Origin of the sequence: Thauera terpenica 58Eu (genome assembly GCF_000443165.1) — a bacterium.
Classification (GTDB): domain Bacteria; phylum Pseudomonadota; class Gammaproteobacteria; order Burkholderiales; family Rhodocyclaceae; genus Thauera; species Thauera terpenica.
Map to the genome: position 1 here is coordinate 115,343 of NZ_ATJV01000081.1, position 56,636 is coordinate 171,978.

General features: G+C 65.2%; 52 protein-coding genes and 1 tRNA gene (2 of these 53 running past the window's edge). 34 read left to right on the top strand and 19 right to left on the bottom strand.

From position 1 onward, the window contains the following. Both atpD and M622_RS35410 read left to right on the top strand, forming a co-directional pair. Window positions 1–247 carry the 3' portion of a F0F1 ATP synthase subunit beta gene (atpD, locus tag M622_RS35405; protein WP_021250457.1) on the top strand. The gene continues 1,151 nt to the left of window position 1, outside the view, so the window shows 247 of its 1,398 coding nt (coding positions 1,152–1,398); its start codon lies off the left edge, out of view; its stop codon occupies window positions 245–247. Between the two features lie 55 nt (window positions 248–302). Next, window positions 303–728 carry a F0F1 ATP synthase subunit epsilon gene (locus tag M622_RS35410; protein ID WP_031347396.1) on the top strand — a complete coding sequence of 142 codons (426 nt, stop codon included), beginning with the start codon at window positions 303–305 and terminating at the stop codon, window positions 726–728. 66 nt (window positions 729–794) lie between these two features. Here the strand turns inward: M622_RS35410 and M622_RS35415 are convergent, their stop codons facing one another. From M622_RS35415 to gatC, 12 genes are all read right to left on the bottom strand, one after another. Then, window positions 795–1,406 carry a ubiquinone biosynthesis accessory factor UbiJ gene (locus M622_RS35415; RefSeq protein ID WP_021250459.1) on the bottom strand — a complete coding sequence of 204 codons (612 nt, stop codon included), beginning with the start codon at window positions 1,404–1,406 and terminating at the stop codon, window positions 795–797. A gap of 93 nt (window positions 1,407–1,499) precedes the next feature. Further along, complete coding sequence (locus tag M622_RS35420) at window positions 1,500–2,363, bottom strand: Tim44 domain-containing protein (RefSeq protein WP_021250460.1); 864 nt, start codon at window positions 2,361–2,363, stop codon at window positions 1,500–1,502. A 19-nt stretch (window positions 2,364–2,382) separates the two neighbouring features. Next, window positions 2,383–3,120: a bifunctional demethylmenaquinone methyltransferase/2-methoxy-6-polyprenyl-1,4-benzoquinol methylase UbiE gene (gene ubiE / locus M622_RS35425; RefSeq protein ID WP_021250461.1), complete on the bottom strand. Its 738-nt coding sequence runs from the start codon at window positions 3,118–3,120 to the stop codon at window positions 2,383–2,385. Between the two features lie 7 nt (window positions 3,121–3,127). Continuing rightward, the gene (locus M622_RS35430) at window positions 3,128–3,553 is read right to left on the bottom strand and encodes a gamma-butyrobetaine hydroxylase family protein (protein WP_021250462.1); all 426 of its coding nucleotides are present in this window, start codon (window positions 3,551–3,553) and stop codon (window positions 3,128–3,130) included. A 103-nt stretch (window positions 3,554–3,656) separates the two neighbouring features. Further along, the gene (locus M622_RS35435) at window positions 3,657–5,264 is read right to left on the bottom strand and encodes a cyclic-di-GMP receptor FimW-related protein (RefSeq protein ID WP_021250463.1); all 1,608 of its coding nucleotides are present in this window, start codon (window positions 5,262–5,264) and stop codon (window positions 3,657–3,659) included. Window positions 5,265–5,299: 35 nt separating this feature from the next. Beyond that, a complete protein-coding gene (locus M622_RS35440) occupies window positions 5,300–5,713 on the bottom strand; it encodes an HIT family protein (protein ID WP_021250464.1) in 414 nt (137 codons plus the stop codon). Between the two features lie 75 nt (window positions 5,714–5,788). After that, window positions 5,789–6,613 (bottom strand): class II glutamine amidotransferase, encoded by an 825-nt coding sequence (locus tag M622_RS35445; protein WP_021250465.1) that lies wholly within the window; start codon window positions 6,611–6,613, stop codon window positions 5,789–5,791. A gap of 95 nt (window positions 6,614–6,708) precedes the next feature. Continuing rightward, a complete protein-coding gene (locus M622_RS35450; protein WP_021250466.1) occupies window positions 6,709–7,791 on the bottom strand; it encodes a YeeE/YedE family protein in 1,083 nt (360 codons plus the stop codon). Between the two features lie 206 nt (window positions 7,792–7,997). After that, window positions 7,998–9,482 (bottom strand): Asp-tRNA(Asn)/Glu-tRNA(Gln) amidotransferase subunit GatB, encoded by a 1,485-nt coding sequence (gatB, locus tag M622_RS35455; RefSeq protein ID WP_021250467.1) that lies wholly within the window; start codon window positions 9,480–9,482, stop codon window positions 7,998–8,000. 34 nt (window positions 9,483–9,516) lie between these two features. After that, window positions 9,517–10,011 (bottom strand): hypothetical protein, encoded by a 495-nt coding sequence (locus M622_RS35460; RefSeq protein ID WP_021250468.1) that lies wholly within the window; start codon window positions 10,009–10,011, stop codon window positions 9,517–9,519. 11 nt (window positions 10,012–10,022) lie between these two features. Next, window positions 10,023–11,495, bottom strand: a complete 1,473-nt coding sequence (gene gatA, locus M622_RS35465) for an Asp-tRNA(Asn)/Glu-tRNA(Gln) amidotransferase subunit GatA (RefSeq protein WP_031347397.1) — start codon at window positions 11,493–11,495, stop codon at window positions 10,023–10,025. Between the two features lie 49 nt (window positions 11,496–11,544). Continuing rightward, window positions 11,545–11,832, bottom strand: coding sequence for an Asp-tRNA(Asn)/Glu-tRNA(Gln) amidotransferase subunit GatC (gene gatC / locus M622_RS35470; protein WP_021250470.1), 288 nt, complete (start codon window positions 11,830–11,832; stop codon window positions 11,545–11,547). Between the two features lie 169 nt (window positions 11,833–12,001). On the opposite strand from gatC, the gene M622_RS35475 reads away from it, so the two are divergent. The 10 genes from M622_RS35475 (at window position 12,002) to lipA (ending at window position 22,098) form a co-directional block, all read left to right on the top strand. Next, a complete protein-coding gene (locus tag M622_RS35475) occupies window positions 12,002–13,045 on the top strand; it encodes a rod shape-determining protein (protein ID WP_021250471.1) in 1,044 nt (347 codons plus the stop codon). A gap of 74 nt (window positions 13,046–13,119) precedes the next feature. Then, complete coding sequence (gene mreC / locus M622_RS35480) at window positions 13,120–13,995, top strand: rod shape-determining protein MreC (protein ID WP_021250472.1); 876 nt, start codon at window positions 13,120–13,122, stop codon at window positions 13,993–13,995. A 3-nt stretch (window positions 13,996–13,998) separates the two neighbouring features. Next, complete coding sequence (mreD, locus tag M622_RS35485) at window positions 13,999–14,520, top strand: rod shape-determining protein MreD (protein ID WP_021250473.1); 522 nt, start codon at window positions 13,999–14,001, stop codon at window positions 14,518–14,520. 12 nt (window positions 14,521–14,532) lie between these two features. Continuing rightward, window positions 14,533–16,539: a penicillin-binding protein 2 gene (mrdA, locus tag M622_RS35490; protein WP_021250474.1), complete on the top strand. Its 2,007-nt coding sequence runs from the start codon at window positions 14,533–14,535 to the stop codon at window positions 16,537–16,539. Beyond that, window positions 16,536–17,681 carry a rod shape-determining protein RodA gene (rodA, locus tag M622_RS35495; protein WP_021250475.1) on the top strand — a complete coding sequence of 382 codons (1,146 nt, stop codon included), beginning with the start codon at window positions 16,536–16,538 and terminating at the stop codon, window positions 17,679–17,681. Before mrdA ends, rodA begins: the two co-directional genes overlap by 4 nt. Before the next feature lie 17 nt (window positions 17,682–17,698). Further along, on the top strand, window positions 17,699–18,820 hold the full coding sequence (locus M622_RS35500; protein ID WP_031347399.1) for a septal ring lytic transglycosylase RlpA family protein: 1,122 nt from the start codon (window positions 17,699–17,701) through the stop codon (window positions 18,818–18,820). A 142-nt stretch (window positions 18,821–18,962) separates the two neighbouring features. Continuing rightward, entirely contained in the window at window positions 18,963–20,090 is a 1,128-nt protein-coding gene (locus M622_RS35505) for a D-alanyl-D-alanine carboxypeptidase family protein (protein WP_021250477.1), read from the top strand. A gap of 26 nt (window positions 20,091–20,116) precedes the next feature. Beyond that, a complete protein-coding gene (locus M622_RS35510) occupies window positions 20,117–20,401 on the top strand; it encodes a YbeD family protein (RefSeq protein WP_021250478.1) in 285 nt (94 codons plus the stop codon). Continuing rightward, window positions 20,398–21,069 carry a lipoyl(octanoyl) transferase LipB gene (gene lipB, locus M622_RS35515; RefSeq protein ID WP_021250479.1) on the top strand — a complete coding sequence of 224 codons (672 nt, stop codon included), beginning with the start codon at window positions 20,398–20,400 and terminating at the stop codon, window positions 21,067–21,069. Before M622_RS35510 ends, lipB begins: the two co-directional genes overlap by 4 nt. A gap of 81 nt (window positions 21,070–21,150) precedes the next feature. Further along, window positions 21,151–22,098, top strand: a complete 948-nt coding sequence (gene lipA / locus M622_RS35520) for a lipoyl synthase (protein WP_021250480.1) — start codon at window positions 21,151–21,153, stop codon at window positions 22,096–22,098. Window positions 22,099–22,135: 37 nt separating this feature from the next. Here the strand turns inward: lipA and M622_RS35525 are convergent, their stop codons facing one another. Further along, window positions 22,136–22,762 carry a pentapeptide repeat-containing protein gene (locus M622_RS35525; protein ID WP_021250481.1) on the bottom strand — a complete coding sequence of 209 codons (627 nt, stop codon included), beginning with the start codon at window positions 22,760–22,762 and terminating at the stop codon, window positions 22,136–22,138. A 224-nt stretch (window positions 22,763–22,986) separates the two neighbouring features. Between M622_RS35525 and M622_RS35530 the strand changes: the two genes are divergently transcribed. Further along, complete coding sequence (locus tag M622_RS35530; RefSeq protein WP_021250482.1) at window positions 22,987–24,981, top strand: UvrD-helicase domain-containing protein; 1,995 nt, start codon at window positions 22,987–22,989, stop codon at window positions 24,979–24,981. Window positions 24,982–25,068: 87 nt separating this feature from the next. Here the strand turns inward: M622_RS35530 and M622_RS35535 are convergent, their stop codons facing one another. After that, entirely contained in the window at window positions 25,069–25,512 is a 444-nt protein-coding gene (locus tag M622_RS35535) for a c-type cytochrome (protein WP_021250483.1), read from the bottom strand. 151 nt (window positions 25,513–25,663) lie between these two features. Here M622_RS35535 and M622_RS35540 point away from each other — a divergent pair. The 15 genes from M622_RS35540 to M622_RS35610 all read left to right on the top strand — a co-directional run bounded on the left by M622_RS35540 (window position 25,664) and on the right by M622_RS35610 (window position 46,844). Further along, a tRNA-Arg gene (locus M622_RS35540) sits at window positions 25,664–25,740 on the top strand. Window positions 25,741–26,045: 305 nt separating this feature from the next. Next, entirely contained in the window at window positions 26,046–27,884 is a 1,839-nt protein-coding gene (locus M622_RS35545) for a type I restriction-modification system subunit M (RefSeq protein WP_021250484.1), read from the top strand. Then, entirely contained in the window at window positions 27,881–29,074 is a 1,194-nt protein-coding gene (locus M622_RS35550; RefSeq protein WP_021250485.1) for a restriction endonuclease subunit S, read from the top strand. The genes M622_RS35545 and M622_RS35550 overlap by 4 nt, the downstream gene beginning before the upstream one ends. Continuing rightward, window positions 29,074–32,250 carry a type I restriction endonuclease subunit R gene (locus M622_RS35555; RefSeq protein ID WP_021250486.1) on the top strand — a complete coding sequence of 1,059 codons (3,177 nt, stop codon included), beginning with the start codon at window positions 29,074–29,076 and terminating at the stop codon, window positions 32,248–32,250. Before M622_RS35550 ends, M622_RS35555 begins: the two co-directional genes overlap by 1 nt. A gap of 258 nt (window positions 32,251–32,508) precedes the next feature. Further along, entirely contained in the window at window positions 32,509–33,276 is a 768-nt protein-coding gene (locus M622_RS35560) for a sulfite exporter TauE/SafE family protein (protein ID WP_021250487.1), read from the top strand. Between the two features lie 121 nt (window positions 33,277–33,397). Beyond that, window positions 33,398–33,784 carry an adenosylmethionine decarboxylase gene (speD, locus tag M622_RS35565; RefSeq protein ID WP_021250488.1) on the top strand — a complete coding sequence of 129 codons (387 nt, stop codon included), beginning with the start codon at window positions 33,398–33,400 and terminating at the stop codon, window positions 33,782–33,784. 3 nt (window positions 33,785–33,787) lie between these two features. Next, window positions 33,788–34,672 carry a polyamine aminopropyltransferase gene (speE, locus tag M622_RS35570; RefSeq protein ID WP_021250489.1) on the top strand — a complete coding sequence of 295 codons (885 nt, stop codon included), beginning with the start codon at window positions 33,788–33,790 and terminating at the stop codon, window positions 34,670–34,672. 207 nt (window positions 34,673–34,879) lie between these two features. Continuing rightward, window positions 34,880–36,130: a 16S rRNA (cytosine(967)-C(5))-methyltransferase RsmB gene (rsmB, locus tag M622_RS35575; RefSeq protein ID WP_021250490.1), complete on the top strand. Its 1,251-nt coding sequence runs from the start codon at window positions 34,880–34,882 to the stop codon at window positions 36,128–36,130. Beyond that, on the top strand, window positions 36,090–36,701 hold the full coding sequence (locus M622_RS35580) for a DUF4390 domain-containing protein (protein WP_370696047.1): 612 nt from the start codon (window positions 36,090–36,092) through the stop codon (window positions 36,699–36,701). The genes rsmB and M622_RS35580 overlap by 41 nt, the downstream gene beginning before the upstream one ends. Then, complete coding sequence (locus tag M622_RS35585) at window positions 36,698–38,818, top strand: sensor histidine kinase (RefSeq protein ID WP_021250492.1); 2,121 nt, start codon at window positions 36,698–36,700, stop codon at window positions 38,816–38,818. The genes M622_RS35580 and M622_RS35585 overlap by 4 nt, the downstream gene beginning before the upstream one ends. A 5-nt stretch (window positions 38,819–38,823) precedes the next feature. Then, complete coding sequence (locus M622_RS35590; RefSeq protein WP_021250493.1) at window positions 38,824–40,074, top strand: sigma-54-dependent transcriptional regulator; 1,251 nt, start codon at window positions 38,824–38,826, stop codon at window positions 40,072–40,074. Window positions 40,075–40,167: 93 nt separating this feature from the next. Further along, on the top strand, window positions 40,168–41,571 hold the full coding sequence (gene trkA, locus M622_RS35595; RefSeq protein ID WP_021250494.1) for a Trk system potassium transporter TrkA: 1,404 nt from the start codon (window positions 40,168–40,170) through the stop codon (window positions 41,569–41,571). A 15-nt stretch (window positions 41,572–41,586) separates the two neighbouring features. After that, window positions 41,587–43,044, top strand: a complete 1,458-nt coding sequence (locus M622_RS35600; protein ID WP_021250495.1) for a TrkH family potassium uptake protein — start codon at window positions 41,587–41,589, stop codon at window positions 43,042–43,044. A gap of 133 nt (window positions 43,045–43,177) precedes the next feature. Beyond that, window positions 43,178–44,248, top strand: coding sequence for a uroporphyrinogen decarboxylase (gene hemE / locus M622_RS35605; protein ID WP_021250496.1), 1,071 nt, complete (start codon window positions 43,178–43,180; stop codon window positions 44,246–44,248). Window positions 44,249–44,654: 406 nt separating this feature from the next. Beyond that, window positions 44,655–46,844 carry a primosomal protein N' gene (locus tag M622_RS35610; RefSeq protein WP_021250497.1) on the top strand — a complete coding sequence of 730 codons (2,190 nt, stop codon included), beginning with the start codon at window positions 44,655–44,657 and terminating at the stop codon, window positions 46,842–46,844. A 41-nt stretch (window positions 46,845–46,885) separates the two neighbouring features. On the opposite strand, the gene can is transcribed toward M622_RS35610, so the two are convergent. From can to M622_RS35625, 3 genes are all read right to left on the bottom strand, one after another. Then, window positions 46,886–47,533 (bottom strand): carbonate dehydratase, encoded by a 648-nt coding sequence (can, locus tag M622_RS35615; protein ID WP_021250498.1) that lies wholly within the window; start codon window positions 47,531–47,533, stop codon window positions 46,886–46,888. Between the two features lie 138 nt (window positions 47,534–47,671). After that, window positions 47,672–48,421 carry a uracil-DNA glycosylase family protein gene (locus M622_RS35620; protein ID WP_021250499.1) on the bottom strand — a complete coding sequence of 250 codons (750 nt, stop codon included), beginning with the start codon at window positions 48,419–48,421 and terminating at the stop codon, window positions 47,672–47,674. 107 nt (window positions 48,422–48,528) lie between these two features. Beyond that, complete coding sequence (locus tag M622_RS35625) at window positions 48,529–50,052, bottom strand: AmpG family muropeptide MFS transporter (protein ID WP_021250500.1); 1,524 nt, start codon at window positions 50,050–50,052, stop codon at window positions 48,529–48,531. 240 nt (window positions 50,053–50,292) lie between these two features. Between M622_RS35625 and M622_RS35630 the strand changes: the two genes are divergently transcribed. After that, window positions 50,293–50,610 (top strand): hypothetical protein, encoded by a 318-nt coding sequence (locus M622_RS35630; protein WP_021250501.1) that lies wholly within the window; start codon window positions 50,293–50,295, stop codon window positions 50,608–50,610. Window positions 50,611–50,722: 112 nt separating this feature from the next. On the opposite strand, the gene metW is transcribed toward M622_RS35630, so the two are convergent. Both metW and metX read right to left on the bottom strand, forming a co-directional pair. Next, complete coding sequence (gene metW, locus M622_RS35635; RefSeq protein WP_021250502.1) at window positions 50,723–51,313, bottom strand: methionine biosynthesis protein MetW; 591 nt, start codon at window positions 51,311–51,313, stop codon at window positions 50,723–50,725. A gap of 1 nt (window position 51,314) precedes the next feature. Further along, window positions 51,315–52,442, bottom strand: coding sequence for a homoserine O-succinyltransferase MetX (gene metX, locus M622_RS35640; protein ID WP_031347403.1), 1,128 nt, complete (start codon window positions 52,440–52,442; stop codon window positions 51,315–51,317). Window positions 52,443–52,639: 197 nt separating this feature from the next. Here metX and thiS point away from each other — a divergent pair, with 197 nt between their 5' ends. The 5 genes from thiS to M622_RS35665 all read left to right on the top strand — a co-directional run. Continuing rightward, window positions 52,640–52,843 (top strand): sulfur carrier protein ThiS, encoded by a 204-nt coding sequence (thiS, locus tag M622_RS35645; RefSeq protein WP_021250505.1) that lies wholly within the window; start codon window positions 52,640–52,642, stop codon window positions 52,841–52,843. A gap of 160 nt (window positions 52,844–53,003) precedes the next feature. Then, a complete protein-coding gene (locus M622_RS35650; protein WP_021250506.1) occupies window positions 53,004–53,801 on the top strand; it encodes a thiazole synthase in 798 nt (265 codons plus the stop codon). Continuing rightward, window positions 53,798–54,604: a tRNA (guanosine(46)-N7)-methyltransferase TrmB gene (trmB, locus tag M622_RS35655; RefSeq protein WP_021250507.1), complete on the top strand. Its 807-nt coding sequence runs from the start codon at window positions 53,798–53,800 to the stop codon at window positions 54,602–54,604. The genes M622_RS35650 and trmB overlap by 4 nt, the downstream gene beginning before the upstream one ends. A 12-nt stretch (window positions 54,605–54,616) precedes the next feature. After that, window positions 54,617–56,458 carry a signal peptide peptidase SppA gene (sppA, locus tag M622_RS35660; protein ID WP_031347405.1) on the top strand — a complete coding sequence of 614 codons (1,842 nt, stop codon included), beginning with the start codon at window positions 54,617–54,619 and terminating at the stop codon, window positions 56,456–56,458. A gap of 57 nt (window positions 56,459–56,515) precedes the next feature. Next, a protein-coding gene (locus tag M622_RS35665; protein ID WP_021250509.1) for a YbhB/YbcL family Raf kinase inhibitor-like protein crosses the window boundary here: on the top strand, window positions 56,516–56,636 show its 5' portion. Its footprint extends 512 nt past the window's final position; 121 of the gene's 633 nt are visible here — the first part of the coding sequence; it begins with the start codon at window positions 56,516–56,518; the stop codon falls past the right edge of the window.

Below are 56,636 nucleotides of genomic sequence, written 5' to 3' on the forward strand. Positions count from 1 at the left end.
CATGGACGAGTTGTCGCCGGAAGACAAGCTGGCGGTGGCGCGCGCGCGCAAGATTCAGCGCTTTCTGTCGCAGCCTTTCCACGTCGCGGAAGTGTTCACCGGTTCGCCCGGCAAGTATGTGACGCTGAAGGACACGATCAGGGGTTTCAAGATGATCGTCAGCGGCGAGCTGGACAATCTGCCGGAACAGGCTTTCTACATGGTCGGCGGTATCGAAGAGGCCATCGAGAAGGCGAAGACGCTGTAACACTCGCTCGACCGCGTGCCGCGCAGGTGGCACGCGGCCTTGAAAAGGAAACACAATGGCTATGACGGTCCATGTCGATATCGTCAGCGCGGAAGAGCTGATCTTCTCCGGGCTGGCCGAATTCGTCGCGCTGCCTGGCGAGGCGGGAGAGCTCGGGATCCTGCCCGGCCACATGCCGCTGATGACCCGGATCAAGCCGGGTGCAGTGCGGGTCAAGATTCCGAATCAGGTTGAGGAAGAGCTTGTTTTCGTCGCCGGTGGTCTGCTTGAGGTCCAGCCAGGTCTGGTGACCGTGCTTGCCGACACGGCAATCCGCGGGCGCGATCTGGATGAAGCGAAGGCCCTGGATGCCAAGAGGCGGGCCGAAGATGCGATGGCCAACCGGAGCGCACGTCTGGACTACGCCAAGGCCCAGGCCGAGCTCATGGAGGCAGTGGCACAACTCGCCGCGATTCAGCGCCTGCGCAAGATCAGGCACTGATCATCTGGCTGCTCCGCCTCGTGCTGGAGCCGGAATCAAGAAGCAGCTCTTTGGAGCTGCTTTTTTTTAAGCTTTTTTATCGAGCTTCATGCCTTGTCTGCGCTTGTTCTCCACCCGTCCGACGCGCTTGTCCAGACGCCCCAGCGCATCGCGGAGCTCGACGATTTCGTGGAAGAACTCAGGCAAGGCGGTGCGTGGCACCAGCACGGGGGCTTCCTCAGTCAGGTATTCGGCGAAATTTCCGCCTGCACGCTCAAGCGTACGACGACCTTCATCAAGCGCGTGCCTGCCACCTTCCACCATGCGGTGGGCGAGCATGTCGCCGAAGATCCGCGCCAGGTCTTCTTCAGCATCCCAGCGCAGATGGCGAAAAACGAAACCCAGGGCGTCGGCAAACTCGGCGTTGCCTTCGATGCGGACGTGACGCATGGCAGTCTCGAGCCCGTTGATCAGCAACTGCGGCAGATCGGCCGCGTCCAGCCGCAGCAATACCTCAGGCTCGTCCTCACCGACCCAGGCTGCGAGATGGCCATCAGATGCGACGGAAAAGTCGATCTCGGCCACCGGGCTGACCGCGAGCCTCGCCGTGCGTCCCGCATGGGCCTGGAGCCGGGTCCTGGCCCAGCCCGATTGTGACAGCAGATGGTTGGTCGCAGAGAGGAAGACGCTGGGCAGCATGTGGGTCCGACTCCAGTTTGGAAAAGAGCGGCGGATGTGGTGTTGAAAACAAAAAAGGGGAGACCACCGGCCTCCCCTTGTGCGTGACGGCGATCAGCCGACCTGCTCGATACCTGCCACGAGCCAGCCGCCCTCGCCGCTCACCGGCTTGGTCAGGTGCCAGACTTCCTCGAAAGCCGCGGGTGCTGCGCCCTCTTCTTCGCGCAGCAGCCCATGGAAGCGCACGCTGACGACATAGCGCGCGTTCTCCTGAGCGACATCGATGACCTCGGCGTTGAGTTCGACGACGTCGGTGCGTTGTTCGGCGCTGCCACGTTCGGTGATCTGCAGGCGAACCTCGGCGAACACCTCGGGGGTGGTGAATTCGCGCAGATCGTCGAGGTTGCCAGCGTCGTTCGCAGCTTGCAGGCGGATGAAGTTGAGTTTTGCCTGACGGGCAAAACCGTCGACGTCAAAGCCGTCGGCGCGTGCCTGATCCAGCCCCGAGAGGGCCGTGGCGCCCGTCATTGCTGCGGCAGGCGCTGGACGCAGCGCGCTGACCGTGTCGGGAGCCGCCCCTGAAGCGGCGTAGCGCAGGTTCTGATTCTGGTTCTGCGGCGCATTGGTGCCGCGCCGGAACAGCAGGCGAAACACGAAGAAAGCAGCAGCGGCGAGCAGCAGGATCATGACAAAGGAGGCCATACCCTCACCCAGGCCCAGATGCGAGAACAGCGCAGCGAGGCCAAGGCCGGCGGCGAGGCCGGCAATCGGGCCCATCCACGAGCGCTTGGGCGCAGCGGCTGCCGCACCGGAAGCGGGGGTCTGGCCGGCTGCGGGCTGGCGCGGCGCTTGCTGCGGGGTGGCCTGACGCTTCATGCCGAAGCTGCTGCCCCCGCCAAGTCGTTTGGCCTCGACCTCGGCGACGCCGAATCCAAGGGAGAGCACCGCAAATATCAAGGTGAGGATAAGGTTTTTCATTGTTGCTTGGTCTCCAGGTTCAAATCTTGTAGCCGCGGTGCAGGGCGACGATGCCCGCACTGAGGTTGAAGTAATCGACACGCGCGAGGCCCGCTTGTTCCATCATCGTCTTCAATTCTTCCTGCCCGGGGTGCATGCGAATCGATTCGGCGAGATAACGATAGCTTTCGGCGTCGTCTGCAACCTTGCCGCCCATCCAGGGCAGGAGCTTGAAGGAATAGAGGTCGTAGAGCGGCGAGAGCGGCTTCCAGACGCGCGAGAATTCGAGCACCAGCAGCCGCCCGCCGGGACGCAGGACGCGGCGCATCTCGGCCAGAGCGACGTCCTTGTGCGTCATGTTGCGCAGGCCAAAAGCGACGGTGACGCAGTCGAACCAGTCGTCAGGGAAGGGCAGCTTCTCGGCATTGCACTGTGCGGCCGGCATGCTGAAGCCGTGGTCTATCATGCGATCGCGACCGCGTGAGAGCATGGCGTGGTTGATGTCGGTCAGCCACACCTGGCCGCGGCGGCCAACCTTGCGCGCGAAGGCAAGCGAGAGGTCCGCCGTGCCGCCGGCGACATCAAGCACACGGTCGCCTTCGCGCACGCCCGAGATCTGGATCGTGAAGTGCTTCCACAAGCGATGAAGGCCGAACGACATGAGATCGTTCATCACGTCGTAATTGTGCGCGACCGAGGAAAACACCTCGGCAACCTTTTTTTCCTTGGCGTTCTCGGCAACTTCCTGAAAGCCGAAGTGCGTGGTCCTGTCGCTCATGCTCTTCTCAGTGTTTGTGGCCACAGCCAGTCTTGGACATGGCCGGTGGTGGTGCCTTGGCGGGGTCACGGCTGCCGCCTGCCTGCTCGAGGCGTTCGAGATAGTCCTGCCAGAGTGCGTCCTGGCGTTCGCCGAGCATGTAGAGGTAGTCCCAGGAGTACAAGCCACTGTCATGGCCGTCGGAGAACACCGGGCGCACCGCGTAGTTGCCGACTGGCTGCAGGTCGAGCACGTCGATCTCGCGCTTGCCCTGCTGCAGTGTTTCCTGGCCCCGACCATGTCCGCGCACTTCGGCCGAGGGTGAATACACGCGCAGGAACTCGAAGGGCAGCACGAAACGGCTGCCGTCCGCGAACGCGAGCTCGAGTCGTCTTGACTGGCTGTGCAGGGTGATTTCGGTGGGAAGCGGAGTGTTCTGGTCCAGACCGGCCATGGACAAAGCCTCGCATTCAGGGGGTCACAATCATACCCGAATCGCCCGCCGCCGGCCCGGGCCATCGCGGCACTGGCCCTGCACCGGAGCGGGTGGCTAGCGCTCAGGTCGGGCTGGGTTCAGCCGCCTCGAAAGCGCATAGATCGTAATTCATGCCGCGCCTGATCAGGCGTCCGAGACGAACGAGGTGGGTCTTTTCGTCCCGGTGCACGTCGATCATCTTGCCAGGACCGTACCAGAGCGAGGGCAGGAGGAGGGTGGCGGGGGTTTTCAGCGCGGCCGACGCGGGCAGCATGAAGCCCTGCTGGTATGGCGCGCGCGAGTTCTTCTGCCCGGCTTGACGCACGGCGACCACGCGTGGGATTCCGGGTAGTATTTCAACCCCTGCCTCCAGCGTGCCGTCCGCACGATACATCAGCCAGCTCAGGTCGCCGAGCAGGAAGCGATCGCTATCAGGCGGTCGGATGCCGACCAGCTGGTGATGGCCCAGACGTTCGCCCTGAGCGTGACGCTGCAGGCGGAAACCGGCCACCGACTGGTCGAGCATGTCCCACAGCTCGTACTCCAGGCCAAGGCGCTCGGCCTCACGTTGGTGGCGCTGGTGTTCGTGCTGCGGCGTATCCACCTCGGGTGCGCGCTCACCAAAGGTGAGCAGCGAGATGTCCTCGCGCAGGCGGTGAATCTGGTTTTCACTGCGCGGCTGCTTGAAGACTGATCCTTCAATGGCGAAGCCGGTGGTGAGCCAGTCGCTGCTGAGCTGGAGCCTGCCCTCACTGTGCCGGCGTGGGAAGCGTCGTCCCGCCGTGCCGCGTCCCCAGGGCCGATATAGCGAGAGCAGCAGGCGTGCGCTGGCATCGGTCGAGCAGTCGGTACCCAGACCGAGCGACGCAGGTTTCGTGCCGTGCTTGAACTGGGCGAGCACGGCCTGAATCTGCGAGGCGAGCGTGCTGCCGTCAAAGCGCAGACGTGTTGGGGTTTGCGGGAGCAGTCCGAGGGGGCGCAAACCCACGTCCGCGTTGAGGTCGACGCCGTAGGCTGCGGGTTTGGCGTCCTCTTCTGCAGCGTTCACGCTGCAGTAGGGAGCGAAACGCTGCGCCCAGCGGATCACCCAGCTCAGCTCACGCGCACTGCGGCCATAGGGATTGGCGATGTCGGTGAGCAAGATGGAGACGTAGGCCTCGAGTGCGCTCTGCGCATGCCAGACTTCGTTGAGCGAGTCGGGTACGCGCACCCTGTCCACCCCTGCATGCAAGGCGGACGCATGGCTGGCATGGATTTCCGCCCAACAGCCTGCAGGCACTGCGCGCTTGGCGCGGAAATATTCGAACAAGGCCATGCCCGCATAGTGCGTCCGGCGCTGGGCAAGCAGTGCGCGCTGGTCGTCAAGCGTGCCTGCGGCAGCGTCGCGTCTGGCGATCTGGGCATAGGAGCGCGACAGGACTTGCCACAGTCTCAGCACCTGCTGCAGGATCGTGTTCTCCTCGCTGTCCGGTGGCAAGGCCTGGCTGGTATAGCAGCGTGCGCGCTCGTTCTGGCTGCAGGCGATGGCCTCGCGTGCAGCCTCCAGCACCTCCAGGTGCTGGTTGGGCGCAGGCGAGGCGAGCTGCAGAGCCTCGGTGATCTGCAGCAGCGTCGCGTGCGTGCGTGCGGTGTCTATCGGATGCAGCTTCTGCAGCAGATCGAGACAGGCTGCCGGATTGGTGAAATCCATTCTTGAGAAGCCTCCGGATGAGGGCGATGCGGGGGTCAGTGTCCGGCAGACAGTGCGCCGTCGATGGCGCGCGCAAGCGCGACCGCATCGGCCGCCGGGTGCGCAACGCCCACGCGCTGTGGCTGACCCCACACCGGTTCGGGGAAGTGGCGGTCGTCGGTGTAACGCGGGATCACGTGCCAGTGCAGATGCGGCACCATGTTGCCCAGGCTGGCGAGGTTCATCTTGTCGGGCTGCAGCAGGTCGCGCAAGGCGCGCTCGGTTGCGAGCACGACCTCGAGCAGATGGCGCTGGTCAGCGGGCAGCAGGTCGCCCATTTCGGCAACGTGCTCGTTCCAGATCACGCGGCAGAACCCAGGGTGGGCTTCGTCATCGACCTGGATCACGCGACAGCGCCGGTCCTCCCAGACCACCTGCTCGTTGCTTGCAATGCACAGCGGACAATCCATGTTCAGTTCTCGACGGCAGAAAATGCTCGGTAAACGCAAACTCTAACCCTTCCACGCACGCTGGGCGAGGAACTGTTACGCATCGGCTGCATTGCGCCGTGGATAGTCCTGCGCCACGGTCTGCGTCGTGCTCATCGCCACCGCCTCGCCATCGTGGAAGGCAAACAGGTTTCCCGGTGCAATCTGGGTCCAGCGTTCGTTATCGGTGAGCGGCGTGGTGGCGATGATGGCGACGCGATCGAGCGGGGTGGTGAGCTCATTGAAGTCGACCGTCAGGTCTTCGTCCGCGAGGTGGGCGAGTGCAAACGGGGCCTTGCGCACGATGTAGCACAGGCGCGAAGAGCTGTGGGCGAAGAGCTTGTCGCCGTCAGAGAGCAGGAAGTTGAATTCGCCCTGAGCGCCGATCTCGAGTGCCATCTCGCGCAGCGCGCCATGCAACTCAGCGATGTCCTGCGTGCCCTGCGGAAAGCGCTGCGCGAGATGATCGAGGATGTGGCAAAAGGCGAGCTCGGAGTCGGTTGTGCCCACGGGGAGAAAGCGCCCCGAGAGACGGGGAGCAAAACCGTTGAGGTTTCCATTGTGCGCAAAGATCCAGTAGCGCCCCCACAGCTCGCGCTGGAACGGATGGGTGTTTTCGAGCCTGACCTCGCCCTGGGTGGCCTTGCGGATGTGGGCGATGACGTTGAGCGAGCGGATCGGGTAGTGCTTGACCAGTTCGGCCACCGGCGAATCAGCGCTTGGGCTGGGGTCGACGAAGATGCGTACGCCCTTGCCTTCGAAAAAGGCGATTCCCCAGCCGTCGCGATGATGATCGGTGAGTCCACCACGGGCGCGAAAGCCGGCAAAGGAGAAACAGATATCGGTCGGCACATTACAGTTCATGCCGAGCAGCTGGCACATGGGAGTCTCCGCGACGACGCTATGGAAGCGCCGAGTATAGCGAACCGCGTGCGACGAACCGCGTGCGACGAACCGCGTTTGCCTGCGCTGCAAGTTCAGGGCGCCGTGAGTGTGGCGGGAGCGTTCGCCGCGCTGCGGTCCACCAGCCAGTCGGTCAGGCTCGCGCCCACCCACATCGCCGCGAGCGTGATCCAGGCCGTGACAGCGAACACCGCAGCCCCGGACACGCCCGCCCCCACCGCACAGCCACCGGCGAGCATGCCGCCAAAGCCCATCAACACCGCGCCGACGATGTAGCGCCGCATCGAACGGCCGCCCTCGAAGCCTTCCAGTTTCAGCTCGCGCGCCAGGAGCGCGGCGATGAAGGAGCCGAGGAAGACGCCAGGCACCATGCCGAGGTCGAAGTTGAGCGGCTGGCCGGGTGGTGACAGCACCAGCATCAGCACATCGGCCGAAGGGCCGGTGAAGGACATGCTCTGCACCGCCGCAGGCTGGAACACCAGGGCCGACATGCGGTAGGTGAACCACCACGCGCAGGCCACCGACAGGCCAGCGCCGATCGCACCGACCCAGTTCCAGGCGCGGATGCGCCGGCGCCAGGCGAACCAGGCGCCGGCGGCCAGCCACAGCAGCCCGAACAGCAGCCCGCCGCGATTGCCGATGCCGGTCGAGGCCAGCAGGTCGCGCGCGCTGCCGCCGTCTATGGTCCACAGGCGGCCGAGCGCTTCGCGCCAGGGCGAGAGCACGCCGCTCATCGAGGCCTGCGCGGTCACCGCAAAGATCAGCCCGGACAGCAATGCACGCAGGTTGCCGTTGGCTGCCAGCACCAGCAGGCGGCTGGAACAACCGCGTGCGAGCACCATGCCGATGCCAAACAGCAGTCCACCGATGAGTGAGCCCGACACACTGCCGGGGCTGGAGAGCTGACGCACATTGGCGGTGTCGAACGCGCCCAGGAGAATCATGGTCTGGGTGAGGATGAGTGCGGACGAGAACGCGAGCAACCACACCGACAGCTTGGCGCCGGCCTGCGCGCGCGCCACTTCCACCACTGCTGCACGCAAACAGAAGCGTGAGCGCTGAGCGAAGAAGCCGAACAGCGCGCCGATGACCAGCCCGCCGAGGGCAAGGCTGAGGTCTTCGCCCAGCCAGTCGATCAGGTCGACCGAGTTATCCATGTCTCCTCCTGCACCGGCGGCTTAGGGCCGGTTTTGTCAGCATTCAAGAATATAAGAATGTGACGAAGTGGAGGGCGCTTCTTTGACCACGGGCAAGTGGCGGAAGATGCCGGGTAAACGCATCGACCCCACATCACCCGCGCGAGGCGGGGCAATGCGGGGTCGATAAGGCGGGCGAGACGACGCTCAGGCGCGCGTGGTGCTGCTCAGGCCTCGAGCTTCTTGCGCAGCAGCGCGTTGACCTGGCCGGGGCTGGCCTTGCCCTTGCTGGCTTTCATGACCTGGCCGACGAGCGCGTTGAAGGCTTTTTCCTTGCCGCTGCGAAACTCCTCGACCGATTTCGGGTTGGCGGCCAGCACCTCGTCGATCAAGGCTTCGATGGCGCCACTGTCGGTGACCTGCCTGAGCCCCTGGGCATCGATGATCGCGTCTGCGGCGTTGGCGTCTGCACCACCTTCGCCGCGCCACAGGGCTTCGAACACCTTCTTGCCGATGGCGTTGGAAATCGTGTTGTCGGTGATCCGTGCGACCAGGCCGGCGAGCTGGGTCGCGGACACGGGTGAGGCGGCGATCTCGAGTTCGGCCTTGTTCAGGCGCGCGGCGAGATCACCCATCACCCAGTTCGCGCAGATCTTGGCCTGGGCGGCACCCGCCGCCGACACCACGGTCTGGAAATAATCAGCCACTTCCTTGGTCGCGGTGAGGGTGATCGCGTCGTAGGCCGACAAGCCGTATTCGTCCATGAAGCGCGCTTTCATCGCCCCCGGCAGCTCCGGCAACGCGGCCTGCACGCGTGCTTTCCAGGCGGCCGATATCATCAGCGGCAGCAGGTCGGGGTCGGGGAAATAGCGGTAGTCGTGGGCGTCTTCCTTCGAGCGCATCATCCGCGTCTCGCCGCTGTCGGGGTCGAACAGCACGGTGGCCTGCTCGATGCGGCCACCGTCCTCGAGGGTGTCGATCTGCCATTGCACTTCGTAGTCGATGGCCTGCTGCAGGAAGCGGAAGGAGTTCAGGTTCTTGATTTCGCGCCGCGTGCCGAGGGCGGTGGCGCCCTGTTTGCGCACCGAGACGTTGGCGTCGCAGCGAAACGAGCCTTCCTGCATGTTGCCGTCGCAGATGTCGATCCAGCGCACCAGCGCATGCACTGCGCGTGCGTAGGCGACCGCTTCGGCTGATGAGCGCATGTCGGGTTCGGACACGATCTCGAGCAGCGGCGTGCCGGCGCGGTTGAGGTCGATGCCGGTCATGCCGTGAAAGTCTTCGTGCAGACTCTTGCCGGCGTCTTCCTCGAGGTGGGCGCGGGTGAGGCGCACGCTCTTGTCGTAGGCCTGGTTTTCGCCGCCTGCAGCGTCGCCGACGCGAATCGTGATCTCGCCGCCCTGCACCACGGGCAGATCCATCTGGCTGATCTGATAGCCCTTGGGGAGGTCGGGGTAGAAGTAGTTCTTGCGCGCGAACACGCTCTTTTCCGCGACGTGGGCGCCGATGGCCAGGCCAAAGCGCATCGCGCGCTCGACGGCGCCGCGATTGAGCACCGGCAATGTGCCGGGCAAGGCGATATCCACCGCGCTCGCCTGACGGTTCGGCTCGGCGCCGAAGGCGGTGCTGGCGCCGGAGAAGATCTTGCTTGCCGTGTTGAGCTGGGCGTGAATTTCCAGCCCGATCACGACTTCCCAATCCGTTCTGCTCATGGTCGTTTCTCTTGTTGCGGTTTGCGACGAAGCCTCAGTGGCATTCGCCGCTGGTCCGATCGACGATGATCGGCCATACGTAGTCGAAGCTGCCGCGCTTGCAGCGCAGCGCGCAGTTGGTAAATCCCACCGTCACCAGCGTGCCCTGCTCCCAGATGTTCACCGTGCAGCCGTCCTGAGCGCGCAACTCCACGCTGGGCAGGCGGCGGGTCTGGGTGAAGGCGCCGTCGAAACGGCAGTGGCCATGGTGGGGGACGTCCACCGTGGCGCTGAAGGACTTCACCTCGGAGTGCTCGATGTCAAGCACGGCACTTGCGGCGTAGCCGGCTTCGTCACGGAAGCGGCAGTTGGTCTTGACGTCGAGCGGGCGCACCGCCATCGGCTTGAGGCGACCCGGTGCCGCGCTTGGCGGGGTCTCTGCGGCTGACTCCGAGGGCGGCACCGAGGGCGGTGTGGCGCAGGACGCCAGCACGCCGAGCGTGAGCACGGCCAGTCCGGTACGGGCCTTGTGGCGGAGCGAGGCGTGCATCGTGGCGTGGATCAGGCGGTGGCCGGCCGGCGGGTGTGCCAGTCAGTGACGTGCTGCAGTTGATGCGCGGTGTTGAGCAGGCGCGCCTCGCTGAAATAATCGCCCACCAGCTGCAGACCGACCGGCAGACCGTCGGCGCCAAAGCCGCAGGGCTGCGACAGGCCGGGCAGGCCGGCGAGGTTCACGGCGATGGTGTAGATGTCCGACAGGTACATCTGCACCGGGTCGTCAGCCATCTCACCCAGCGCCCAGGCCGTGGTCGGCGTGGTGGGGCCGGCGATGACATCGCACTGGGTGAGCGCGGCCTGGAAGTCCTGCGCGATCAGCCGGCGCAGGCGCTGTGCCTGCAGGTAGTAGGCGTCGTAATAGCCATGCGAGAGCACGTAGGTGCCCACCAGGATGCGGCGCTTGACCTCGGCGCCGAGGCCTTCGGCGCGGCTCCGGCTGTACATGTCGGCGAGGTCGCTGTATTCGGCGGCACGGTGGCCGTAACGCGCGCCATCGAAGCGCGACATGTTGCTTGAGCACTCGGCCGGGGCAATCACGTAATAGGCCGGGATCGCCAGTCTGGCGTTGGGCAGCGAGACCTCGACGGTGGTGGCGCCCAGTGCGCGATATTGTTCAAGCGCAGCCTCGACCGCGGCACGTACGTCGTCGGCCATGCCTTCGGCGAAGAATTCGCGCGGTAGACCGATGCGCAGGCCGGCGAGCGGTTTGGTGCCCGTGTCTGGTGCGACCAGGGCGGCTGCGTAATCTTCGCGCGCGCGCTCCAGGCTGGTGGAGTCACGGGGGTCGAAACCGGTCATCGCTGACAGCAGCAGCGCGCAGTCCTCGGCCGACGCACCGAAGGCACCGCCCTGATCGAGCGACGAGGCGTAGGCAATCATGCCGTAGCGGCTCACCAGGCCGTAGGTCGGCTTGATGCCGGTGATGCCGCAAAAGGCCGCGGGCTGGCGCACCGAGCCGCCGGTGTCGGTGCCGGTGGCAATCGGCACCAGGCGCGCCGCGACCGCGGCCGCCGAGCCGCCCGAGGAGCCGCCCGAGACGTGGGTGGTCTTCCACGGATTGCTGACCGCGCCGTAGTACGAGCTCTCGTTCGACGAGCCCATCGCAAACTCGTCCATGTTGGTCTTGCCCAGGCTGACCGCGCCCGCGGCCTTGAGCAGGCTGACGACATGGGCGTCGTAGGGGCTGACGAAGTTGGCGAGCATCTTCGAGCCGCAGGTGGTGAGCACGCCCTCGGTGCAGAACAGATCCTTGTGCGCCAGCGGGATGCCGGTGAGCGCCTCCGCGGTGCCGGCGGCGATGCGCTCGTCGGCGGCGCGAGCGGCGCTCAGGGCGCCGGCGCGGTCTACGCTGATGAAGGCGTTGAGCTGCGGGTTGAGGGCGTCGATGCGATCGAGGAACAGCGTCGCCAGTTCGACGCTGGAGATCTGCCGGGAGTCGAGTGCGCGGCGCAGTTGCGCGAGGGAGGCGTGGATCATGGGTTCGGCAAGCAAGGGGGTGGCGCGACGCGGGTGGCCGCGATGCGGATCATTCGATGACTTTCGGCACCAGATAGAGCCCGGATTCGGTCTGCGGCGCGATGCGCTGGAAGGCTTCGCGCTGATCCGTTTCGATGACCGTGTCCTCGCGCAGGCGGGTGGGGAGCTCCTGCGCGTGGCTCATGGGCTCGACGCCCGTGGTGTCTACCGCCTGCATCTGTTCGATGAGGGCGAAAATGCCATCCAGTTTGACCCGGGTGGCGTCGATTTCGGCGTCGGAAAGAGCGATCCGCGCGAGGCGGGCGAGGTGCCCGACTTGTTCATTGGACAGCGACATGAGGTAACAAAACCTGCTGAATCCACAAAGATTTGTAGGTTATCATAATCGTCTTTGCCCCGCCCGGGGCTACACCGCTTGGCGGTAGCGGGCGAGGCGTTCGCAGCGCGGTAGACGACCATCCAACGCGGCTCGCGACTCAACCACTCCACCGGCTTCGGAAGGTTTCATGTTCGGTTTCCTGCGCTCCTACTTCTCCAACGATCTCGCGATCGACCTTGGCACCGCCAACACCCTCATCTATGCGCGCGGCAAGGGCATCGTGCTCGACGAGCCCTCAGTGGTGGCTATCCGCACCGAAGGTGGGCCCAACGCCAAGCGCACGATCCAGGCGGTGGGCCACACCGCCAAGCAGATGCTGGGCAAGACGCCGGGCAACATCACCACCATACGGCCGATGAAGGACGGCGTGATCGCCGACTTCGTCGTGACCGAACAGATGATCAAGCAGTTCATCAAGAAAGTGCACGATTCGCGTCTGTTTTCGCCCAGTCCGCGCATCATCATCTGCGTGCCTTGCGGCTCCACCCAGGTCGAGCGCCGCGCGATTCGCGATGCCGCGCTCGCCGCGGGCGCGTCCAAGGTTTTCCTCATCGAGGAGCCGATGGCGGCGGCGATCGGCGCGGGTCTGCCGGTGTCGGATGCGACCGGCTCGATGGTGGTGGACATCGGCGGCGGCACCACCGAAGTGGGCGTGATCTCGCTGGGTGGCATCGTGTATTCGGGCAGCATCCGCGTCGGTGGCGACAAGTTCGACGAGTCCATCGTCAATTACATCCGGCGCAACTACGGCATGTTGATTGGCGATGCCACCGCCGAGAAGATCAAGAAGGCCATCGGCTCCGCCTTTCCGGGCGCCGAGGTGCGCGAAATGGAGGTCAAGGGTCGTAATCTGGCCGAAGGCATTCCGCGCAGCTTCACGATCTCGTCCAACGAAATCCTCGAGGCGCTCACCGAGCCGCTCAATCAGATCGTGTCCGCAGTCAAGATCGGCCTCGAGCAGACGCCGCCCGAGCTCGGCGCCGACATCGCCGAGCGCGGCATGATGCTCACCGGCGGTGGCGCGCTGGTGCGCGACCTCGATCGCCTGCTGATGGAAGAGACCGGGCTGCCGGTCGTCGTCGCCGAGGAGCCGCTGACCTGCGTTGCGCGTGGCTGCGGCATGGCGCTCGACAAGATGGACGAGCTCGCTTCCATTTTTACCTACGAGTGATCGGCCGTTCCGGCTCCACGGGCCGGGGTGTGCTTCCGTCCTCGCCTTCCACCTGACGGCCACTGGTTTTCCGGATGTCTTTCGTCGGCCATCAGCCTCCCCCGATCTTCAAGCGCGGCCCCGCGCCCACGGCGCGCCTGTTCGCCTTCGTCACCGTCTGCCTCGTGCTGCTGGTGGCCGACCTGCGCTTCCGCTACCTGGAAGTGATGCGTGATGCGCTCTCGGTCGTGACCTATCCGGTGCAGATGGCGGCCGCCACGCCGGCCGATTTCGTGCTCAATGCCTCGCACTACTTCGCCACCCTGATCGAGGTGCAGCGCGAGAACGCCGACTTGCGTCGTCAACAACTCAGCTCGGGCGAGCGCCTGCTGCGCTTCGAGCTGCTCGAGCTCGAAAACCAGCGCCTGCGCGAGCTGCTCGACATGTCGCGACGGGTTGAGGTCAAGAGCATCGCCGCCGACATCCTTTACAACGCGCCTGATCCCTTCGCGCGCAAGGTCATCCTTGACCGTGGCGCACAGCAAGGCGTCGAGGCGGGGCTGGCGGTGGTCGATGCGAAGGGCGTCGTCGGCCAGGTCACGCGTGTGCATCCGGTGCAGTCCGAGGTCACGCTGCTCACCGACCGCAACCAGTCGATTCCGGTGTCCGTGCTGCGTAACGGTGTGCGCGGTGTGCTCTTCGGTAGCGGCCAGGGCGGCCTGGAGATGCGCTTCGTGCTTGCCGACGCCGATGTGCGCGAGGGCGATCAGCTCGTCACCTCCGGCCTGGACGGGGTTTTCGTTCCCGGCCTGCCGGTGGCGAAGGTGGTCGGTGTCGACCGCGCGTCTGACGCCTTCGCGCGTATCGAGTGCGAGCCCCTGGCAGCAATCGAGACCAGCGTGCAGGTGCTGGTGATCGGCCGTACGGCTTATCCGCCACCCCCGCCAGCGCTCGACGCCCGGGAGCGCTGAGCCATGCAGCCGACACATCGCTCCAGCCGCATCCTGCAGCCGGCCAAACTGTGGTTTGTCTACTTCAGCCTCTTCCTCGCCCTGGGGCTGGAGTACATCCCGAGCGGGCGCGTGCCCGGCATCCCCGACTGGGTGCCGCTGGTGCTGGCGATCTGGTGCGTGCGCGAGCCCTTGCGCGTCGGCATGGGGGTGGGCTTTGTGTTTGGCCTTCTGGTCGATGTCGGCCAGGGCGCGGCCATGGGGCAGCATGCGCTGGCTTACGTGGTGCTGGCCTACTTCGCCAATGCCGCAGCGCGGCGCGTGCTGTGGTTTCCCTTGCTGCAGCAGGCGTTGCACATGTTGCCGCTGTTCGTGCTGACGCAGGTGCTGATGGTGGCGGTGCGCCTCCTGGCCGGGGCCGAGTTTCCGGGTTGGTCCTACTTTCTCTCCAGCCTGAGCAACGCGCTGTTGTGGGCGCCGTTGTCCATCCTGCTCATGCTGCCGCAGTACCAGCCAGTGGATCGCGATGACAACCGGCCGATCTGAGGCAGGGGGCCGATGACGGAATTTCGCACCCCCGGCCGCGAGCTCGCCCGCTTTCGCCTGCGGGTGGTGGTGGCGATGCTGTTCGTGTGCCTGTGCCTGGGGCTGCTGGCGACGCGCTTCTACTATCTGCAGGTGCTGCGTCACGAGTATTACCTCACGCGTGCCGAAGACAACCGCATCGCGCTGCTGCCCACCGTGCCCCACCGCGGCACCATCATGGACCGCAACGGGGTCGTGCTGGCGCGCAACTACGCCACCTACACACTGGAAATCACGCCCGATCAGGTCGAAGACGTCGAGGCCACCCTGGATGAGCTGGCCACGCTGGTGGCGATCGAGGCCCGTGACCGGCGCCGCTTCATGAAGCTGCTGGAGGAGAGCCGCAATTTCGAGAGCGTGCCGGTGCGCAGCCGCCTGAGCGACGAGGAGATCGCGCGCATCGTGTCGCAGCGCTACCGCTTCCCCGGGGTCGAGGTGAAGGCACGCCTGTTGCGCGACTATCCACAGGGCGCGGTGGCTTCGCACATCGTCGGCTACATCGGGCGCATCAACCAGCGCGATGTCGAGCGCATCGAACAAGCCGACAACGAGGCCAATTACCGCGGCTCGCAGCACATCGGCAAGGCCGGGCTGGAGCTGTTCTACGAAACTGAGCTGCACGGCATCACCGGCGTGGAGCAGGTCGAGGTCAACGCCGGCGGGCGGGCGGTGCGCGCCTTGTCACGCATCGCGCCGATCCAGGGCAATGACCTGGAGCTGACCCTGGACATCGAGCTGCAGCGGGTTGCCGAGAAGGCCTTTGGTGAGCGTCGCGGCGCCCTGGTGGCGATCGAGCCCGCCAGCGGCGGCGTGCTGGCGCTGGTGTCGACGCCGACTTTCGATCCCAACCTGTTCGTCGACGGCATCTCCACCCAGGACTGGAAGGCGCTCAATGATTCGCCCGATCATCCGCTGCTCAACCGTGCGATCTACTCCGCCTACCCGCCCGGCTCCACCTTCAAGCCTTTCATGGCTCTGGCCGGGCTGGAAATGGGCAAGCGCACCGCCAGGCAGGCGATCGCGGACATCGGCTACTTCAACCTCGGCAATCACCGCTTCATGGACGACAAGATCGGTGGCCACGGCATGGTGGACCTGCACAAGTCCATCGTGGTGTCGTGCAACACCTATTACTACCAGCTCGCCCACGAACTGGGCATCGACAACATCGCCAAGTTCATGGGGCCGCTGGGCTTTGGCTCGCGCACCGGGATCGACCTGCCGGGCGAGGCGAGCGGTGTGCTGCCCTCGCCGGAATGGAAGCGCGAGCGCTTTCGCCGCCCCGAGCAGCAGCAGTGGTATGCGGGCGAGACCATCTCGGTCGGGATTGGCCAGGGCTACAACGCCTATACGCCCTTGCAACTGGCCAGCGCGCTGGCGACGCTGCTCAACAACGGCAAGCAGTATCGGCCCCATATCGTGCGCCATGTCGTGGATTCGCTCAGTGGCGAGCGCCGCGCGGTCGAGCGCGAGCCGGTGCGCGAGATCCCGCTCAAGCCGGCCAATGTGAAGGCAGTGCTCGACGGCATGGTTGGCGTCAATAGCGAGGGCACCGGCAGGCGCGCCTTTCAGGGGGCGGCCTACACCTCGGGCGGCAAGACCGGTACGGCGCAGGTGTTCTCGCTGCGCGGCCAGCGCTACGAGGAGAAGCGCCTGCGCGAGCGCTTGCGTGACCATTCCTGGTTCATCGCCTACGCGCCGGCACAAGCGCCACAGATCGCACTCGCGGTGCTGGTCGAGAATGGCGGCTTCGGCGCGCAGTCGGCGGCGCCGATCGCACGCCAGGTGATGGATTATTACCTGCTGCACCAGCGCGCAGGGGGGCCGGCGGCGGAAGACGCCGAGGCCGACGAAGCGGACGAGAGCGTGGACGCCGGACCCAAGGACGAGGAGGTTGTCGAGCCCGCCGCCGAGCCTGGGCTCCCCGCCCGCGGCGCAGCGCGCTCGCCGGCGCCTGCAGCCGGGAGGCGCGCTCAATGAGCGGCTCGCGTTTCAACCCGATCGCGCTCTTGCGTGCCTTCCTGCGCCCGCTCGACCCCATCCTCATGCTCGTGCTCGGCCTCTTGCTGGGCGCTGCCTGGGTGCTGATGCAGAGCGCCTCGCCCGAACGGCTCGACAGCCAGGGCGCGCACTTCGCCATCGCGCTGGGTGCGATGTGGCTGATGGCCTGGGTGTCGCCTGCGCGCTTGCTCAGGTTTGCGCTGCCCCTGTATGCGCTGGGCGTGCTGCTGCTGATCGGCGTGGAGCTGTTCGGCGAAGTGTCCAAGGGCGCGCAGCGCTGGCTCGATATCGGCGTCACCCGCATCCAGCCCTCAGAGATCATGAAGATCGCCATGCCGCTGATGCTGGCCTGGTATTTTCAGCAGCGCGAGGGGCAGACGCGCTTTGTCGACTTCGTGGTGGCCACGCTGCTGCTGTTGCTTCCGGTCGGCCTCATCGTGATCCAGCCCGATCTGGGCACCAGCCTGCTGGTGGCGGCGGCCGGGCTGTACGTGATCTACTTTGCCGGGCTGTCGTGGAAGCTCATCGTGCCCCTGGTGGCGCTGCTGGTCATCGGCCTGGGTTCCATCGTCACCCTGGGCGACACCCTGTGTCAGCCCGATGTCGACTGGCAGGTGCTGCGCGAATACCAGAAGCAGCGCGTGTGCACCCTGCTCGACCCCACGCGCGACCCCCTCGGCCGCGGCTTTCACATCATCCAGTCCACGATCGCCATCGGCTCGGGCGGCATGTCCGGCAAGGGCTGGATGGAAGGCACGCAGACCCACCTGTCCTTCCTGCCCGAGCGCCATACCGATTTCATCTTTGCGGTGCTGGCAGAGGAGTTCGGTCTGGTCGGCGCGGTGGTCCTGCTCGCCACCTACCTGCTGCTGCTGGTGCGCGGCTTCTTCATCGCCGCCTTCGCGCCCACCCATGCCTCACGGCTGCTGGCGGGCTCGATCACGATGATCTTCTTCACCTATGCCTTCGTGAACATGGGCATGGTGAGCGGCATCCTGCCCGTGGTGGGCGTGCCCCTGCCTTTCATCAGCTATGGCGGAACTGCGCTGGTGACGCTGTGTCTGGGTGTCGGTATGTTGATGAGCATTCAGCGCAGCCGACTCAGGGCGCGCAGCAGCTGACATGTTTGGGAGCAGCGATGAGTTTTGATCCTGTTGTTGACGAGGGCGCACCCGGTAGCGCTCGGGGTGGGCGCGCGCGCCCCGGCCGAGCGCTGACGAGCGCGCTGTTGAGTGTGCTTGCGGCGGTGCTGGTGGGGGCCTGTGGCTCTGTGCCGCAACGCAGTGCGGACGCGGCAGCGACCTCGCCCTCCGCCGTGTCCAAGCCCGGCCCGCGCGGTGGGGGCTACTACAAGGACGATGGCCCCGACGCAGTGCCCCCGGACAACCTTGAAGCCATCCCCGATGCCGAGCCCAGGCTGGAGCCGCTGCACCGCTTTGCCAACCGCCCCTACAACGTCTTCGGTCAAGGCTATGTGCCGGCCACCGAGCTGCGTCCTTTCCGCGATCGTGGGCGGGCAAGCTGGTACGGGCGGCGCTTTCACGGCAAGCCAACGTCCAGCGGCGAGCCCTACGACATGTACGCGATGACCGCGGCGCATCCCACCTTGCCGATCCCGAGCTATGTGCGCGTCACCCACTCCGGCAACGGGCGCTCGGTGGTGCTGCGGGTCAATGACCGGGGACCTTTCCACAAGGGCCGCATCATCGATCTGTCCTATACCGCTGCCTACAAGCTGGGCTATATCAATTCCGGCAGCGCAGAGGTCGAGGTCGAACAGATTGTCCCTGATGAGCTGCCCTTGCTCGCCGCGGCGAAGCCCGTCCCGCCGCTGCCTGGCCGGCGCCTGCCGGCGAGCGTCGAGCAGCCGGACGCCACGCCTGCAGCAGAGGCGGCGACGCCCGAGCCTGTGGTCGCGCGCGCGCTGGCACCGCTTGTGCGGCCGACGCCGAGCGCGCACCTGGAGACGGACATGGCCAGTGCCGCTTCCACGGCTGAGGGTCTGGTGCCGCATATCGCCTCGGCCAGCGCGGGCATCTTTCTCCAGCTCGGCGCTTTTGCCTCGCTGGCCAATGCCGAGGGCTTCAAGGCCGCGGTTGAGCTGGATGTGGTCGAGCACGCCGAGCGCATCGAGCTGTTCGCCGATGGTGAGCGCTTCCGCCTTCACGCCGGCCCTTATGACACGGTCGATGCCGCCCGCGCCGCGGCCGTGCGCCTGGGCACGACGCTCAAGCTCAAGCCCTTCGTCGTCATGCGCTGAGCTGCCTGCATTGACGGGCTCGCCTCCGTCGCGTTGCAACATTGGCTTGCAAGTAAGCCCTGCGCTTTTGGCCGGCCTGCGCACGGGCGCCTATAATTCGTCGTTCCCGCCTGTTTTCCTGATCATTTTCCGGGGCTCCCTCATGCGTTTTGTTCTTGCTTTACTGGTTTCACTGTTTTCCGTTCTTGCCTGGGCACAGAACGTGCCGCCCCCCGCGCTCGCCGCCAATGCCTGGGTGCTGATCGACCATGCCACCGGTCAGGTGCTGGCCGACAAGGACCCCGATGCGCGCATCGAGCCCGCGTCGCTGACCAAGCTGATGACCGCCTATCTCACCTTCTCCGCGCTCAAGGCCGGCACGCTGACGCCCGATCAGGTGGTGCCGGTGTCGACCAAGGCCTGGCGCATGGAAGGTTCGCGCATGTTCATCGAGCCCAACAAGCCGGTGACGGTCGATGAGCTGATTCGGGGCGTGATCGTGCAATCGGGCAACGACGCCTGCGTGGCGCTGGCCGAAACCATTGCCGGCAGCGAGGAGGCCTTCGCTGCGCTGATGAATCGTGAGGCGCAGCGCCTGGGCATGCGCAACACCAACTTCACCAATTCCACCGGCCTGCCCGACCCCCAGCTGTACACCAGCGCGCGTGATCTGGCCTTGCTCGCCAGCGCCGTGGTGCGGGACTTCCCCGAGTTCTACAGCCTGTATTCCCTGAAGGAGTACAGCTACAACGGCATCAAGCAGCCCAATCGCAATCGTCTGCTGTACATGGACGCCACGGTGGACGGCATGAAGACCGGCCACACCAGCACGGCGGGTTACTGCCTGGTGTCCACCGCGCAGCGCGGCCCGCGCCGGCTGATCTCGGTGGTGCTGGGTGCGGCCTCGGACACGGTGCGCGCGCAGGAGTCGCTGAAGCTGCTGAACTTCGGCTTCCAGTTCTACGACACCGTCAAGCTCTACGCCGCCGACGAAGCGCTGTCCCAGTTCCGCGTGTGGAAGGGACAGAAGAACGAAGTGGGGGTCGGTTTCACCAGCGACTTCCTGCTCTCGCTGCAAACAGATGACGTACAGAAGGTGCAGGTCACCCTCGAGAGCCGCCAGCCGCTGATTGCGCCGCTGGAGAAAGGTCAGGAGGTCGGCACCCTGAAGCTCAGCGTTGCCGACAAGCCGATCGGCGACTATCCGGTGGTCGCGCTTGAGGACGTGCCGGTGGCGGGCTTCTTCGGCCGCCTGTGGGACGCGATCGTGTTGTTTTTCAAGAATCTCTGAGCCGAGCGCAAGCAGCAGGACTGATCATGACCGAACCCAGCGATACGCAGCCGCGCCAGACCTTGATCGAATATCCCTGTGATTTCCCGATCAAGGTCATGGGTGCGCGGGTGGATGGCTTTGCACAGGCGGTGATCGAGGTGGTGCAGCGTCATGCGCCCGACTACGACCCCACCGGCGTCGAGATGCGACCCTCGAGCAAGGGCAACTACCTGGCGCTGACCTGCACTTTCCATGCGGTCTCCCAGCTCCAGGTGGATGCGCTCTACCGTGAGCTGACTTCGCATCCCATGGTCAAGGTGGTGCTGTGATCATCAAGCGTCTGGGTGTGGTGGACTACGCGCCGGCGCTCGAGGCCATGCGTGCCTACACTGCCGGGCGTGGCGCCGACAGCGAAGATCAGATCTGGCTGCTGCAACACCCGCCGGTGTACACCCTCGGCCAGGCGGGCAAGCCGGAGCACTTGTTGCACAATCCCACCGCCATCCCGTTGGTGCACATCGACCGTGGCGGACAGATCACCTATCACGGCCCCGGCCAGCTCATCGCCTACCTCCTCATCGACCTCGCGCGCCGCCGTCTCAAGGTGCGCGAGCTGGTGCAGCTGATGGAACAGGCCATCATCGACACGCTTGGCCACTATGGCCTTGTTGCCGAGCGCAAGAACGGCGCCCCGGGTGTGTACATCGATGAGGCCAAGATCGCCGCACTCGGCCTGCGGGTGAAGAACGGCTGCAGCTACCACGGCCTGGCGATCAACGTCGATGTCGATCTGGCGCCTTTCAGCGGCATCAACCCCTGTGGCTACGAGGGCCTGAAGACGATCCGCATGCGCGATTTCGGCGTCAGCGCGAGCGTGGAGCAGGTGGGCGAATGCCTGCTGGCTCAGCTCGAGCGCCTGCTGCCGGCGCTCGATGTCGCCCCCGCTGCCCAGCATCAGGGCGTGCCTGCAGCGCAAGCCCTGTTTCCCAGCCCATAATTGCGCACGACGCTTGCAGCACACAGATCAGAACGACGTCACCCACCCCCGCACACCCGAACTTCAGCGAGAACAGCGACCATGGACACCCCAGCCCGCAAGCAGCGTGGCGCCGAAAAGACCGCGCGCATCCCGATCAAGATCGTCCCCGCCGAACGCCTGCCCAAGCCCGAGTGGATTCGCATCAAGCTGGGCGCGGGGCCGGAGGCGGAACGCTTCAACGAGATCAAGGCCACCCTGCGCGAGCACAAGCTGCATACCGTGTGCGAGGAGGCCTCCTGCCCGAACATTCATGAGTGCTTCGGCAAGGGCACGGCCACCTTCATGATCATGGGCGACATCTGCACCCGGCGCTGCCCGTTCTGCGACGTCGGCCACGGCCGCCCCGACCCCCTGAATGCCGACGAGCCGCGTGACCTGGCGAAGACCATCGCCGCCATGCGCCTGAACTACGTCGTCATCACCTCGGTGGACCGCGATGATCTGCGCGATGGCGGAGCGCAGCACTTCGTCGAGTGCATCCGCGAAACCCGCGCCGCCTCGCCGCAGACCACGATCGAGGTGCTGGTGCCCGATTTTCGCGGCCGCATGGAGATTGCGCTCGACATCTTCGACCAGGCGCCGCCCGATGTCATGAACCACAACCTCGAGACCGTGCCGCGGCTGTATCGCCAGGCCAGGCCGGGTTCGGACTACGCCTTCTCGCTCGAGCTGCTCAAGCAGTTCAAGGCCCGTCACCCCGAGGTGCTGACCAAGTCAGGCCTGATGGTGGGCCTGGGCGAGACCGATGAGGAAATTCTCGAGATGCTGCGCGACCTGCGCGCCCACAACGTGGACATGCTCACCATCGGCCAGTATCTGCAGCCTTCCGGCGGCCATCTGCCGGTGCTGCGCTACCCGCATCCGGATGTGTTCAAGATGTACGAGACCGAAGCGCTGAAGCTGGGTTTCCGCAATGCCGCCTGCGGACCGATGGTGCGATCGAGCTACTGGGCAGATCAGCAGGCGCTGGGCGCGGGCGTGACCTGAGTTCGTCCCTCTGAGCCCGGGCATCTTCGCCCGGGCATCAGGGGCAGCCGATGCAGCCTTCGGTCTGGGTGTTGAGGAAGATGGCCTGATCAAGGTTGGCGCCGCTCAGATCGGCGTCGATCAGTACGGCGCGCGTCAGGATGGCGCCTTTCAGGTTGGCGCCGACCAGCGAGGCGCCCTTGAGCTTGGCTGCGCGCAGGTTGGCGCGCTGCAGATCCGCTCCGTCCAGTCTGGCGCCTTCCAGGCGCGCGTTGGTGAGGTCTGCGTTCGCCAGCTTGGCGCCGCTCAGATCGGCCTGGTGCAGATCGGCGTTCTGCAGCACGGCGTTGCGCAGATCCGCGCCCATCAACTTGGCGCCGGTGAGTCGCGCGCTGCGCAGGTTGATGCGGAACATGGAGGCGTTGGCGAAGTTGGTGCCGACCAGCTCGCAACTGGAAAAGTTGGCCTCGTTCAAGGTCGCGCCGCTCAGATCGGCTCCTGACAGATCGGAGCGGGTGAACTGGGAGTTCGACAGATTGACGCCGGCGAGCTGCGCGCCATTCAGGTTGGCATTGGTGCACAGCGTGCCGCGACGGATGTCGCAACCCCCGACGCTGCCGGCGCGCTGAGCATGGGCGAGGGAGGAAAGACTCAGCAGCACGGCGAGCACGATCTTGATCTTCATGGGGTTTTTCCGGTGTTGACGGGAGGCTGGCCTGGCGGGAGCTGGGGTCGGGGTCAGGCGCAGGGATTGTGCGTGAGGGTCTGCGCCTTGTCACCTGGTGGCACAGCCGCCATGCAGGCCGTGTGACCCGCGCATGCTGCAAAGGTGCCGGGTGCGGGCTGCGATCGGCTAGAATCAAAGTCCGCCACCCGTCCGGGTGGCTTTGTTTTTGTGTGTCCACATCGATGTCTGCCCTCCTCAACGCGCCCCAGCGCGAAGCCATCCGCTATCTTGACGGCCCCTGCCTGGTGCTGGCGGGGGCCGGCAGCGGCAAGACGCGGGTGATCACGCACAAGATCGCACACCTCATCAACGAATGCGGGCTCAGCCCCAACAACATCGCCGCCATCACCTTCACCAACAAGGCAGCGAAGGAAATGCAGGAACGCGTCGCCCACATCATGGGCGGGCGCACGCCCGGCGGCCTGACGCTGTGCACCTTCCATGCCCTGGGCGTGCGCATCATCCGCCAGGAAGCTGCGCATTGCGGGCTCAAGCCGCAGTTCTCCATCCTCGACGCCTCGGACACGGTGCAGATCGTCTCCGACGTCGCCGGCGAAAGCGACAAGGGCATCGCCAAGCAGATGCAGTGGCAGATCTCGTCGTGGAAGAACGCAATGATCAGCCCCGACGAGGCGGCGCAACTCGCCGACAACGAGATCGCCTCGGTCGCCGCCCAGCTCTACAGGGAATACGAACGCACCCTGCGCGCCTACCAGGCGGTGGATTTCGACGACCTGATCTCGCTGCCGGTGCGCCTGTTCGAGGAACACCCCGAGGTGCGAGAGCGCTGGCAGAACCGCCTGCGTTATCTGCTGGTGGATGAATATCAGGACACCAATCGCGCCCAGTATCGGCTGCTCAAGCTGCTCTCTGGCGTGCGCGGCGCGTTCACCGCGGTGGGCGACGACGATCAGGCGATCTATGCCTGGCGCGGCGCCGATGTCGAGAACCTGAAGCTGCTGCAGCAGGACTACCCCAAGCTGAAGGTGATCAAGCTCGAGCAGAATTACCGCTCCTCGCGTCGCATCCTCACCGCGGCCAACACCGTCATCGCCAACAACGCCAAGCTCTTCGACAAGCGCCTGTGGTCGGAACACGGCACGGGTGATCAGGTGGTCGTCACCAACTGCCGCGACGCCGAGCACGAAGCCGAATGGGTGGCGACCAAGATCGCCGCCCACAAGTTCGAGCACCGCACGCGCTTCAAGGACTACGCCATCCTCTATCGCGGCAACCACCAGGCGCGCATCATCGAGCAGCAACTGCGCAACAATCGCATCCCCTACGTCATGTCGGGCGGGCAGAGCTTCTTCGACAAGGCCGAGATCCGCGACCTCATCGCCTACCTGCGCCTGTTGGTCAACGAGGACGACGATCTCGCCTTCATCCGCGCCATCACCACCCCGCGCCGCGGCATCGGCGCTGGCACGCTCGAAGCCCTCGGCGCCTACGCCGGCAAGCGCCACATCGGGCTGTTCGCCGCGGTCTTCGAAGAAGGCCTGACCCAGCACCTCAACGCCAAGCAGCTGCAGGGCGTGCAGGAGTTTTCCGGCTTCATCAACCGCCTGCAGTACCGCGCGCCGCGCGAACCCGCCGCGCAGCTGCTGGAAGACCTGCTGGGCGCGATCCAGTACGAGGCCTGGTTGTTCGAGCACTGCGGCACGCGCGAAGCGGAGTCGAAGTGGAACAACGTGCGCGACTTCGTCGGCTGGCTGGGCAAGAAGGGCACGGAAGAGGGCAAGAATCTGCTCGATCTGACGCAGACCATCGCGCTGATAAGCATGCTCGACAAGGAAGACCCCGATTTCGACGGCGTGCAGATGGCGACCCTGCACGCCTCAAAGGGCTTGGAGTTTCCGCACGTCTTCCTGGTCGGGGTCGAAGAAGGCTTGTTGCCGCATCAGAGCAGCATCGACGAGGACAAGATCGAGGAAGAGCGCCGCCTGATGTATGTCGGCATCACCCGCGCCCAGCGCAGCCTCAACATCACCTGGTGCGAACGGCGCAAGTCCGGGCGCGAATTCCGCGCCTGTGAGCCCAGTCGCTTCATCGCCGAGATGGGCGAAGACATCAGGACCAACGATCGCAAGACCGCGGTGCCGGTGTCCAGGGAAGAGGGCAAGGCGCGCGTCGCCAACCTGATGGCGATGTTCGAGACCCGGGGCAAGGACAGCTGAGCGCTGCGCCAAGGGCAAGGCAAACGCAAAAAGCAGCCGAAGCTGCCTTTGCTTTGCCTTGCTTTGCCTTGCTTTGCCCTGCCGGGCTTAGTCTTCGATCGGCGGCTCGGTGAATTTGGCACCGGCGAGGTTGGCCAGATGCGCGACCGCACGCTTCACCTCGGTGTCGGTCAGGTCGCCGCCGCCGCCGCGCGGGGGCATCAGGTTCTTGCCGGCGATCGCTGACGCCGTCAAGCCATCGAAGCCCAGGGCCAGACGAGGTGCCCAGGCAGCCGCATCACCGGTTTTGGGGGCGCCAACCAGACCGGCGTCGTGGCAGGACGCGCACAGCGCCGTGTAGATCTCAGTGCCGGTACGTTTGCCCGGGGTGACCTTGACGGTCTGCACCACCAATCGCGCAACGGGCTGAATCAGGGTGGCAGTCAGTTCGGGGTCGACTGAACTCTGCTTGCCACAGCCAGCCAGCGCTGCGGCTGCAAGCATGGCGACGACAGGCATTGCGAAGCGGGTGAGAGCGCGTTGGTTCGACATGCACGGTTCCTTTGACTTGTATTATGGCGCAAGGCGGAAACCGCGATTATAGCCGGCAGCCAAACCGCTGTGGCAGTACAGCATGGACTTTGTGTGCACGGCGTTATAAGCTAGCGCGCTTCGTGTGAGCCTATCGTGCTCCACATTCCGCGCGCCCGTAGCTCAGCTGGATAGAGTACTGCCCTCCGAAGGCAGGGGTCACACGTTCGAATCGTGTCGGGCGCGCCAAAGAATTCAATGGCTTGGGTCTTCGCGGACCTGGGCCATTTTGTTTTGTGATCAAACCGTGACTACGCGGTGACGAAGCCGTGACCAAACCACGGTGACCTCAGTCTGGCCCATCCGATGAATTGCCGTGGTCGTTCCTGCGAATGCGGAGGTGGTGAGGCGGTGGGCGTGCGTTGTGGCACGAAACTGCTCGCGCCTTGCGGCGCTCCTACGACAGATTGTGAGCTTGGGTGCGGGGCGGCGGCGTTTTTTGTGGGAGCGCCGCGAGGCGCGAGCGCGTAAGTCCCTCTTTTTTCAGCACTGACATGAACCACCAAGCCCTCTCATCCTTCATCTGGTCAGTCGCCGATCTGCTGCGCGGCGACTACAAGCAATCCGAATACGGCAAGGTCATCCTGCCTTTCACCGTGCTGCGCCGCCTGGACTGCGTGCTGGAGGGCAGCAAGCAGGCGGTGCTGGCGGAACTCGCCGCCAAGACTGCCGCCGGCCTCAACCCCGACCCCTTCCTGCTGCGCAAGGCAGGGCAGAGCTTCTACAACGTCTCGGCGTTCGACCTGCGCACCGTGCTGGGCGATCAGGATCACATCAGCACCAACCTGTACGCCTACATTCAGGGCTTTTCACCTGCGGTGCGCGACATCTTCGAGCGCTTCGACTTCCTCACCCAGGTCGAGCGCCTGGGCAAAGCCGGCCTGCTCTACCTCGTCACCGAGAAGTTCGCCAACATCGACCTCCACCCCGACACCGTCGATAACGCCCGCATGGGCCTGGTGTTCGAGGAGCTGATCCGCAAGTTCGCCGAGATCTCCAACGAAACCGCCGGCGAGCACTTCACCCCGCGCGAAGTCATCCGCCTCATGGTCAACCTGCTGTTCATCGAGGACGACGATGTGCTGACGCCGGGCAATGCCGTCGTGCGCACCCTCTATGACCCGACCGCAGGGACGGGAGGCATGTTGTCGGTGGCCGGCGAGCATCTGCTGGAACACAACCCCGCGGCCCGCCTGACCCTGTTCGGGCAGGAGCTCAATGACGAGTCCTATGCCATCTGCAAGGCCGACATGCTCATCAAGGGCCAGGACGTCGGCAACATCGTGGTCGGCAACACGCTCTCGGACGACGGCCACGGCAAGCGCAAGTTCGACTACATGCTGTCCAATCCGCCGTTTGGCGTGGAATGGAAGAAGGTCGAGAAGGAAGTGCGCAAGGAAGCCAGCGACAAGGGTTTTGATGGCCGCTTCGGCCCCGGCCTGCCGCGCGTTTCGGACGGCTCCATGCTCTTCCTGCTGCACCTCATCAGCAAGATGCGCCCGGCGGTGGATGGCGGTAGCCGCATCGGCATCGTCCTCAATGGTTCGCCGCTGTTCACCGGTGGCGCCGGCAGCGGGGAATCGGAGATCCGCCGCTACGTGCTGGAAAACGACCTGGTCGAAGCCATCATCGGCCTGCCGACCGACATGTTCTACAACACCGGCATCAGCACCTACATCTGGATTCTGTCCAACAAGAAACCGGACGATCGCAAGGGCTGGACCCAGCTTATCGACGCCAGCAGCTTCTGGCAGAAGATGCGCAAGAGCCTGGGCAGCAAGCGCAAGGAACTGTCAGACGCGCACATCGCCGACATCACCCGCCTGTTCGGTGAGTTTGCCGAAGCCGAGCTCGCCACCGTGCTCGATGCCGCGGGCAAGGAGATTGAGCGCCAGGTGCTGCTGAGCGGGCAGACCCGTCCCGCTGTGCCGGCAGGCGGCAAGCTCAAGGTGGTGCCCATCTCGCGCGTATTTCGCAATGAGGAGTTCGGCTACACCACGCTCACCATCGAACGCCCGGCGCGCGACGCAGCCGGGCAGGTGGTGCTGGGCAGCAAGGGCAAACACAAAGGCAGGCCGCAAGCCGACAGCGCCTTGCGCGACACCGAAAACGTCCCGCTCGGCGAGGACATCCAGGCCTACTTCGAGCGCGAAGTCGTGCCCCACGCGCCGGATGCCTGGATCGAGCATGAGAAGTCCAAGGTCGGCTATGAGATCCCCTTCAACCGGCACTTCTACGTCTTCGAGCCGCCGCGCAGCCTGCATGAGATCGACGAAGAGCTGAAGGGCGTCACCGCCAACATCATGCGCATGCTGGAGGGGCTGGCGGAATGAGTTTGCCGAAGTATTCGGAGTACAAGGACAGCGGGGTGGCGTGGCTGGGGGAGGTGCCACAGCATTGGGAAGTCGCCCCATACAAGCATTTTGTTGATATTCATAACGGGGCTGATCACAAGAAAATAGAACAAGCCGATGGCTTTCCTGTGATTGGCTCTGGCGGTCCATTTGCCTTTGCGTCGGAGTTTCTATACGACGGGGAGTCCGTGCTGCTCGGGCGAAAAGGAACCATCGATAAACCGCTCTATATAGTTGGCAAGTTCTGGACGGTCGATACGATGTATTGGACCAAAATCTCACCTGATGCCTTCGGGAAATTCGCCTATTACGTGGCTTTGACCATTCCCTTCACCTACTACTCCACGAACACGGCCTTGCCCAGCATGACAAAGGGCGCACTCAGCGCACATGCTATTGCTAGGCCGCCTCTCGACGAACAAACCGCCATCGCCACCTTCCTCGACCGCGAAACGGCCAAGATTGACGAGCTGATCGCCGAGCAGGAAAAGCTCATCGCCCTGCTGGCCGAAAAGCGCCAGGCCACCATTTCCCACGCCGTCACCAAAGGCCTGAACCCCGATGCGCCAATGAAGGATTCCGGGGTGGCGTGGTTGGGGGAGGTGCCGGCGCATTGGAGCGTCATTCCGCTAAAGCGAGCCATCGTACTCCAGCGGGGGCACGACTTGGCTGCGGATGTTCGTGAACCCGGTACTGTCCCTGTCGTCTCATCCGGCGGGGTAATCGGGTGGAATAACAAAGTGCAGGCCAAGGGCCCAGGAGTTGTAACAGGACGCTACGGCACAATTGGCCAATTCGTATTTGTGCCGGAAGACTACTGGCCACTGAACACCACGCTATATAGCGTCCAGATGTATGAAAATTTCGCGAAATTTCTTTGGTTCATGCTGCAAAGTCTTTCAGCACTATTTGTGATGAACTCAGTAAAATCCGCGGTTCCCGGAGTTGACCGGAACGACGTCCATCCATTGCCGATCGCACTGCCGCCTCGTGAAGAACAGGCGGTAATTTCGGTATTTCTCGAAACCGAAACTGCCCGCCTCGACGCACTCACCGCCGTAGCCACCCGCGGCATCGCCCTGCTCAAGGAACGCCGCTCCGCCCTGATTTCCGCTGCCGTCACCGGCAAGATCGACGTCCGCCACCTTGTCGAAACCGAGGCCGCCTGATGTACGAGCTGCACCAGGAGCACCACTTCGAATTCGCCATCTGCGACCACCTTGGTCGCCACGGCTGGTTGTACGCCGAAGGCGATGCCGCCCACTACGACAAGCACAACGCGCTCTTCCTGCCCGACCTCCTGGCCTGGGTGGAAGCCACTCAGCCGGAGAGCTGGCAGCAGCTCAGCAAGACTCACGGCGCCAACCTGCCCAAGGTGCTGGCCGAGCGCGTGCGCAAGTGTCTCAACGAGCAAGGCACGCTGGAAGTGCTGCGCCGCGGTGTGGAAATGGTGGGGCTGAAGAAGCCATTGCTGCTGGTGCAGTTCAAGCCCGCGCTGGGCATCAACCCGGCCATCCAGCACGCCTATGCGGCCAACCGTCTGCGCGTGGTGCGCCAGGTGCGTCACTCACTGAACAATGCCCAGGATGCGCTCGACCTGGTGTTGTTCGTCAATGGCATTGCGGTGGCCACCGCCGAGCTGAAGTCCGACTTCACCCAGTGCGTGGGTGATGCGGTCGACCAGTACCGCTTCGATCGCAACCCGGCGCCCAAGGGCGAGCTGGTCGAGCCGCTGCTGGCCTTCCCCGGCGGCGCGCTGGTGCATTTCGCCGTCAGCCAGTCCGAAGTGATGATGAGCACGCGCCTGGCCGGCACGGCGACGCACTTCCTGCCCTTCAACCGCGGTAATGCGGGCGGGGCCGGCAACGCACCCAACCCTTTCGGCTTCGCCACCCACTACCTGTGGCAGGAGGTGTGGCAGCGCGACAGCTGGCTGGAGATCCTCGGCCGTTACCTCATCGGCAAGCGCAACGACAAGAAGCAGCTCAGCAGCCTCATCTTTCCCCGCTATCACCAGCTCGACGCCACCCGCAAGCTGGTGGCCGACGTGCTGGAGAAGGGGGCGGGCCAGCGTTACCTGATCCAGCATTCGGCCGGCTCCGGCAAGACCAACTCGATTGCATGGACGGCGCACTTTCTGGCCGATCTGCACGACACCGACAACAGGAAGATCTTCGACAGCGTGCTGGTGGTGTCGGACCGCAATGTGCTCGACGCCCAGTTGCAGGAAGCGATCTTCGACTTCCAGCGCACCACCGGTGTGGTCGCCACCATTACCGACGAAAAGGGCGGCGGGGGCGGCGGGGGCGGCGGCGGCAGCAAGAGCGCCCAGCTGTCGCAGGCGCTGAAGGACGGCAAGAAGATCATCGTCTGCACCATTCAGACCTTTCCGTTTGCGCTCAAGGCGGTGCAGGAGCTGGCCGCCACCGAGGGCAAGCGCTTTGCCGTGATTGCCGATGAGGCGCACAGCTCGCAGAGCGGCGAGGCGGCGGCCAAGCTCAAGCAGCTGCTCTCCGCCGAGGAGATGGCCGAGCTGAAGGATGGTGGCGAGATCGACACCGAAACCCTGCTTGCCCTGCAGATGTCGGCGAAGGCGAGTGGGTCGGCTGCGGACAAAGGTCTTACCTACATCGCCTTCACCGCGACGCCCAAGCAGAAGACGCTGGAGCTGTTCGGCACCATGGCAAGCGGCGCGGACAGCGACGGCCTGCCGCAGGCCTTCCACGTGTATTCGATGCGCCAGGCCATCGAGGAGGGGTTCATCCTCGACGTGTTGCAGAACTACACCACCTACAAGCTCGCTTTCAGGCTCGCCAACGACGGTCAGGAATACGACGAAACCCAGGTCAGCAAGAGCGAAGCGCTCAAGGGCATCATGCAGTGGGTGCGCCTGCACCCGTACAACATCAGCCAGAAGGTGCAGACCGTGGTCGAGCACTTTCGCGACAACGTCCAGCCCCTGCTCGAGGGCAAGGCCAAGGCGATGATCGTGGTCAGCAGCCGCAAGGAGGCGGTGCGCTGGCAAAAGGCGATTGCCGCCTACATCGCCCGCCAGCACTACGAGCTGGGCGTGCTGGTGGCTTTTTCGGGTGAGGTTGACGACCCGGAGAGCTACGCGGAGCCGGTCACCGAAGCCAGCACGCTGCTCAACCCCGGACTCAAGGGCAAGGACATCCGCGAGGCCTTTGCCGAGCCTGACTATCACCTGCTGCTGGTGGCGAACAAGTTCCAGACCGGTTTTGATCAGCCGCTGCTGTGCGGGATGTACGTGGATAAGCGCCTGGGCGGCGTGCAGGCGGTGCAGACGCTGTCGCGCCTGAACCGTGCGTATCCGGGCAAGGACACGACCTACATCCTGGATTTCGTCAATGAAGCCGAGGACGTGCTGGCGGCCTTCAAGACCTATTACGAAACCGCGCAGCTGGAAGCCTGCACCGACCCGAATCTGGTCTTCGCCCTGCGCGCCAAGCTCGACGCCAGCGGCTTCTACGACAGCTTCGAGGTGGATCGCGTGGCGCAGGTCGAGATGGACGCCAAAGGCACGCAGGCGCAGCTGAGCCAGGCGCTGGCGCCGGTGGCCGATCGCCTGCTGAAACGCTACAAGGCAGCGCAGAACGCGAAGGCGATCGCCGAGACCAAGGGCGATGAAGCCGCCACCCAGACGGCCAAGGACGCGATGGCCGTGCTGCTGCTGTTCAAGGGCGACATGGGCGCTTTCAACCGTCTGTATGCCTTTCTGTCGCAGATCTTCGATTACGGCAACACCGACATCGAGAAGCGCTTCATCTTCTACAAGCGTCTGCTGCCCTTGCTCGATTTCGGCCGTGAGCGCGAGAACGTCGACCTGTCCAAGGTGGTGCTGACCCACCACACCCTGCGCGACAAGGGCAGGCAGGCGCTCAATCTGAAGGACGGTGAAGCCGCGAAGTTGGCACCGATGACCGAGACCGGCAGCGGTTCGGTGCAGGAGAAGGAAAAGGCCTTGCTGGCCGAGATCATCCAGAAAGTTAACGGCTTGTTCGAGGGTGAACTCTCCGACAACGATCAGTTGGTCTATCTGAACGGCGCCCTCAAGGGCAAGTTGCTGGAGAACGACACTCTGGTCCAGCAAGCCGCCAACAACAGCAAGGAACAGTTCGCCAACTCGCCCGATCTCTCGCAAGCCATCCTGCACGCCATCATGGATGCGCTGGAAGTGCACACCAGCATGAGCAGTCAGGCGCTCAATTCGCCGCGGATTCAGGAAGGTCTCAAGGACACCTTGCTCGGCCCAGCCCAGTTGTATGAGGCTTTGCGTGCGCAGGCGATGTCCAGGGCTGCACGCTATCCGTTGTCATTGCCCTGAAGTAGCCGGCAGTGCAGGTTCCCGGCGCACTCCAGCGGCGTACGTTGTGGCGCCAAACCCCTCGCGCCTCGCGGCGCTCCTACAGCAGATTGTGGCGTTGGGTGCGGGGGGGCTTGTAGGAACACCGCAAGGCGCGAATGCGGACCAGGACTGCCCGGGCGCCAAAGCATGTTGCATGCGGGGGCGCAGAGCCGATGGGAGTAAAATGCCTCGCTTCCCGCAAAGGGCGAGACCGGTGTTTCACGTGGAACAATTCTGATGGATGTTGATTTTGTATTTGTGGCGCTGGGGTTTGCGGCATTCTTTGCGGGCTTTGTCGATTCCATCGTCGGTGGCGGGGGGCTGATACAACTCCCGGCGCTGCTCACCGCTTTCCCGAGCACGGCGCCCGCCGTTCTGTTTGGTACGAACAAGTTGGCGAGCATAGTGGGCACGGCTACTGCCGCTGTGCAGTACAGCCGTCGGGTGCGAATTCCCTGGGGGGTTGCCGGGCCGGGTGCACTCGCTGCGCTGGTGGGTTCGTGGTTTGGTGCGAAGACGGTGGTCTATCTCGATCCTAGTGTTCTTCGTCCCCTGATCTTGTTCTTGCTGGTGCTGGTTGCGGTCTATACCTTCGTGCGCAAGGATCTCGGCTCGGTGTCGACCGAGCCGGAGCACGGCCGGCGCTCCGCCGGAATTGCGGTGGCAATCGGGGGTGTGATCGGGTTTTACGATGGGATCTTCGGGCCGGGGACGGGCAGCTTTCTGATCTTCCTGTTCATCCGCCTGCTGGGCATGGACTTTCTGCGCGCATCGGTATCGGCGAAAATCGTGAATGTGGCGACCAACGTCGCGGCCATCGCCTACTTCGCGGGCAGTGTTCAGATGATGTGGGCCTTGGCCGCCGTGATGGCGGTATGCAGTCTCACAGGGTCGATCATTGGTACGAGCTTGGCGATGCGTCATGGCAGTGGCTTTGTGCGCAAGATGTTTCTTGCGGTGGTGAGTGTGCTGATAGCCCGACTTGCCTACGACACCTTCTTCTGAGGCGCGAGCGTTGCGGATGTTTCACGTGAAACAGACGGCGAAAATCTTTGCGGGAATGTTGCAAAGTTTGCCGTGATAGAATAGCGGGTTCCATTCACTGCTCCATCTACTGCTCAGGAATATGAACGGACTTCATCTGATCGCGGATCTCTACGGCTGTCGCGCAGCCTCTCCAGTTTTGATTGACTGTGAGCACCTCGAAACGCTTTGTGTCGAAGAGTGCCGGGATGCGGGGCTCACGCCGCTGGGTGCGTATTTCTATCAGTTTCGCGACGAAAATGGCGCCCCGGCTGGGGTGACCGGGACCGTGGTGCTGGCTGAGTCGCACCTCGCCATTCATACCTGGCCAGAAACGGGTGATGTGACGCTGGATGTCTATGTGTGCAATTTTTCCCGCGACAATGGCGATTGTGCCCGCCAGGTCTACGCGCGCGTGATTGCGGCACTGAATCCGAGCGAACGTGTCGAGCATGAAGTCACCCGTGGACGTCTGCCGGTGGAGGCCTGAGTCATGAGCGCTCGCGCCGCCCTGGACAAGGAGGGGTTCCTGCTTGAGCACTTGAGCGAGGATGCCGGGTTTTTCTACCGCGGCGGCAAGTTGCTCGAGCAGGGGCGCTCCGAGTGGCAGGATTACGAGGTGTGGGAGACGCCGCTTTTCGGTCGTCTGTTTCGTCTCGATGGCTGCTTCATGACCTCGGAGCGTGACGAGTTCTATTACCACGAGAACCTCATTCAGGTGCCCGCAATGGCGCATGAAGGGGTGAGGCGGGCGCTGATCATCGGCGGCGGCGACGGCGGCTCGGCCGAGGAGTTGCTGAAGTCACCGACCATGGAACGGGTGGTGATCGCCGAGCTGGACGAAAAGGTGATAGACATTTCGCGGCGCTATTTTGCTGCGGTGCATCACGGTGCGCTCGATGACGCGCGCGTGGATATCCGCATCGGCGACGGCATGAAGTACGTCAATGAAGACGGGCCGGCAGCGGGTGATCGCTACGACCTGATCGTGCTCGACCTGACCGACCCGGTGGGGCCGGCAGAGGCGCTGTATACCGAAGACTTCTTTCGCGCCTGTCGCGCACTCCTGGACGCTGGGGGGGCGCTCAGCCTGCATATCGGCCCGCCGGTGTTCCAGCCCGAGCGCGTGCGTGAGCTGGTGCAGCGCCTGCGCCGGGTGTTCACCACGGTTTGCCCCTATTTTCTGTACATGCCGCTCTACGGCAGTCTGTGGGGTCTGGCCACCGCCTCCGACACGCTGAATCCGCAGGCCGTCTCCGCTGACGAGATCGACCGTCGCCTGGAGCAGCGTCGGATCAAGCTGCTTCATCATTACAATGGTGCCGTGCACCAGGCGCAGTTTGCGCTTCCCAATCATCTGCGTGCGCTGCTGGCCTGATCAAGGCGGGCGGCGGGCGCCGTCAGGCTTCGACATCCAGTGAGCTCCTCCGCCGCCCCCCGCCGCCCGCAACGCTCGTCCCCCTCGCGTCCTTCATCGCCCTCGCGGAGTTCGTCCACTCCGCGGAGTTCGTCCACTCCGCGGCCTGCGCGCGCGCCAGCCCCAGCCCCAGCGCCCGATCTGCCTGAAGACAGCCTGGGCTACGCGATGCTGCGCGCAGCCGAACTCGTCGCCCGGGTGATGGAGGGCGGAAACCTCACCGACGCCTTTGAGCGCATGGCCGAGCTGCATGGCAGCTGGCCGGAGAAAACGCGCGCTGCGGTGCGTGATCTGGCCTGGTCCACGCTGCGCGACTATGGTCGTGGCGATGCGATCCTGCGCCAGCTGCTGCACACGCCACCCGCAATCGTCATTCATGCCTTGCTGTTGGTCGCCCTGCGCCGCCTCGAGCAACGCCCCGAGCAGGCGCACACCACAGTGGATCAAGTGGTGCAGGCCGCCGCCGTCGCCATGCCGGGGCTGAAGGGCATGGTCAATGGCGTGCTGCGCAATGCCTTGCGCCAGCGTGCGCAGTGGCCGCAGTGGATCGATGGCGACGAAGAGGCGCGCCACGCCCACCCGCGCTGGTGGGTGGAGCGGGCGCGCGTCGATCACCCCGAGCGCTGGAAGGCGCTGCTGGCTGCAGGCAATCAGCGCTCGCCGATGGCCTTGCGCGTCAATCGGCGTCGCAGCAGCGTCGATGCGGTGCTTGCCGAGCTGGCTGCCGACGACATCCCGGCGCGTGCCCTGGGTGCAGACACCATCGTGCTGGAGCACGCGGTCGCAGTCGCGCGCCTGGCGGCCTATGCGGAAGGCCGGGTGTCGGTGCAGGACGCCGGGGCCCAACGCGCGGCCGTGCTGCTCGCCCCCCAGGCGGGCGACCGAGTGCTGGACGCCTGTGCTGCGCCGGGTGGCAAGGCTGCGCATTTGCTGGAGATGGCGGACATCGAGCTGCTCGCGCTCGAGCTCGATCCACAGCGCGCGCAGCGCATCGAACGTAATCTCGCCCGCCTGGGGCTGCAAGCCCGCGTTCAGGTGGCCGATTGCAGCGCTGTGCAGCAGTGGTGGGATGGGCGCCCATTCGATCGCATTCTGGCCGATGTGCCGTGCTCCGCTTCGGGGGCGGTACGTCGCCATCCCGACATCAAGTGGCTGCGCCGTGATGAGGATATCGCCGCGTTTGCGCTTCAGCAGCGCCGCATCCTCGACGCGCTTTGGCACACGCTCGCCGCGGGTGGCACAATGCTCTACGTCACCTGTTCGGTGTTCGCGCAGGAGAATGCGGCCCAGGTGTCAAGTTTTCTCCGGCGTCACGCCGACGCCGAAATCGTCCCCATTGAAGCTTCCCCCGACTGCCAGTTGTTGCCCGATGTCGACCATGACGGCTTCTATTTTGCCCGCTTGCGCAAGAGGCTCTGAGCGCCTGCTGCGCGCCTGCGCCGTGCTTGCGCTGCTTGTGCCCTTGATCTTCGGGCACACGGCGCACGCCAGCGAGGCGCGCATCGTCCGTGCCGAGATCGTGCGCGGTGACGTCGGCTATGTGCTCAACGCCGATATCGACGTCGAGCTCAATCCACGTCTGGCCGATGCGGTGAGGCGCGGCGTCTCGCTGTATTTCACCACCGAGCTGCGCATCGAGCGGCCACGCTGGTACTGGTTGAACGAGCTCGTCGTCGATCGCGGGCTGGAGTACCGTCTCTCCTATCACGCCATCACGCGCAGCTATCGCCTGTCGATCGGCAGCTTTCATCAGAGTTTCGAGAAGCTCGAAGCGGCGCTCAACACCATGCAGCGCGTGCGCAACTGGCAGGTCGCCGAGCTCGATCAGCTGGTCGCCGGCGTCTCACATGAGGCGGCATTGCGCTTTCGTCTCGACACCAGCCAGCTGCCCAAACCCTTCCAGGTGACGGCGATCGGCAGTCGCGACTGGAACCTGAGCACGGACTGGATGACCTGGACCTTCCTGCCGGGAGCGGCGGGCTTGCGATGAAGCGCATCCTGCTCGTCGTGGCCGCCGCACTGGCCGCGATCTCACTCTTTCTGCTGACCTCGGCCAGCTCGAACACCGATCTGTTCGCCGGTAGCTACCCTTATCTGCTTGCGCTCAATGGCGTGCTCGTGGTCGCGCTCGCCGGGCTGGTCGGGGTGCAGCTGCGCGACCTGTGGCGCGAGTACCGCGCGCAGCAGTTCGGCTCGCGGCTGAAATACCGCCTGGTGTTGATGTTTGCGCTCATGGGCGTGGTGCCCGGCCTGGTGGTGTACGCGGTGTCGCTGCAGTTCGTGGTGCGCAGCATTCAGTCGTGGTTCGATGTGCGCGTGGAGTCGGCGCTGGAAGGCGGCATTGCACTCGGTCAGAACGCGCTCGACTACCTGGTCAGCCAGGTCAGTGACAAGGCGCAGGACATGGTGCTGGAGCTCGAAGGCGTCGAGCTGGTTTCGCCGCTGCTGCTCAATCGTCTGCGCGAACGCGTGACTGTGGGCAGCGCCACCGTGATGACGGCCAACGGGCAGATCCTTGCCACCGCAGCCGATGTCGCGGCAGGACTCATCCCGGACCTTCCCAGCATCAACCAGCTGCGCCAGGCGCGCCAGGGGCGTGAATTTCATGTGGTCGAGAGCCAGCCCGACGGGCGTCTGGTGATCCGCGTCATCGTGCCGATTCCGCTGCGCACGCTGGCCGGAGAGCCCAGGCTGCTGCAGCTGACGCAGGCGGTGCCGGAGACCTTCGGACTGCACGCCGAGGCGGTGCAGGAAGCCTATCGCGAGTACCAGCAGCTCGTGCTCGGGCGCGAAGGCCTGAACCGCATCTACACGCTGACCTTGACGCTCACCTTGCTGCTGGCGCTGCTCACCGCCGTTGCCGCCGCCTTCATCATCGCGCGCCGCCTGGCGGCGCCCTTGCTGATCCTGGCCGAGGGCACACAGGCGGTGGCCGCGGGCGATTACAGTCCACGCCAGGCGCTGCCGGCAAAGGACGAGCTCGGTGTGCTGATCCAGTCCTTCAACCGCATGACGCGCCAGCTCGAGGATGCCCGTGGCGCAGCACAGCGCAGCGGTGCCGCCGTCGAGGCCGCACGCGCCTATCTGGAGAGCGTGCTGGCCAATCTGTCGGCGGGGGTGCTGGCGTTTTCGGCTGACGGCAAGCTGCGCGCGGCCAACCATGGGGCGATGCAGGTCCTGGGCGACACCCTGAGCGGTTTTGAGGATATCGCCCTTGCCGACTGGCCGCGGCTGGAACAGTTTCGTGACGCGCTGCTCGATGGTTTTGATGCCAACGAGGGCGACTGGCACACTCAGATCGAGCTCTCGGTCAAGGGCAGCACGCCACTGACCTTGCTCATTCACGGCTCGCGCCTGCCCGCGACCTCGGGCGGCGGTCTGGTGGCGGTGTTCGACGATGTTTCACACCTGGTCGCCGCGCAGCGCACTGCCGCCTGGGGCGAGGTGGCGCGCCGCCTCGCGCACGAGATCAAGAACCCGCTGACGCCGATCCAGCTCTCGGCCGAGCGCCTGGCGTTCAAGCTCGCGGACAAGCTCGATGACAGCAGCCGCGCCATGCTCGAGCGTGGCACGACCACGATCGTGAACCAGGTCGAGGCGATGAAGAACCTGGTCAACGCCTTCCGCGACTACGCCCGCCTGCCGGCGCCCAGGCTGTCGGCGATCGACCTCAATGCGCTCATTGGCGAGGTGCTGGAGCTGTATGAGAGCGCGGCTGCGGGGATCCGTCTCGAACTCGCGCCAGGCCTGCCCGCGGTGCAGGGTGACGCGTCGCAGATTCGACAGGTGATCCACAACATGCTGCAGAATGCACAGGATGCGCTCGCCGGCATGGACAATGCCGAAGTGCACGTGATCACCCAGCGCGAGGGCGATCGTGTGCTCTTGCTGTTTCGCGACAATGGCCCGGGTTTTCCGGCTGAGGTGCTCGCGCATGCGTTCGAGCCGTATTTCACCACCAAGTCGCGTGGCACCGGACTCGGGCTGGCGATGGTGAAGAAAATCGTGGACGAGCACGGTGGTGACGTCCGCCTGGGCAACCGCGACGGCAGCGGGGCGGAAGTCCGCATCCGGCTGCGGCTGGCCGAAACCAATGGTGAACACTGAACACAATGGCAAAGATACTCATCGTTGACGACGAAGTGGGCATTCGCGAACTCCTGTCCGAGATCCTGCGTGATGAGGGCTACGACATCCTGCTCGCCGAGAACGCTACCGCAGCGCGCGCGCTGCGCAATGCCGGGCGCCCGGACATGGTCCTGCTCGACATCTGGATGCCCGACACGGATGGCATCACGCTGCTCAAGGAGTGGGCTGCCAACGGCCAGCTCAACATGCCGGTGGTGATGATGTCGGGCCATGGAACCATCGACACCGCGGTCGAGGCCACGCGCATCGGTGCCATTGACTACCTGGAAAAGCCGATCGCGCTGCAAAAGCTGCTGGTGGCGGTGAAGCGTGGCCTGCAGCGCCCGCTGCTACCGGGCGCGCCGGCGCCGCTGACGCTGGCGGCATTCACGCGTTCGGTGCAGCTGCGCGAACTGCGCCGCCGCGTCGAACAGATCGCCAGCAGCTCACGTCTGCTGCTGTTGCGCGTGGGCGCGGGCAGCCTCGCCGAGCTGGTCGCGCGCAGCGCCCCAAGCGCCAGCACGGGCTGGCTTGACCTGGCGGCGATCGCCACGCCGCTGGACATCAGTCAGCTGCAGGCGACCCAGGGCGGGGTGCTGTTCGTCGGCGAGCTGGCGCGGCTGTCGCGCGCGCAGCAGAAGAACCTGGCCTTCGCCGTCGATCGTCTCGAACGTTATGACCTGCGCCTGGTGATGGCCACCGACCGCAGCGCCGAGGCGCTGCTCGCCGAAGGCTGGGACGAGACCCTGCTGTCGCTGCTGTTCGAGGTCAGCCTGGCACCACCGTCGATGGCCGAGGTGCGTGACGACCTGCCCGAGCTCGCCGCCCAGATCCTGTTGCATCTGGTCGAAGGCGGTGAGGTGCCCTTGCGCCGCTTCTCCACCGCGGCCCTCAACCAGGTGCGCAACCTGGTATGGCCGGGCGGGTATGCGGAGCTGCGCGCTGCGGTGAAGTCGCTTGCCTTGGGCACGCTCGAAGAGGAGATCGGTGTCAGCGACGTGCGCCGGCTGCTGCCGCCGGATGCGGTGGCGGGCTCGATCGGGGTGTCCTTCGACCAGCCCTTGCGTGAGGCGCGTGAGTCCTTCGAGCGCCTCTATTTCGAGCACCACTTGCGCCTCGAGGGCGGCAACATGACCCGACTGGCGGAGAAGACCGGGCTGGAGCGCACCCATCTCTACCGCAAGCTCAAGCAGCTCGGTCTGCAGGCCGGGCGACGGCACGAGGAAAACCAGTAGCGCGCGATTGGATGTTGCAGTGCACTATTCGTGTGTCCGGATGTTGCGGGGCAGCGTAGAATCGTCCGTTGATATGTTTTGCGGACACAGCCGGTGAAGATCATCATTCTCGGTGCGGGACAGGTGGGCGCCTCGGTGGCGGAGAACCTGGTTTCAGAAGCCAACGACATCACCCTCGTCGACACCAGCGCGGAACACCTCGCCATGCTGCGCGATCGCCTCGAGGTGCGCACCGTGTGTGGCAATGCGGCATCGCCCAAGGTGCTGCGCGATGCCGGTGCCGACGACGCCGACCTGCTCATCGCCGTCACCCAGTCGGATCAGACCAATCTGTGCGCCTGTCGCATCGCCAAGGTCTTGTTCAACCTGCCGACGCGTATTGCGCGCCTGCGCTCGACCGACTACGTCGATTACCCCGAACTGCTCGACGACAGCAATTTTGCGGTCGATTTCTCGATCTGCCCCGAGCAGGTGGTGACCGACTACATCAAGCGTCTGATCGCCTTCCCCGAAGCGCTGCAGGTGCTCGAGTTTGCCGACGGCGTGCTCAGCCTGATCTGCGTGCGTGCCTTCGAGGGCGGACCGCTGGTCGGCCATCCGCTCAAGGCGCTCAAATTTCACCTGCCCAACGTCGAGGTGCGGATCGCCGCCATCTACCGCAACGGCGTGCCCATCATCCCGCAGGGCGACACCATCATCGTCCCCGGCGACGAGGTCTTCTGTCTCGCGGCCACGGTGCACGTGCGTCGGGTGATGAGCGAGCTGCGCCGTTCGGACAAGCCGATGCGCCGCATCATGATCGCCGGCGGCGGCAATATCGGCTTTCGCCTCGCGCAGTCCATCGAAAACAACTACCACGTCAAGATTCTCGAGGTGGATCGGGAGCGCGCCGAGTTGCTCGCCACCCAGCTGTCGAAAGCGCTGGTGCTGCGCGGCGACTCGACCGACGAGAAGCTGCTCGAGAACGAAGGCATAGACGAGACCGACCTGTTCGTGGCCCTCACCAACGACGAGGAAGACAACATCATGTCGGCCTCGCTCGCCAAGCGCATGGGGGCACGTCGCACGCTGGCGCTGATCAACCGCAAGAGCTACGTCGATCTGGTGCAGGGCGGGCCGATCGATATCGCCATCTCGCCCGCCCACACCTCCATCGGCACCCTGCTCGCGCATGTGCGCCGGGGTGACGTGGTCGCGGTGCACAGCCTGCGCCGGGGGGCGGCCGAGGCGCTGGAGATCATCGCCCACGGCAGTCGCAAGGACTCCAAGGTGGTGGGCCGTCCGATCGAGGAGATCGTGCTGCCCAAGGGTGCGAGCATCGGCGCCATCGTGCGCGACGAGAAGAACGAGGAAGGGCGCGTGATCAGGCGCGAGGTGATCATGCCGCATCACGACACGGTGATCGAGGAGAGCGACCACGTGATCGTGTTCTGCACGCACAAGAACATGGTGCGCAAGATCGAGAAGCTGTTCCAGGTCGGCTTCCACTTCCTCTGACGAGCGATTCTCAGCATGCGTGCCTACTACCCCGCCTTGAACGCGCTCGGCCTGATCATCATGATCTTCGGCCTGCTCATGGGCTTTCCGCTCGGGGTGTCGATGTGGCTCGACGATGGCGCGACCCTGGCCTACGACCAGTCGATGTTTGCCACCTTTGTGGTCGGTCTCGTGATCTGGGTGCTGACCCGGGGGGCACGTCGCGACCTGCGGGTGCACGATGGCTTCTTCCTCGTCGCCGCGACCTGGATTGTGTTGCCGCTGTTCGGTGCCCTGCCCCTGCTCGCCTACATCCCCGATCTGGCTTTCACCGACGCCTACTTCGAGGCGGTGTCGGGTCTGACCGCCACCGGCGCCACGGTTCTGTCCGGGCTGGACGCCTTGCCGACCTCGATCAACCTGTGGCGCACCTTCATGCACTGGATCGGCGGCATGGGGGTGATCGTGCTGGTGGTGGCGGTGCTGCCGCTGCTGGGCATCGGTGGCCGGCAGCTGTTCAAGGCTGAAGTGCCGACGCCGATGAAGGACACCAGCCTCACGCCGCGCATCGCCGAGACCGCCAAGGGCTTGTGGATGACTTATCTGCTGCTCACCGTGGCCTGCACCCTGAGCTTGTGGTGGGCGGGTCTGGAGGGCTGGGATGCGCTCATCCACGCGTTTTCCATTGCCGGGCTGGGGGGCTTTTCGAACAAGGACGCCTCGATGGGCCATTTCGACAACCTCAACGTCGAGTTGGTGACCATCGTGTTTGCGGTGCTCGCGGGGCTCAACTACGCCACCCACTACCTTGCCCTGGTGCGGCGCTCGCTCAAGCCCTATGCGCGTGACCCGGAGCTGCCCTTCTATTTCGGCGTGCTCTTGTTCAGCGTGGTCATGCTCACGCTCTACCTGATGTACTGGCAGATCCACCTCGAGCCGCTCGCCACCTTGCGCAGCGTGGTCTTCCACGTGGTATCGATCTCGACCTCGCTGGGTCTGGTCGTCGATGACTACACGGCGTGGCCGATGTTCGCGCAGATCTGGCTACTGTTCCTCGGCAGCTTCATCGCCTGTTCGGGCTCCACCGGCGGCGGCATCAAGATGATGCGGGCGATGATCCTGTACAAGCAGGTGTTGCGCGAGATCATCCGCTCGCTGCATCCCAATGCAGTGCGCCCGGTGCGGATGGGCAAGCAGGCGGTGCCCGAGACCATCCTCTACGCGGTGCTGGGTTTCAGCTTCATGTACATGGTCACCATCGTCAGCCTGACCCTGGTGCTGTCGGCGACCGGGCTGGATCTGATCACCGCGTTTTCTGCCGTGGTTGCCTGCCTGAACAACACCGGCCCCGGACTCGAGATGGTGGGGCCGGCATCGAACTACCAGGCCCTGGCCGCATTCCAGAAGTGGTTGCTGGCCTTCACCATGATCCTCGGCCGGCTGGAAATCTTCACCCTCCTGGTCGTGCTCACGCCTGCGTTCTGGCGCCGCTGAGCGCCAGCCGGGCGCACACCACGCCTGTGGCCGCGCGGGTTTCGGTGCCGCTTTGACACGCGACAAGCCCATTGCTGCCGCCTACAGGCGATAATCGGGGATTGTCCCTGAACGACTGTTATAAGGACTCGACGTGAGCCGTCTCAAGAACGACACTTTCCTGCGCGCCTTGCTGCGCCAGCCCACAGAACATACGCCCGTCTGGTTGATGCGTCAGGCCGGCCGTTACCTGCCGGAATACTGCGAGACGCGCAAGCGCGCCGGTAACTTCCTCAATCTGTGCAAGAGCCCGTCGATGGCTTGCGAAGTGACGCTGCAGCCGCTGGCGCGTTACAACTTCGACGCCGCCATCCTGTTCTCGGACATCCTCACCATTCCGGATGCGATGGGCCTGGGCCTGTATTTCGCCGATGGCGAGGGGCCGCGCTTCGAGCGCCCGCTCAAGGATGAGTGGGAGATCCGCAACCTCAGCGCGCCCGATCCGCATGCCGAGCTGCAGTACGTCATGGACGCGGTGAGCGAGATCCGCCGCGCGCTCGACGGCAGCGTGCCGCTGATCGGCTTCTCCGGCAGCCCGTGGACGCTGGCGTGCTACATGGTGGAAGGGGCGTCGTCGAGCGACTACCGCAAGGTCAAGAGCCTGGCCTACAGCCGCCCCGACCTCATGCACCACATCCTCGAGGTGACCGCGCAGGCCGTGATCAAGTACCTCAACGCCCAGATCGAAGCGGGCGCGCAGGCGGTGATGGTGTTCGACTCCTGGGGTGGCGTGCTGTCCGAGGCCGCTTATCGCGAGTTCTCGCTGCCCTACCTTGAGAAGGTCGTGGCCGGGCTGATCCGCGAGCGTGACGGCCAGCGCGTGCCCAACGTGGTGTTCACCAAGGGCGGCGGACTGTGGCTGGAGTCGATTGCGGCCATCGGTTGCGACGCGGTAGGCCTGGACTGGACCATGGACATCGGCCGCGCACGCCAGCTGGTGGGTGACAAGGTGGCCTTGCAGGGCAACCTCGACCCCAACGTGCTGTTTGCGCCGCCCGAGGTCGTGGCCCATGAGGCGCGCCGCGTGCTGGACGCCTACGGCAATCATCCTGGCCACGTATTCAATCTTGGCCACGGCATCTCGCAGTTCACCCCGCCCGAGAGCGTCACCGTGCTGGTTGACACCGTGCATGAGCACAGCCGCAAGCTGCGCGCCCAGGGCTGATACCTGCGCTGACGCTCGCCGCTTTCCGAAGGGGCGCGGCGAGCGTCTGTCAAGCCCGAATTGGGTGTTTGAAAGTTGTTTAAAGGCTTGACTTATGCACATCAGCGCGATCCAGCTGTGCGCGCAGGGTGTACTGCATATCTTATCCGGCCATTTTCATAAGCCATTGAAAACAAAGAGTCTTTCAAAAGACCGATATTGAGGCAGTGTAAGGAAAAGCCTGATTCTGTGCAGGTTTGGGGCCGATTTGCCCAGCTTTCCCACAAACTTATCCACAGGTTTTGTGGACAAGCGCCGGGAGCGGTTTTTCCGCCAATGACTTGCCCTGTGTTTTCTTGATTCGTCCTCACGAATCGATCACAAGACGCTGAGATAAAACGTCTTTCCTGGTCCGCCCCCGCGCAGCATGCCCATTGTCCGTGTCGCCCTGCCGCTTCCCCTGCCGCAAGTGTTCGATTACCTCGCCGCGGATGCGACGGCTGAGGACGTCGGGCGCTGCGTCAAGGTGCCATTCGGCCGTGGCGAGCGCAACGGTCTGATCGTTGCGCTCGCCTGCGATGCCGATGTCGATGGCGGCATCGACCCCGGCCGTCTCAAGACGGTGCTTCACATTCAGCGCGATGTGCTGCCTCTGCCCGCGGACTGGCTGGAGTTGGTGGCTTTCGTCGCGCGTTACTACCACGCGCCGCTGGGCGAGGTGGTCGCGCTCGCCTTGCCACCCGGACTGCGTCGTGCCGACGGCGTCAGCGCCGAGGACGAAGACCCGCTGCTCGACATCGGCGTGGCGGGCACCGAGGCCTTGCAGGCCACGCGCCGCCCCAGCAAGGCGCTGGCCTTGTTGCAGGCGCTGGCGCAGGACAGCCCGCCCTGGCGGCGCAGCGTGGTGCGCGAGCGTGAGGGCGGCGAGGCGGTCGGTGACTTGCTGCGCCGCGGCTGGCTGGTGCCGGCTGCCGAAGATGCACAGCGCCTTGATGCCACCGGCAGCCTGCCCGCGCTGACGGCCGAGCAGGACGGCGCGCTGCAGGCCATGCTGGCGGATGGTGAGGGCTTTCGCAGCTGGCTGCTGCATGGTGTCACCGGTAGCGGCAAGACCGAGGTCTATCTGCGTCTTGCTGCGCACATGTTGACCCAAGGCCGGCAGGTCCTGATGCTGGTGCCCGAAATTGCGCTGACACCACAGCTGGAACAGCGCGTCGCCCAGCGCTTTGCGGCGGCCAGGGTGGTGAGCCTGCATTCTGGCCTGGCCGACGGTGCGCGCTCGCGTGGCTTCGTCCAGGCCCTCAGCGGCCACGCCGACATCGTCCTCGGCACCCGCCTGGCGGTGTTCACACCGCTGCCGCGGCTGGGCCTGATCCTGGTGGACGAGGAGCACGACGCCTCTTACAAGCAGCAGGAAGGCGTGCGCTATTCGGCGCGGGATCTGGCGGTATGGCGCGCACGCCAGCGCGACGTGCCGGTCGTGCTGGGTTCGGCCACGCCCGCGCTCGAAACCTGGTACCACGCCCACAACGAGCGCTATGCGCTGCAGGTGCTCAGCCAGCGCGCGCTGGCGGCCGCGATGCCGACGGTGCGCTGCATCGACGTGCGCCGCCTGAAGCTGGACGAAGGCCTCAGCCCCGGCCTGCTCGCGGCCATTGGCCAGCGCCTGGCGCGCGGTGAGCAGAGTCTGGTGTTCCTGAATCGCCGCGGCTATGCGCCGGTGTTGTCATGCCCGTCCTGCGGCTGGGTGAGCCGCTGCCCGCACTGTTCGGCCAACCTCGTCGTGCATCTGGTCGACCGCCGCCTGCGCTGCCACCACTGCGGCTGCGATGCGGGCATGCCGCGCGCCTGCCCCAGCTGTGGCAATCAGGACATCCAGCCTTTTGGCCGCGGCACGCAACGTGTGGAGGCCCGCCTGGCCGAGCTGTTCCCGCAGGCGCGTGTACTGCGTGTGGATCGTGACGCCGCACGCACGCGCAAGCAGTGGGAAGGCCTGCTGGCGACGATCGCCGCGGGCGGCGCCGACATCCTGGTCGGCACGCAGATCATGGCCAAGGGCCATGACTTTCCGAACCTGACCCTGGTGGGCGTGATCGGCGCAGACGCGTCCTTGCACGCGGCCGACTTTCGCGCCCCCGAGCGCCTGTTCCAGCAGCTGATGCAGGTGGGCGGGCGCGCCGGGCGCGGCAGCCTGCCCGGTGAGGTGCTGATCCAGACCGAATACCCCGCACACCCGCTCTTCCTGCACCTTGCCCGCCACGACTTCGACGCCTTTGCCCGCATGGAGCTGCAGAGTCGGCGCAGCGCGGGCTTTCCGCCCTTCAGCCATCAGGCCATGCTGCGTGCCGACGCCCCTGCGCTGGACGATGCGCTGGAATTCCTGCGTCACGCCCGGCGCCTGGCCGACGCGCGCGCGACCGAAGGGGTGCGCATCTTTGACCCGGTGCCGATGCGCATGACGCGCCTGGCGCGCCGCGAACGCGCGCAACTGCTGATCGAATCCGACCAGCGCGGCCCGTTGCAGGCCTTTCTTGCCGACTGGGTGGCGCAACTGTACTGCCAGCGCAGCGCACGTGAGCTGCGCTGGCAACTGGACGTCGACCCGCTCGAGGTCTGACCCTCGAGTCCGAGCCGTTCAGCGTCTTGCGGCGTGAGCGCTCAGATGCTGCGCTCGACGGCGCAGCGGTAAAGCTCCAGGGCTTCGTCGCGGCTGTTGGCGCTCACACCCAAGTCGCGGATCAGGCCGTCGTTGAGGCTGTAGCACCAGGCGTGCACGGTCACGCTCTGGCCGCGCTGCCAGGCTTCGCGCAGGATCGGGGTCTGGCACACGTTCACCACCTGATGGATGGCGTTGAGCTCGCACAGTCGGTTCAGGCGTTCGTCGCTGTCGTCGATCTGTGCCAGGCGCGTCTCATGGCGGTCGCGCACGTCCTGCACATGGCGCAGCCAGTTGTCGGTGAGGCCGGTGTGGTTGTCGTTGAGCGCGGCCTTCACGCCGCCGCAACCGTAGTGCCCCACCACCAGGATGTGTTTCACACGCAGGATCGCCACCGCATAGTGGATGACCGAGAGCGCATTGAGGTCGGTATGAACGACGACGTTGGCGATGTTGCGATGCACGAAGACTTCACCCGGCGCCAGCCCGACGATCTGGTTCGCCGGCACGCGGCTGTCGGAGCAGCCAATCCAGAGGTATTCCGGTGATTGCTGGTTGACCAGGCGCGTGAAGAACTCGGGGTCGTCGGCGTGCTTGCGCTCGGACCAGGCCTTGTTGTTGCCAAATAGGTGTTCGATTGTCTGGGGCATGGTCGCTGTCTGTAGGCAAAGGCTGGAAAGCCGTAATTATGAATAACTATGCGGGTGCTTGTCAGCCTTGGCGTGCTGCAGGGGCCGTTCTTGCTGCGCGAGGCCTTCCCCGGTATGCCGACTGCGTGCGCCGCAGCATCACCCGTCCCAGATCCCCAGCTCCACCAGTTGCCGCGTCGCCGCGTCGGCCCAGCCGCGGTTGGCGATCGGGCTCGCCGGGCTGGGATGCAGGATGCGACCGAACTTGAGCTTGTGCATGTCGCCCAGCGCTTCCATTGCGCGCGTCTCCGCCCAGTTGCCGATGCCGATGACCCATTCCGGTTGCAGGGTGGCGATCACGGTGCGCAGGTGGGTGTCGCAGGCGGCGAGCAAGGGGCGGCGTTCGCCCACCACCAGCTTGTCCGGCGTGAGGTTGCGTCCGCCTTCGAAAAAGGCCAGCGGACAGTAATTGACGATGAAGTGTTCGGCGAAGAAGGCCTCCGGGGTGCCGAAGCGGGCGCGAAACAGGCCCCACAGGCGCTGACCGCTGACCTCGGAACGGGTGCAGGCGAAGCCTTGCACCGGGCGCTTGGCGTTGATATTTGCGGGTTGCCCGACCGCGCCTTCCAGCCCCAGCCAGTCGCGCGCGCTGGCAATCTCGCCGAAGGGCACGCCGATCTGCGCCATGCCGAAGGGGCCGGGGTTCATGCCGACGAACACCACGCGCTTGTGCCCCGCGCCGAAGCGCTCCAGGTAGCGGCGATGGATGTTCCAGGCGTAGTCGAGCGGGTTGTAGACGTGGGTGACGGGTGCGGAGAAATGCATCGCGTCCACCGCTGCCGACAGGCTGAGCGCAGCGTCGATGAGGATGGGCGCTGTGGCGGGTTCAGTCGAAGTGGGCACGGTCATCGGGCGTCTAGGCAGAAGGCGAGGGGGAGCCCGAGTTTAGCCGGCTCGTGGACGGCTGCGACAGTCGGCGATGAATTCGCGGCGCGTGCTCATGTCTGCCTGTCCCATCAATCGTCCACCACCCCGTCGATCTGCGGCCGGCCCAGGCGGCCGAGCGCATCGCGCAGCCACCACACCATGAGTACGCCCGGCACCGCGACCACGATGGAGAACAGGAAGAAGGCCGGCCAGCCGATGCTCTGCGACAGCACGCCCGAGAGCGGGCTGACGTAGATGCGCCCGACCGCGGCGAAGGCCGACAGCATGGCGTAGTGGGTGGCGGTGAAGCGCTGGTTGCACAGCCCCATCAGCAGGGCGACGAAGGCCACCGTGCCCATGCCGCCGGTGATGTTCTCCCCCGCGATCACGGTCAGCAGCAGCAGGTCGAGCGCCGCTGGCGCATGGAGCGAGACGAAGCCCCAGTCAAAGGCCGGCACCAGCACCGCGCCCCAGGCGCCCTTGCCCAGCTGGGCAAGCAGGTAAAAGCCGAAGTTCGACAGCAGCTGCAGGATGCCGAACAGCAGCAGCGAGCGGTACAGCGCCAGCCGCGTCATGATCAGGCCGCCGATGAAGGCGCCCAGGATGGTGAGCCAGATGCCGATGACCTTGTTGGCAATGCCGACTTCTTCCTGCGCAAAGCCCATGCCCTTGATGAGGAAGGGCGTGGTCAGGCTGCCGGCGAAGGCGTCGCCGAGCTTGTAGAGGATGATGAGGGCCAGAAAAGCCGCTGCACCATGCTGGGCGAAATAGCTCGACAGTGATCGGTTCAGCGTCTCGAAGCCCGCACGGCGCGCCGCCCAGCCCGCGAGCGGCAGCGCCAGCGCGATCTCGGCGAGCACGAACAGGAGCTGGATCCAGCGGTTGTCGTCGTTCGGGTCCAGCCCGACCAGGATCAGCGCCTGGCGGGCGATGAGAAAGCCGGCGCCGACGCCGAGCAGCATCGCGCCAAAGCCGAGCAGCTCGCGCCTGGGATCGGAGTCGAGCGCCTTGAGCGCCGCCGATACGCGCGGCAGCGCCAGCAGTGAAACCGCGGCGCAGGCCAGCATGATCAGCGCCATGGTTTCGTACACCCGCGGCCACGAGGCCCACTGCCCCGCCCAGATCAAGGCGATGCCGCCTGACACGATCATCGCCAGGCGATAGGCAAAGACATGCACCGAGGCGCCCAGGCCGCGCTCGGCCTCGGGCAGCAGATCGGTGCGGTAGGCGTCGACCACCACGTCCTGCGACGCCGACAGGAAGGCGACCAGCACCGCGGCGGTGGCGAACAGGCCGGGGGTGCTCACCGGCGACAGCGTGGCCATCCACCACAGCAGCGCCGCCAGCGCGAGCTGGGTGAGGGCCAGCCAGCCGCGGCGGCGGCCGAGCCAGGGCGGCTCGAAGCGGTCCATCAGCGGCGCCCACAGGAACTTGAAGGTGTAGGGCGCGCCGACCAGACCGAAGAAGCCGATGGTGGCGAGGTCCACGCCGTCCATGGTCAGCCAGGCCTGCATGGCCTGGCCGGTCAGCGCCAGCGGCAGACCGGAGGCAAAGCCGAGCACCAGGATGGCGGACAGGCGCCAGGCGCGCGCAAGGGCGGGAGGGGAGTGCACGGAGGGCAAATGAAGGCGCAGGCGGGGATGGGACGAAGCAGGAGGAGAGCGAGGCGGCCCTTGTCGCGCGGGCGGCGGCGAATGCAGGCGTGATCGCGAGGCCGCACATTATCGCAGATCGGCAATGGCGCACCGGTCCACACAATTCGATACGTTGCTTGCGTCTGGCGCCATCTACCTCAACAATGCGCGCATTCAGCCAAGTTCAGCGTATTTTCAGCTTCGAGGAGGGAGTCCTTCATGTCCTATACAGTGACCGTGGTGTTCGGTGGCAACCGCGAGTACGAATTTGCGTTGCACGCATCCGAAGTGGCGGGCACGACCAAGGACCAGGCGCGTAACTGGTTGACGCAGGAATTCGAAGAGCTCGAGTGCACGCCCTCCAACCCGATGGGCAAGGTGCTGGTGCTCGACATGATCCTCAGCGTCGCCAAGTACGGCGGTGAGAGCCGCTTCGAGCAGGGCTCGGAGTGGGCGAAGAAGTTCGCCCTGATGAGCGCAGCGGCCCTCGATCGCCAGGCAATGCGCGTCGATGTCGCCGCCTTCGTTGTAGGCTGAAGGGCGGGCGCGGAAGCCGGCCGGGTTCTGCAGTCAAACCCCGGCCACCGTCCGCTGGCAGTGCAGTGCCGCCCTCAGCTGATCGAATGCCTGAGGGGCTTGCTGGTCCTGATCAGTCCGCCCGCCCCAGGCGGTATACCGCCACGCTGGCGAGGAAGTTGGGTTCGTCCAGTATCAGCTTGCCTTCGTCGAAGCCCAGGCGCTCGCGCACCGCGATGCCGTTCATCTCGCACAGCGCGTCAAAGTCGGCGATGGTGAAAAAACGCACGTTGGGCGTGTTGTACCACTGGTGCGGCAGGCTGTCGGACACCGGCATGCGGCCGTTGAGGATGCTCTGGCGGTGGCGCCAGTAGCCGAAGTTCGGGAAGCTGATCACGGCTTCGTTTGCCACCCTCAACATCTCGCGCAGGATGCCCTGGGTGTTGTGGATGGCCTGCAGCGACAGGCTCATGATGACGTGGTCGAAGAAACCGTCCTCGAGGCCTACGAGGCCCTTCTCCAGGTCCATCTGGATCACGTTGATGCCGTTCCTGACGCTGGCCTGCAGCTTGATGGGGTCGTTCTCCACGCCATAGCCCTGCACCTGCCGCACCTGGATCAGGTGCTTGAGCAGGTCGCCATCGCCGCAGCCCAGGTCGAGCACCTTCTCGCCGTGTTCGATCCACTGCGTGATCACTTCATAGTCGTAACGATAGGCCGTCATTTCATACCTCGATGCGGTCGAACCAGGCCGACAGCAGCGCGTGATAGCGCGTCTCGTCGAGCAGGAAGGAGTCGTGGCCGGTCGGGCAGTCGATCTCGGCATAGCTCACGTTGCGCCGGTTGTGCAGCAGGCCGTAGACGATCTCGCGCGAACGCTCGGGCGAGAAGCGCCAGTCGGTGGTGAAGGACACCACCAGGAAATCGGCGGTCGCGCGCGCCAGTGCGGCCGGCAGGTGGCCGCCGTACTCGAAGGCGGGGTCGTAGTAGTCCAGCGCCTTGGTGGTCAGCAGATAGGTGTTGGCGTCGAAGTAACCGGCGAATTTGTCGCCCTGATGGCGCAGGTAGGACTCGATCTCGAATTCCACGTCGTAGCTGTAGGTGTTGCGGCCATGACGCAGGCTGCGGCCGAATTTCTCCGCCATGGCGTCGTCCGACAGATAGGTGATGTGCCCCACCATGCGCGCCAGCTTGAGTCCGCGCGCCGGCACCACGCCGTGTTCGTAGTAGTGCCCGCCGTGAAAGTCGGGGTCGGTCAGGATGGCCTGGCGCGCGACCTCATTGAAGGCGATGTTCTGCGCGGTGAGCTTGGGCGCGGCGGCAATTACCGCGACGTGGCCGACACGCTCCGGAAACTGCAGCGACCACGACAGCGCCTGCATGCCGCCCAGGCTGCCACCGATCACCGCGGCGAAGCGTTCGATGCCCAGCTGGTCGGCCAGCCGCGCCTGCGACTCGACCCAGTCCTCGACGGTGACGAAGGGAAAGTCAGCCCCCCACAGCTTGCCGGTGCTCGGGTTCATCTGGTTGGGCCCGGACGAGCCGTAGCAGCTGCCGAGGTTATTGACGCCGATGACGAAGAACTTGCGTGTGTCGAGCGGCTTGCCCGGGCCGATGAGGTTGTCCCACCAGCCGATGTTGTGCGCTTCGTCAGCGTAACGGCCGGCGAGGTGATGCGAGCCGGACAGCGCATGGCACACCAGCACCGCATTGCTGCGCGCGGCGTTGAGCGTGCCGTAGGTTTCAAACACCAGGTGGTACTGGTCGAGTTGTCCGCCGCTGCGCAACTTGAGCGGGGTGTTGAAGTCTGCCCGTTGCGCAGTGACGACCCCGACGGATTGAGCTTGGATCATGTTCGTCATGTGTAAAGCAAAAAACCCAGCCGGCTGAAGCAGCGGACTGGGTGCCCTCGCTTTAGCCGTATTTGTTGAGCGCCCGCAAGCTGTTGGTCAAATCGGCGCTAGGTCGGGCGAACTTAGCGCCCGCCACGAGAAAAGTCAAACCACGCGACGTGATAAGATTTTCACCCGCCACCACCCTCCGCATCGCCATGATCCAGCTCACCGTCAATGGCCAGCCCGCAGTGCTGGCGCCCAACTCCACTGTCCTTGCGCTGCTCGATGAGCGCGGCCTCGTCGGCAAACGGGTGGCCGTCGAGCGTAACGGCGAGATCGTGCCCAAGGCGCGCCATGCCGAGGTCAGGCTCGCCGACGGCGACCGGCTCGAGATCGTGGTCGCCGTCGGCGGCGGCTGAATCCGGCCGCGAGCGCCGCGCCTGTTTGCGCACGTCTCCAGGCCTCGCCACGCCAAGCCTTGCCATGCCACCGGCAAACAGGGTGGCGACCTTTCCGCGTCGGCGCGGCCCCTCCCCCGTTCTTCTCCCCCATTTCCCAAGCACAGCACAGGTCTCCATCATGAACGACCCCCTGGTCATTGCCGGCACGGCATACAACTCGCGGCTGCTGGTCGGCACCGGCAAGTACAAGGACTTCGCCGAAACGCGCGCAGCCATCGACGCCAGCGGCGCGCAGATCGTCACCGTCGCCATCCGCCGCACCAATATCGGCCAGAACCCGGGCGAGCCCAGCCTGCTCGAGGTGCTGCCGCCCGAGAAGTTCACCATCCTGCCCAACACCGCCGGCTGCTACAGCGCTGAAGATGCGGTGCGCACGCTGCGCCTGGCGCGTGAGCTGTTGTCAACCGAGGATCGCCGCCATGACCTGGTCAAGCTCGAGGTCCTGGGCGACCCGAGCAACCTGTTCCCGAACATGCCCGAGACCCTGAAAGCGGCCGAAACTCTGGTCAAGGAGGGCTTCGAGGTCATGGTGTACTGCGCCGACGACCCCATCCAGGCCAGGATGCTGGAAGACATCGGCTGTGTGGCGGTGATGCCGCTGGCCTCCCTGATTGGCTCCGGCATGGGCATCCTCAACCCGTGGAATCTGCGCCTGATCATCGACAACGCCAAGGTGCCGGTGCTGGTCGATGCCGGCGTGGGCACGGCCTCGGACGCCGCCATTGCGATGGAGCTGGGCTGCGATGGCGTGCTGATGAACACTGCGATCGCCGCTGCCGGCCAGCCGGTGCTGATGGCGAGCGCGATGAAGAAGGCGGTCGAGGCCGGGCGCGAGGCTTTCCTTGCCGGGCGCATGCCGCGCAAGTTCTACTCCGCCGACCCGAGCTCGCCCACGCAAGGGTTGATCGGTTCATGAGCACCGGGAATCCTGAGCCAGCGGCTGAGCCCCGCACTGAGGCCACCCTGCCCGCGCACGACGCGTCGGCGCCGCACAAGGTGGTCGCCGGCGTCGAGATCATCGGCCGCGACAGCCCCGAGCATCGCTTCTCCAGCCGCAGCATCCGCAGCTTCGTGCTGCGCCAGGGGCGCATGTCCGAGGCCCAGCAGCGTTACCTCGACACCATGCTGCCGCAGATCGGCATTGACTACCGCGTCGCCGCGCTTGACCTCGACCAGGCTTTCGGCCGCAGCGCGCCGAAGATCCTCGAGATCGGTTTTGGCATGGGCGAGACCACGGCGAAGATTGCGGCGGCGATGCCCGATCATGACTTTCTCGCCATCGATGTGCATACGCCAGGCGTGGGCGCACTGTGCAAGCTGATCGCCGAAGCCAATCTGAGCAATGTGCGCGTCATGCAGCACGACGCGGTCGAGGTCATGCGCGACATGCTCGGCGACGGCACGCTCGCGGGCGTGCACATCTTCTTCCCCGACCCCTGGCGCAAGAAGCGCCACTTCAAGCGCCGCATCATCCAGGCCGATTTTGTCGCCCTGGTCGCACGCAAGCTCGCTCCCGGTGGCTATCTGCATTGCGCCACCGACTGGGAGGATTACGCGCACTGGATGCTGGATGTTCTGGGCGCCGAGCCGCTGCTGTACAACAGCGCGGAGGGCTTTTCGCCGCGCCCGGCCTACCGCCCGCTAACGAAATTCGAAAACCGTGGTCTCAAGCTGGGTCATGGCGTGTGGGACCTGGTGTTCCGCCGCCGCGCGGACTGAGGGAGAGAGAGTTTGATCCGAGGCTTGTTCCGTTTCATCTTCACCATGCTGCGTCTGTTCGTGCGCACCCTGGACTTCGTCGTGCGCGGGCTGTTCTATGCGCTGCTGATCTTTGGCATCGGCATGGTGGTGGCCTTCTTCTTCCGCGCCGAGCCGCAGATTGCGGACGGCTCGGCCTTGCTGCTGCGCCCGGCCGGCAGCCTGGTCGAGCAGGCGGTGTTCGAGCGCCCGCTGGAACTGTTGACGACGGGAGGCGGACCTGTCGGTCAGACCGCGCTCGCCGATCTACTCGAAGCGGTGGGCCGTGCCAAGGACGATGAACGCATCACCACGCTGATCATCGAAACCGATGACCTGATGTCGGGCGGCATGTCCAAGCTCGGCGAGCTGCGCGCCGCCATCCTCGACTTCAAGGCCTCGGGCAAGCAGGTGCTGGCGCGTGGCGAGCGCTTCACCCAGGCTCAGTACTATCTCGCCAGCGTCGCCGATGAGCTCCATCTGTCGCCCGACGGTTTCGTGCTGCTGCTCGGCCTGGCACGCTACAGCGCCTATTTCAAGGACGCGCTCGATACGCTGGGGGTGAAGGTGCACGTTTTCCGGGTGGGCGAATACAAGTCCTTCTCCGAGCCCTTTACCCGCAGCGAGATGTCGGACGAGGACCGCGCGGCCTCGCTCGATCTGCTCGATGGCCTGTGGACTCTGCTGCGCGATGATATTGCCAGCGCGCGCAAGCTGCGCCCCGAAGCGGTCGATGAGCTGGTGCACAACTATCGCGATGTGCTCGCCGCAGCCGGTGGCGACGCCGCCCTGGCGGCGCGCAACAGCGGCCTGGTCGATCGCTTCAGCACCCGCGACGAGTGGCGCGCGCGCCTGATCGCGCTGGTCGGAATGGATGCCGAGGGCGAGGATGTGCGCATGGTCGAGGTCGGGCCCTACCTCGCGGCCACGCGCCGTGATCTGCCGCAGGTCGACGACCAGATCGCGGTGCTGGTGGCGCAGGGCGCGATCATGGATGGGCGTGAGCCGGCCGGAGTGGTGGGGGGCGACACCTTCGCCGCGCTCATCCGCGCTGCACGTGAGGATGAGCAGATCAAGGCTCTGGTGCTGCGCATCGACAGCCCGGGCGGCAGCGCCTGGGCGTCCGAAGTCATTCGCCGCGAACTCGAGCTGACGCGGCTGGCGGGCAAGCCGGTCATTGCCTCGATGAGCTCGGTGGCAGCCTCCGGTGGCTACTGGATTGCGGCGGGGGCGGACGAGATCTGGGCGGCGCCCGCAACGGTCACCGGCTCGATCGGCATCTTCGCCATGTTCCCGGAGTTCTCCGAACCCTTGAAGCGCCTCGGCATCGGCGTCGATGGCATCGCCACCGCGCCGCTCGCCGGTGCGCTTGATCCGCGTCGTCCGCTCAACGCGGCCGCCGCCGGCGCCATGCAGCTCGGTATCGAACATGGCTACCGGCGTTTTCTCGCGGTGGTGGGCAAGGCGCGGAACATGAGCGCGGCCGAGGTCGACAAGGTCGCCCGGGGTCGCGTGTGGACCGGCAAGGCGGCGTTCGAGCTGGGTCTGGTCGATCAGCTCGGCGGCCTGGATGCGGCCATCGCCGCCGCCGCCGCGCGCGCCGGCGTCAGCGCTTACGAGGTGGTGTGGCCAGAGGCAGGGGCCTCGCTCGAGCAGCGCCTGCTGCGCCGGCTGTCGAACTTTGCCCAGGTTCTCGGCCTGGAGCCGGTGGCATCCGTGCGCACACCGGCGCCTTTTGCCCGCCTGCTGAGCGAACTGCAAGCGCCTGCCGCCGAACTGTTGCGCTGGAACGATCCGCAACATGTATACATGCATTGCCTGTGCGAAGCGCCCTGACACAGAGGGTTTAGCCGCGCTCTTTCCCCTTCCCCCATAACCGAGCAAGGAGATAGCATGAAACTCAGCAGCCAGAGCTTTTCCGACGGCGCGCCGATTCCGGGTGAGTTCGCCTTCTGCATCCCCGCCGCCGAGGGCCATGTCAGCCTCGCGCCCAATCGCAACCCGCACTTGGCGT

What these genes read in the sequence shown, in the direction of transcription:
- M622_RS35630 (WP_021250501.1), top strand. Translation starts at nt 50,293, where the DNA reads ATGTCCTATACAGTGACCGTGGTGTTCGGTGGCAACCGCGAGTACGAA.
- M622_RS35650 (WP_021250506.1), top strand. Translation starts at nt 53,004, where the DNA reads ATGAACGACCCCCTGGTCATTGCCGGCACGGCATACAACTCGCGGCTG.
- M622_RS35430 (WP_021250462.1), bottom strand. Translation starts at nt 3,553, where the DNA reads ATGGCCGGTCTGGACCAGAACACTCCGCTTCCCACCGAAATCACCCTG.
- gatB (WP_021250467.1), bottom strand. Translation starts at nt 9,482, where the DNA reads ATGAGCAGAACGGATTGGGAAGTCGTGATCGGGCTGGAAATTCACGCC.
- M622_RS35535 (WP_021250483.1), bottom strand. Translation starts at nt 25,512, where the DNA reads ATGTCGAACCAACGCGCTCTCACCCGCTTCGCAATGCCTGTCGTCGCC.
- mreC (WP_021250472.1), top strand. Translation starts at nt 13,120, where the DNA reads ATGTCTTTCGTCGGCCATCAGCCTCCCCCGATCTTCAAGCGCGGCCCC.
- M622_RS35530 (WP_021250482.1), top strand. Translation starts at nt 22,987, where the DNA reads ATGTCTGCCCTCCTCAACGCGCCCCAGCGCGAAGCCATCCGCTATCTT.
- M622_RS35510 (WP_021250478.1), top strand. Translation starts at nt 20,117, where the DNA reads ATGACCGAACCCAGCGATACGCAGCCGCGCCAGACCTTGATCGAATAT.
- M622_RS35580 (WP_370696047.1), top strand. Translation starts at nt 36,090, where the DNA reads ATGACGGCTTCTATTTTGCCCGCTTGCGCAAGAGGCTCTGAGCGCCTG.
- M622_RS35505 (WP_021250477.1), top strand. Translation starts at nt 18,963, where the DNA reads ATGCGTTTTGTTCTTGCTTTACTGGTTTCACTGTTTTCCGTTCTTGCC.
- speE (WP_021250489.1), top strand. Translation starts at nt 33,788, where the DNA reads ATGAGCGCTCGCGCCGCCCTGGACAAGGAGGGGTTCCTGCTTGAGCAC.
- metW (WP_021250502.1), bottom strand. Translation starts at nt 51,313, where the DNA reads ATGACGGCCTATCGTTACGACTATGAAGTGATCACGCAGTGGATCGAA.
- M622_RS35450 (WP_021250466.1), bottom strand. Translation starts at nt 7,791, where the DNA reads ATGGATAACTCGGTCGACCTGATCGACTGGCTGGGCGAAGACCTCAGC.
- M622_RS35500 (WP_031347399.1), top strand. Translation starts at nt 17,699, where the DNA reads ATGAGTTTTGATCCTGTTGTTGACGAGGGCGCACCCGGTAGCGCTCGG.
- rsmB (WP_021250490.1), top strand. Translation starts at nt 34,880, where the DNA reads ATGCTGCGCGCAGCCGAACTCGTCGCCCGGGTGATGGAGGGCGGAAAC.
- M622_RS35585 (WP_021250492.1), top strand. Translation starts at nt 36,698, where the DNA reads ATGAAGCGCATCCTGCTCGTCGTGGCCGCCGCACTGGCCGCGATCTCA.
- thiS (WP_021250505.1), top strand. Translation starts at nt 52,640, where the DNA reads ATGATCCAGCTCACCGTCAATGGCCAGCCCGCAGTGCTGGCGCCCAAC.
- M622_RS35600 (WP_021250495.1), top strand. Translation starts at nt 41,587, where the DNA reads ATGCGTGCCTACTACCCCGCCTTGAACGCGCTCGGCCTGATCATCATG.
- M622_RS35460 (WP_021250468.1), bottom strand. Translation starts at nt 10,011, where the DNA reads ATGCACGCCTCGCTCCGCCACAAGGCCCGTACCGGACTGGCCGTGCTC.
- M622_RS35590 (WP_021250493.1), top strand. Translation starts at nt 38,824, where the DNA reads ATGGCAAAGATACTCATCGTTGACGACGAAGTGGGCATTCGCGAACTC.
- M622_RS35475 (WP_021250471.1), top strand. Translation starts at nt 12,002, where the DNA reads ATGTTCGGTTTCCTGCGCTCCTACTTCTCCAACGATCTCGCGATCGAC.
- M622_RS35550 (WP_021250485.1), top strand. Translation starts at nt 27,881, where the DNA reads ATGAGTTTGCCGAAGTATTCGGAGTACAAGGACAGCGGGGTGGCGTGG.
- M622_RS35610 (WP_021250497.1), top strand. Translation starts at nt 44,655, where the DNA reads ATGCCCATTGTCCGTGTCGCCCTGCCGCTTCCCCTGCCGCAAGTGTTC.
- M622_RS35445 (WP_021250465.1), bottom strand. Translation starts at nt 6,613, where the DNA reads ATGTGCCAGCTGCTCGGCATGAACTGTAATGTGCCGACCGATATCTGT.
- ubiE (WP_021250461.1), bottom strand. Translation starts at nt 3,120, where the DNA reads ATGAGCGACAGGACCACGCACTTCGGCTTTCAGGAAGTTGCCGAGAAC.
- M622_RS35415 (WP_021250459.1), bottom strand. Translation starts at nt 1,406, where the DNA reads ATGCTGCCCAGCGTCTTCCTCTCTGCGACCAACCATCTGCTGTCACAA.
- M622_RS35525 (WP_021250481.1), bottom strand. Translation starts at nt 22,762, where the DNA reads ATGAAGATCAAGATCGTGCTCGCCGTGCTGCTGAGTCTTTCCTCCCTC.
- M622_RS35420 (WP_021250460.1), bottom strand. Translation starts at nt 2,363, where the DNA reads ATGAAAAACCTTATCCTCACCTTGATATTTGCGGTGCTCTCCCTTGGA.
- rodA (WP_021250475.1), top strand. Translation starts at nt 16,536, where the DNA reads ATGAGCGGCTCGCGTTTCAACCCGATCGCGCTCTTGCGTGCCTTCCTG.
- gatC (WP_021250470.1), bottom strand. Translation starts at nt 11,832, where the DNA reads ATGTCGCTGTCCAATGAACAAGTCGGGCACCTCGCCCGCCTCGCGCGG.
- M622_RS35440 (WP_021250464.1), bottom strand. Translation starts at nt 5,713, where the DNA reads ATGGATTGTCCGCTGTGCATTGCAAGCAACGAGCAGGTGGTCTGGGAG.
- M622_RS35620 (WP_021250499.1), bottom strand. Translation starts at nt 48,421, where the DNA reads ATGACCGTGCCCACTTCGACTGAACCCGCCACAGCGCCCATCCTCATC.
- M622_RS35545 (WP_021250484.1), top strand. Translation starts at nt 26,046, where the DNA reads ATGAACCACCAAGCCCTCTCATCCTTCATCTGGTCAGTCGCCGATCTG.
- can (WP_021250498.1), bottom strand. Translation starts at nt 47,533, where the DNA reads ATGCCCCAGACAATCGAACACCTATTTGGCAACAACAAGGCCTGGTCC.
- M622_RS35560 (WP_021250487.1), top strand. Translation starts at nt 32,509, where the DNA reads ATGGATGTTGATTTTGTATTTGTGGCGCTGGGGTTTGCGGCATTCTTT.
- gatA (WP_031347397.1), bottom strand. Translation starts at nt 11,495, where the DNA reads ATGATCCACGCCTCCCTCGCGCAACTGCGCCGCGCACTCGACTCCCGG.
- M622_RS35555 (WP_021250486.1), top strand. Translation starts at nt 29,074, where the DNA reads ATGTACGAGCTGCACCAGGAGCACCACTTCGAATTCGCCATCTGCGAC.
- M622_RS35435 (WP_021250463.1), bottom strand. Translation starts at nt 5,264, where the DNA reads ATGGATTTCACCAATCCGGCAGCCTGTCTCGATCTGCTGCAGAAGCTG.
- mrdA (WP_021250474.1), top strand. Translation starts at nt 14,533, where the DNA reads ATGACGGAATTTCGCACCCCCGGCCGCGAGCTCGCCCGCTTTCGCCTG.
- lipA (WP_021250480.1), top strand. Translation starts at nt 21,151, where the DNA reads ATGGACACCCCAGCCCGCAAGCAGCGTGGCGCCGAAAAGACCGCGCGC.
- mreD (WP_021250473.1), top strand. Translation starts at nt 13,999, where the DNA reads ATGCAGCCGACACATCGCTCCAGCCGCATCCTGCAGCCGGCCAAACTG.
- M622_RS35410 (WP_031347396.1), top strand. Translation starts at nt 303, where the DNA reads ATGGCTATGACGGTCCATGTCGATATCGTCAGCGCGGAAGAGCTGATC.
- metX (WP_031347403.1), bottom strand. Translation starts at nt 52,442, where the DNA reads ATGATCCAAGCTCAATCCGTCGGGGTCGTCACTGCGCAACGGGCAGAC.
- trmB (WP_021250507.1), top strand. Translation starts at nt 53,798, where the DNA reads ATGAGCACCGGGAATCCTGAGCCAGCGGCTGAGCCCCGCACTGAGGCC.
- speD (WP_021250488.1), top strand. Translation starts at nt 33,398, where the DNA reads ATGAACGGACTTCATCTGATCGCGGATCTCTACGGCTGTCGCGCAGCC.